General features: G+C 70.8%; 40 protein-coding genes, 1 tRNA gene and 3 pseudogenes (1 of these 44 only partly in view). 22 read left to right on the top strand and 22 right to left on the bottom strand.

The features are described from left to right. The first annotated feature begins 610 nt into the window (after positions 1 to 610). The 6 genes and pseudogenes from OP18_RS03680 (at position 611) to OP18_RS03655 (ending at position 9,181) form a co-directional block, all read left to right on the top strand. A complete protein-coding gene (locus OP18_RS03680; RefSeq protein WP_033357203.1) occupies positions 611 to 1,819 on the top strand; it encodes a sensor histidine kinase in 1,209 nt (402 codons plus the stop codon). Then, positions 1,816 to 2,499 (top strand): response regulator, encoded by a 684-nt coding sequence (locus tag OP18_RS03675; protein ID WP_033357202.1) that lies wholly within the window; start codon positions 1,816 to 1,818, stop codon positions 2,497 to 2,499. Before OP18_RS03680 ends, OP18_RS03675 begins: the two co-directional genes overlap by 4 nt. A gap of 157 nt (positions 2,500 to 2,656) precedes the next feature. Further along, positions 2,657 to 3,252, top strand: a pseudogene (locus OP18_RS51070) (ABC transporter ATP-binding protein). Between the two features lie 3 nt (positions 3,253 to 3,255). Continuing rightward, the gene (locus tag OP18_RS03665) at positions 3,256 to 5,805 is read left to right on the top strand and encodes an ABC transporter permease (RefSeq protein WP_033357201.1); all 2,550 of its coding nucleotides are present in this window, start codon (positions 3,256 to 3,258) and stop codon (positions 5,803 to 5,805) included. Between the two features lie 223 nt (positions 5,806 to 6,028). Continuing rightward, positions 6,029 to 6,623 (top strand): annotated as a pseudogene (locus tag OP18_RS51065) (ABC transporter ATP-binding protein). Between the two features lie 2 nt (positions 6,624 to 6,625). Continuing rightward, positions 6,626 to 9,181 (top strand): ABC transporter permease, encoded by a 2,556-nt coding sequence (locus tag OP18_RS03655; RefSeq protein WP_033357200.1) that lies wholly within the window; start codon positions 6,626 to 6,628, stop codon positions 9,179 to 9,181. A gap of 102 nt (positions 9,182 to 9,283) precedes the next feature. Here OP18_RS03655 and OP18_RS03650 read toward each other — a convergent pair whose 3' ends face one another. After that, entirely contained in the window at positions 9,284 to 9,946 is a 663-nt protein-coding gene (locus OP18_RS03650; RefSeq protein WP_279327103.1) for an HAD family hydrolase, read from the bottom strand. Between the two features lie 27 nt (positions 9,947 to 9,973). Further along, positions 9,974 to 10,945, bottom strand: coding sequence for a ketopantoate reductase family protein (locus OP18_RS03645; RefSeq protein WP_033357199.1), 972 nt, complete (start codon positions 10,943 to 10,945; stop codon positions 9,974 to 9,976). Positions 10,946 to 11,007: 62 nt separating this feature from the next. Between OP18_RS03645 and OP18_RS03640 the strand changes: the two genes are divergently transcribed. Beyond that, on the top strand, positions 11,008 to 12,711 hold the full coding sequence (locus OP18_RS03640) for a hypothetical protein (protein ID WP_033357198.1): 1,704 nt from the start codon (positions 11,008 to 11,010) through the stop codon (positions 12,709 to 12,711). A gap of 23 nt (positions 12,712 to 12,734) precedes the next feature. Here OP18_RS03640 and OP18_RS03635 read toward each other — a convergent pair whose 3' ends face one another. Continuing rightward, positions 12,735 to 14,291 (bottom strand): glycosyltransferase family protein, encoded by a 1,557-nt coding sequence (locus OP18_RS03635; protein ID WP_033357197.1) that lies wholly within the window; start codon positions 14,289 to 14,291, stop codon positions 12,735 to 12,737. An 87-nt stretch (positions 14,292 to 14,378) separates the two neighbouring features. On the opposite strand from OP18_RS03635, the gene OP18_RS03630 reads away from it, so the two are divergent. Together OP18_RS03630 and OP18_RS03625 are read left to right on the top strand one after the other, a co-directional pair. Next, positions 14,379 to 15,263, top strand: a complete 885-nt coding sequence (locus OP18_RS03630) for a PAC2 family protein (protein WP_033357196.1) — start codon at positions 14,379 to 14,381, stop codon at positions 15,261 to 15,263. A gap of 29 nt (positions 15,264 to 15,292) precedes the next feature. Beyond that, complete coding sequence (locus OP18_RS03625) at positions 15,293 to 16,828, top strand: Hsp70 family protein (protein ID WP_052386176.1); 1,536 nt, start codon at positions 15,293 to 15,295, stop codon at positions 16,826 to 16,828. Between the two features lie 6 nt (positions 16,829 to 16,834). Here the strand turns inward: OP18_RS03625 and OP18_RS03620 are convergent, their stop codons facing one another. Next, positions 16,835 to 18,049 (bottom strand): pyridoxal phosphate-dependent aminotransferase, encoded by a 1,215-nt coding sequence (locus OP18_RS03620; protein ID WP_033357195.1) that lies wholly within the window; start codon positions 18,047 to 18,049, stop codon positions 16,835 to 16,837. A gap of 103 nt (positions 18,050 to 18,152) precedes the next feature. Between OP18_RS03620 and OP18_RS03615 the strand changes: the two genes are divergently transcribed. Beyond that, positions 18,153 to 18,947, top strand: a complete 795-nt coding sequence (locus OP18_RS03615) for a GntR family transcriptional regulator (RefSeq protein ID WP_033357194.1) — start codon at positions 18,153 to 18,155, stop codon at positions 18,945 to 18,947. 316 nt (positions 18,948 to 19,263) lie between these two features. Here OP18_RS03615 and OP18_RS51995 read toward each other — a convergent pair whose 3' ends face one another. Beyond that, the gene (locus OP18_RS51995; protein ID WP_156089269.1) at positions 19,264 to 19,923 is read right to left on the bottom strand and encodes a PDDEXK family nuclease; all 660 of its coding nucleotides are present in this window, start codon (positions 19,921 to 19,923) and stop codon (positions 19,264 to 19,266) included. A gap of 154 nt (positions 19,924 to 20,077) precedes the next feature. Between OP18_RS51995 and OP18_RS60275 the strand changes: the two are divergent. Continuing rightward, positions 20,078 to 20,269, top strand: a pseudogene (locus tag OP18_RS60275) (transposase); the annotation flags it as partial. Between the two features lie 162 nt (positions 20,270 to 20,431). Here OP18_RS60275 and OP18_RS60270 read toward each other — a convergent pair. Together OP18_RS60270 and OP18_RS03600 are read right to left on the bottom strand one after the other, a co-directional pair. Then, positions 20,432 to 20,743 carry a hypothetical protein gene (locus OP18_RS60270; RefSeq protein WP_033357193.1) on the bottom strand — a complete coding sequence of 104 codons (312 nt, stop codon included), beginning with the start codon at positions 20,741 to 20,743 and terminating at the stop codon, positions 20,432 to 20,434. 209 nt (positions 20,744 to 20,952) lie between these two features. Continuing rightward, the gene (locus OP18_RS03600; RefSeq protein ID WP_033357192.1) at positions 20,953 to 21,363 is read right to left on the bottom strand and encodes a VOC family protein; all 411 of its coding nucleotides are present in this window, start codon (positions 21,361 to 21,363) and stop codon (positions 20,953 to 20,955) included. Between the two features lie 174 nt (positions 21,364 to 21,537). Here OP18_RS03600 and OP18_RS03595 point away from each other — a divergent pair, with 174 nt between their 5' ends. The 3 genes from OP18_RS03595 to OP18_RS61725 are packed head-to-tail and all read left to right on the top strand — an operon-like array spanning position 21,538 to position 23,622. After that, a complete protein-coding gene (locus OP18_RS03595; protein WP_052386174.1) occupies positions 21,538 to 22,128 on the top strand; it encodes a sigma-70 family RNA polymerase sigma factor in 591 nt (196 codons plus the stop codon). Next, positions 22,064 to 23,179, top strand: coding sequence for a hypothetical protein (locus OP18_RS03590; protein WP_033357191.1), 1,116 nt, complete (start codon positions 22,064 to 22,066; stop codon positions 23,177 to 23,179). The genes OP18_RS03595 and OP18_RS03590 overlap by 65 nt, the downstream gene beginning before the upstream one ends. Then, positions 23,149 to 23,622, top strand: a complete 474-nt coding sequence (locus OP18_RS61725; protein WP_279327105.1) for a MarR family winged helix-turn-helix transcriptional regulator — start codon at positions 23,149 to 23,151, stop codon at positions 23,620 to 23,622. The genes OP18_RS03590 and OP18_RS61725 overlap by 31 nt, the downstream gene beginning before the upstream one ends. A 42-nt stretch (positions 23,623 to 23,664) precedes the next feature. Here the strand turns inward: OP18_RS61725 and mctP are convergent, their stop codons facing one another. From mctP to OP18_RS03570, 3 genes are all read right to left on the bottom strand, one after another. Continuing rightward, the gene (gene mctP, locus OP18_RS03580) at positions 23,665 to 25,353 is read right to left on the bottom strand and encodes a monocarboxylate uptake permease MctP (RefSeq protein ID WP_052386171.1); all 1,689 of its coding nucleotides are present in this window, start codon (positions 25,351 to 25,353) and stop codon (positions 23,665 to 23,667) included. Positions 25,354 to 25,359: 6 nt separating this feature from the next. Continuing rightward, a complete protein-coding gene (locus OP18_RS03575) occupies positions 25,360 to 25,581 on the bottom strand; it encodes a DUF3311 domain-containing protein (protein WP_033357190.1) in 222 nt (73 codons plus the stop codon). Positions 25,582 to 25,858: 277 nt separating this feature from the next. Then, positions 25,859 to 26,842 carry a threonine ammonia-lyase gene (locus OP18_RS03570; RefSeq protein ID WP_052386170.1) on the bottom strand — a complete coding sequence of 328 codons (984 nt, stop codon included), beginning with the start codon at positions 26,840 to 26,842 and terminating at the stop codon, positions 25,859 to 25,861. Positions 26,843 to 26,914: 72 nt separating this feature from the next. Between OP18_RS03570 and OP18_RS03565 the strand changes: the two genes are divergently transcribed. Further along, positions 26,915 to 27,772 (top strand): LysR family transcriptional regulator, encoded by an 858-nt coding sequence (locus OP18_RS03565; protein WP_033357189.1) that lies wholly within the window; start codon positions 26,915 to 26,917, stop codon positions 27,770 to 27,772. A 331-nt stretch (positions 27,773 to 28,103) separates the two neighbouring features. Here the strand turns inward: OP18_RS03565 and mshC are convergent, their stop codons facing one another. From mshC to OP18_RS03540, 5 genes are all read right to left on the bottom strand, one after another. After that, positions 28,104 to 29,354 carry a cysteine--1-D-myo-inosityl 2-amino-2-deoxy-alpha-D-glucopyranoside ligase gene (gene mshC / locus OP18_RS03560; RefSeq protein ID WP_033357188.1) on the bottom strand — a complete coding sequence of 417 codons (1,251 nt, stop codon included), beginning with the start codon at positions 29,352 to 29,354 and terminating at the stop codon, positions 28,104 to 28,106. Positions 29,355 to 29,428: 74 nt separating this feature from the next. Continuing rightward, positions 29,429 to 30,232 carry an SCO1664 family protein gene (locus OP18_RS03555; protein WP_033357187.1) on the bottom strand — a complete coding sequence of 268 codons (804 nt, stop codon included), beginning with the start codon at positions 30,230 to 30,232 and terminating at the stop codon, positions 29,429 to 29,431. 5 nt (positions 30,233 to 30,237) lie between these two features. Beyond that, entirely contained in the window at positions 30,238 to 30,801 is a 564-nt protein-coding gene (locus OP18_RS03550) for a DUF3090 domain-containing protein (RefSeq protein ID WP_033357186.1), read from the bottom strand. A 206-nt stretch (positions 30,802 to 31,007) separates the two neighbouring features. Then, positions 31,008 to 31,706, bottom strand: coding sequence for a histidine phosphatase family protein (locus OP18_RS03545; RefSeq protein ID WP_033357185.1), 699 nt, complete (start codon positions 31,704 to 31,706; stop codon positions 31,008 to 31,010). Then, entirely contained in the window at positions 31,703 to 32,752 is a 1,050-nt protein-coding gene (locus tag OP18_RS03540; RefSeq protein ID WP_033357184.1) for an LLM class F420-dependent oxidoreductase, read from the bottom strand. The genes OP18_RS03545 and OP18_RS03540 overlap by 4 nt, the downstream gene beginning before the upstream one ends. A gap of 106 nt (positions 32,753 to 32,858) precedes the next feature. Between OP18_RS03540 and OP18_RS03535 the strand changes: the two genes are divergently transcribed. The 3 genes from OP18_RS03535 to OP18_RS03525 are packed head-to-tail and all read left to right on the top strand — an operon-like array spanning position 32,859 to position 35,013. Continuing rightward, positions 32,859 to 33,830, top strand: coding sequence for an aldo/keto reductase (locus tag OP18_RS03535; RefSeq protein WP_033357183.1), 972 nt, complete (start codon positions 32,859 to 32,861; stop codon positions 33,828 to 33,830). Between the two features lie 22 nt (positions 33,831 to 33,852). Then, on the top strand, positions 33,853 to 34,809 hold the full coding sequence (locus OP18_RS03530) for a YncE family protein (protein WP_156089268.1): 957 nt from the start codon (positions 33,853 to 33,855) through the stop codon (positions 34,807 to 34,809). A 12-nt stretch (positions 34,810 to 34,821) separates the two neighbouring features. After that, positions 34,822 to 35,013, top strand: a complete 192-nt coding sequence (locus OP18_RS03525; protein ID WP_033357182.1) for a DUF5703 family protein — start codon at positions 34,822 to 34,824, stop codon at positions 35,011 to 35,013. A gap of 895 nt (positions 35,014 to 35,908) precedes the next feature. On the opposite strand, the gene OP18_RS03520 is transcribed toward OP18_RS03525, so the two are convergent. The 3 genes from OP18_RS03520 to OP18_RS03510 all read right to left on the bottom strand — a co-directional run bounded on the left by OP18_RS03520 (position 35,909) and on the right by OP18_RS03510 (position 38,899). After that, positions 35,909 to 36,637, bottom strand: coding sequence for a hypothetical protein (locus tag OP18_RS03520; RefSeq protein ID WP_063745419.1), 729 nt, complete (start codon positions 36,635 to 36,637; stop codon positions 35,909 to 35,911). A 46-nt stretch (positions 36,638 to 36,683) separates the two neighbouring features. Next, complete coding sequence (locus tag OP18_RS03515; RefSeq protein WP_033357181.1) at positions 36,684 to 37,985, bottom strand: M20/M25/M40 family metallo-hydrolase; 1,302 nt, start codon at positions 37,983 to 37,985, stop codon at positions 36,684 to 36,686. Between the two features lie 83 nt (positions 37,986 to 38,068). Beyond that, positions 38,069 to 38,899 (bottom strand): SGNH/GDSL hydrolase family protein, encoded by an 831-nt coding sequence (locus OP18_RS03510; protein ID WP_033357180.1) that lies wholly within the window; start codon positions 38,897 to 38,899, stop codon positions 38,069 to 38,071. Between the two features lie 161 nt (positions 38,900 to 39,060). Between OP18_RS03510 and OP18_RS03505 the strand changes: the two genes are divergently transcribed. The 4 genes from OP18_RS03505 (at position 39,061) to OP18_RS03495 (ending at position 41,536) form a co-directional block, all read left to right on the top strand. Further along, positions 39,061 to 39,702 carry a hemerythrin domain-containing protein gene (locus tag OP18_RS03505; RefSeq protein ID WP_033357179.1) on the top strand — a complete coding sequence of 214 codons (642 nt, stop codon included), beginning with the start codon at positions 39,061 to 39,063 and terminating at the stop codon, positions 39,700 to 39,702. Between the two features lie 53 nt (positions 39,703 to 39,755). After that, on the top strand, positions 39,756 to 39,902 hold the full coding sequence (locus OP18_RS59075) for a GPGG-motif small membrane protein (protein WP_169788941.1): 147 nt from the start codon (positions 39,756 to 39,758) through the stop codon (positions 39,900 to 39,902). Positions 39,903 to 40,086: 184 nt separating this feature from the next. After that, positions 40,087 to 40,172 (top strand) — tRNA-Leu (locus OP18_RS03500). 479 nt (positions 40,173 to 40,651) lie between these two features. Beyond that, entirely contained in the window at positions 40,652 to 41,536 is an 885-nt protein-coding gene (locus tag OP18_RS03495) for a tyrosine-type recombinase/integrase (RefSeq protein ID WP_052386167.1), read from the top strand. A 119-nt stretch (positions 41,537 to 41,655) separates the two neighbouring features. Here the strand turns inward: OP18_RS03495 and OP18_RS03490 are convergent, their stop codons facing one another. From OP18_RS03490 to OP18_RS03475, 4 genes are all read right to left on the bottom strand, one after another. Beyond that, positions 41,656 to 43,410, bottom strand: a complete 1,755-nt coding sequence (locus OP18_RS03490; protein WP_033357178.1) for a DUF262 domain-containing protein — start codon at positions 43,408 to 43,410, stop codon at positions 41,656 to 41,658. Positions 43,411 to 43,495: 85 nt separating this feature from the next. Continuing rightward, a complete protein-coding gene (locus tag OP18_RS03485; RefSeq protein ID WP_033357177.1) occupies positions 43,496 to 45,784 on the bottom strand; it encodes a UvrD-helicase domain-containing protein in 2,289 nt (762 codons plus the stop codon). Beyond that, on the bottom strand, positions 45,784 to 52,347 hold the full coding sequence (locus tag OP18_RS51060; protein ID WP_211273432.1) for a DUF1998 domain-containing protein: 6,564 nt from the start codon (positions 52,345 to 52,347) through the stop codon (positions 45,784 to 45,786). Before OP18_RS51060 ends, OP18_RS03485 begins: the two co-directional genes overlap by 1 nt. Before the next feature lie 141 nt (positions 52,348 to 52,488). After that, positions 52,489 to 57,489, bottom strand: the 3' portion of a protein-coding gene (locus OP18_RS03475; protein WP_033357176.1) for a hypothetical protein. The gene runs 468 nt beyond the window's last position; the window shows 5,001 of its 5,469 coding nt (coding positions 469-5,469); its start codon lies beyond the right edge, outside the window; the stop codon is at positions 52,489 to 52,491.

Below are 57,489 nucleotides of genomic sequence, written 5' to 3'. Positions count from 1 at the left end.
CCCTCCGCCACGCCCGCCGCCACGCCCGCCGCCACGCCCGCCGCCACGCCCGCCGCCACGCCCGCCGCCACGCCCGCCTTGCCACACCGTTCCGCCGCATCGCGCTGTCCTGCCGCGTCGCGCCGTCCGCCACCTGGCCCGCCGCTCGCCACGCCCGGCCACGCGCCACGCCCACCCACGCCCGGCCACGCGCCACGCCCGGCCACCCGCCACGCCCAACCCGCGCCGCCACGCCCAACCCGCGCCGCCACGCCCGACCCACGCCGCCACGCCCGACCCGCGCCGCCACGCCCGACCCACGCCGCCACGCCCGACCCGCGCCGCCACGCCCGGCCACCCGCCACGCCCGGCCACCCGCCACGCCCGGCCACCCGCCACGCCCAGGCGCACGCCACGCCCAGGCGCACGCCACGCCCAGGCGCACGCCACGCCCAGGCGCACGCCACGCCCAGGCGCACGCCACGCCGGCGCGCCGGCGCGGCAGTTTGCCGGGCCGACGTGCCATGCCCTTTGGTGGGGCGGTCTGCGGGGGGTCTCATCCTCAAGCATGAGACGGACCTCGGACGCGGTGACGAATCCGGGGGGCTGTGGAGCCGATAGCGTACGAAGGGTGCTGAAGCGCGTGCTGAGCCGCCGAGCGGACCCGTTGGTGCAGGACATCGCCTTCGCGGTGGGGCTTGCGGTGGTCAGCGGGGCGGCGACGGTGGTCGCGCAGGACGAGTTCGGCACCAGGAATCTGGCGTGGCAGCTGGTCTTCGACACGGTCGGGTTGGCGGCGGTGGCGGTGCGGCGGCGGTGGGTGTGGGTGGCGGTGTGGTTCACCGCGGTGCACACGACGGTGCCGTTCCTGGGGGCGTTTCCGCTGGTCAACGGCGGTTTTTCGGTGATTGTCGTCACGTACACGGCGGCGGCGTACCTGCCGTTGCGGGCGGCGGTGGTGGCGGGGGTGCTCGTCTGGGGGCCGGGGATGGTCCTGGCGACGATGATGGGGCGCACCGACGACGAGCCGTTCCTGCTGGAGCCGCGGGTCTTCCTGCTGTTCAACGCGATGAGCGCGGTGGTGTGTTTCACGGTGGGGCGCACGATGGCGACGCGGCGGGCGTACGTGGCGGCGCTGGAGGACCGGGCGAGGACGGCGGAGACGAGCCAGCGGGCGCTGACGGAGCAGGCGGTCGCGGACGAGCGGCGGCGCATCGCGCGGGAGCTGCACGACGTCGTCGCGCACCACGTGAGCGTGATGGGGGTCCTCGCGACCGGGTCGCGGCGGATGCTGCAGCGGGACCCGGGGGCGGCGGACGAGGCGCTCGCCACGATCGAGGAGACGGGGCGCACCGCGCTGCGGGAGATGCGGCGGCTGCTGACGGTGCTGCGCACGGAGACGGAGCCGGCCGGTGAGCTGGCGCCGCAGCCGGGGCTGGCGGGCGTGGAGGGCCTGGTCGAGCAGATCCGGGAGGCCGGGCTGCAGGCGGTGCTGAAGGTGGACGGGGTGCCCGGGCCGCTCGACCCGGGGATCGCGCTGACGATCTACCGGATCGTGCAGGAGGCACTGACGAACGCGTTGAAGCACGCCGGGGCGGCCACGGTCGAGGTGAGGATGGCGTTCAGCCGGCAGGACGTGGTCGTGGAGGTGTGTGACACGGGTCGCGGGCCGCAGCTGGGCACGGCCGCGATCGGGCACGGGCTGCTCGGCATGCGGGAGCGCGTGATGCTGTACGGGGGGACGCTGCGCACCGGGCCGCGGCCGGGCGGCGGCTACCGTGTGCACGCGAGGATCCCGATCGAACAGCACGCCGACACCGTGGAAAGGCAGCCAGCTTGAACGCGAGCGCGCACCTGAAGCCCATCCGGCTCCTGCTCGTGGACGACCAGCCGCTGCTGCGCACCGGGTTCCGGATGGTGCTCGGCGGCGAGACGGACCTCGACATCGTCGCCGAGGCGGGTGACGGGGTCGAGGCGGTCGAGCTGGCCCGGCGCCTGCTGCCCGACGTGGTGCTGATGGACATCCGGATGCCCCGGATGGACGGGGTCGCCGCGACCCGGGCGATCGTCGAGGCGAAGCTGCCGGTGCGGGTGCTGATCCTGACCACGTTCGACCTGGACGAGTACGTGGTGGGCGCGCTGCGCGCGGGGGCCAGCGGGTTCCTGGCCAAGGACGTGCCGGCCGACGACCTGGTCACCGCGATCCGGACGGTGGCGGCGGGCGAGGCGGTGGTGGCGCCGCGGATCCTGAAGCGGCTGCTGGACAAGTTCGCCGACGCGCTGCCGGACCCGGACGCGGCGCCGCCGCGGGACCTGCGGGTGCTGACCGACCGGGAGCGGGAGGTGCTGGTGCACCTGGCGCGGGGGCTGTCCAACGCGGAGATCGCCAGGGCCCTGTCGGTGAGCGAGACGACGGTGAAGACGCACGTCGGGCACGTGCTGACGAAGCTGGGGCTGCGCGACCGGGTGCAGGCCGTCGTCCTGGCGTACGAGACGGGTCTGGTCCGCCCGGGCACGTGAGGCCCGCGGCCTACGACCCGGGCCGGGGTGATCCTCCTCCGGGGCACCCACCGGTCTCCTTCGCAGGGAGTAGCCACGACCGGCACCCCGGGAGGACGGCACGCCCTCGATCACCCCGTAGCGTGAGGACATTCACGAAACCAGAGGGGGATCGAGCGTGACCACGACAGTCACGACCGGGCAGGCGGTCGCCGCCCGCGCGGTGGACGTGTGGAAGGTGTACGGCAGCGGCGAGGCCCAGGTCATCGCGCTGCACGGGGTGAGCGTCGAGCTGGAGCGCGGGCAGTTCACCGCGATCATGGGCCCGTCCGGGTCCGGCAAGTCGACGTTGATGCACACGCTCGCCGGGCTCGACTCGGTGACGCGCGGTGAGATCTTCGTCGGTGACACCCGGTTGACGGGGATGTCCGACGGTGATCTGACCAACCTGCGCCGCACCAAGGTCGGGTTCATCTTCCAGCGGTGTCGCGGCCGGAGGTCATCTTCGCCGACGAGCCGACCGGCAACCTCGACTCGCGCTCCGGCGCGGAGGTGCTGTCGTTCCTGCGCAACTCGGTGCGGGAGTTCGGCCAGACGATCGTCATGGTGACCCACGACCCCAACGCCGCGTCCTACGCGGACCGGGTCATCTTCCTGGCCGACGGCCGGATCGTCGACGAGCTGCGCTCGCCGTCGGCCGACGCGGTGCTGGACAAGCTCAAGGGGCTCGACGCCAAGGTCGAGAGCGCCGCCGACGCGCCGCGGGCGGGCTGAGCCGTGCTTCGCGCAACGCTCAAGAGCCTGCTGGCGCGCAAGCTCCGGCTGATCCTCTCGGCCCTGGCGGTCGTGCTGTCCGTCATGTTCATCGCCAGCTCGCTGGTGCTGACCGACACGCTGGGCCGCACGTTCGACAACATCTTCGCCGACATCTACACCAACACCGACGTGCAGGTCACCACGAAGGCCGACGTCGAGTCGCAGGGCGGCGGTCCGGCCCAGTCGCTGAAGCCGCTGACCGCCGCGGACGTGGAGAAGGTCGCCGGCGTCGACGGGGTGAGGTCGGCGAAGGGCCAGGTGTTCCTGACCGGCGCCCGGGCCGTCGGCAAGAACGGCAAGATCGTGCCCAGCGGGTCCGGGCAGTTCGGCGGCAGTTGGGGCGGCGAGGACGAGCTGACGAAGCTCATCGCCGGCAAGGCGCCGTCGGCCGACGACGAGGTGGTCATCAACAACGGCCTCGCCGCCACCGGCAAGTTCGCCGTCGGCGACCCGATCGACGTCATCACCCGCACCCAGCCGCGCAAGACGTTCAAGATCTCCGGCATCATGCAGTACAGCGGCGGCCGGGACTCGATGGCGGGCGAGACCGCGGTGCTGTTCACCGAGGGCACCGCGCAGGAGCTGATGCTCGGCCAGAAGGGCGCGTTCAACCTCATCGACGTCAAGTCCGACAGCGGCGTCGCGGACGCGAAGGTCCGCGACAACATCAAGGCCGCGCTCGGCGACGGGTATGTGGTGCAGACGGGTCAGGACCTGTCGGAGGAGTCCAGCAAGCAGCTGCGGGACCTGCTGGCCTACGTCAACTACTTCCTGCTCGGCTTCGGCGTGGTCGCGCTGCTGGTCGGCGTCTTCCTGATCCTCAACACGTTCTCGATCATCGTGTCGCAGCGCACCCAGGAGCTGGCGCTGCTGCGGGCGATGGGCGCCGGCCGGGGGCAGGTCATCCAGTCGGTGCTGATCGAGGCCCTGATCATCGGCGTGATCGGGTCGCTGCTGGGCTTCCTCGTCGGCCTCGGGCTGGGTTCGGCCGGGGCGGCGTTCTTCGCCTCGACCGCCGACATGGACTCCGCCGGGGTGGGCTTCCCGCTGACGGCGATCATCGTGTCGTTCACGGTCGGCATCCTGGTCACCATGGTCTCGGCGGTCGTGCCGGCGATCAAGGCGGCCCGGGTCGCGCCGATCGCGGCGATGCGTGAGGCGGCGGCGACCGACCGGCCGCTGACCGGGATCACGATCGCCGGCGGCCTCGTCACCGCCCTCGGCGCCGGCGCCCTGGTGTGGGGCCTGGCCGGGGCCGGCGACGCGACGCTGCTGCTGGTGTTCGGCGGCGTGCTGCTGATCATCATCGGCGTCACGCTGCTCGCCCCGCTGCTGAGCAAGCCGCTCGTCGGGGCGCTCGGGTCGATCTTCTCCTGGACGATCCCGGGCAAGCTCGGCAAGCGCAACTCCTCGCGCAACCCGCGCCGCACCGCGATCACGGCCGGCGCGGTCATGATCGGCATCGCGATCATCACGATGATCAGCACGGTGCTCACGTCGCTGTCGACGGCCATCGGCGAGACGGTGGAGAAGGACCTGCAGGCCGACCTGGTCGTCATGGGTCAGCAGACCTCCGACGTGCCGCCGGTCATCCAGCCCGACGAGCTGCGCCGGATCAAGGCGCTGCCGCAGACGCAGACCGCCGTCTCGCTGACGTATGACGCGGTGGAGTTCAACGGCAAGCAGGAGTTCGTCGCCGCGTTCGACGACATGACGGCGGCCGTCACGGTGCTGAAGCTCAAGGCCGAGCAGGGCCGCGTCGACCGGCTCGACAGCGGCGAGTTCATCACCGACGAGAAGAGCGCCAAGGACCGCAAGTGGAAGCTGGGCGACAGCTTCCAGGTGACGTTCAACAAGGGCGGCACGAAGACGCTGAAGCTGGTCGGCATCACCCAGAGCAACGCCGCGACCAGCGGGATCACGATCTCCGACGCCGACGCGCAGACCGGGTTCGCGTTCCCGCAGCCGATCCAGGCGTTCGTGCAGGTCAAAAGCGGTGTGAACGTCAACGACGCGAAGGCCGCGGTCGACGGGGTGATCAAGAACAACCCCGAGGTCGACGTCGTCACCAAGAAGGAGTACGCCGGCAACAGCCAGCTCGTCTTCGACGCGATCCTGATCGTCGTGCAGATCCTGCTGACGGCGGCGCTGGCGATCTCGGTCCTGGGCGTCATCAACACGCTGCTGCTGTCGGTCATCGAGCGGACCCGGGAGCTGGGCATGCTGCGGGCGATCGGCCTGCGGCGCGGCCAGACCTGGCTGATGGTGACCATCGAGTCGGTGGTGATCACGGTGTTCGGCACGGTCCTCGGCCTCGCCATCGGCGCCGGGCTGGGCTCGGCGATCGTCACGGCGCTGAAGCGGGCCGTCGGGTTCGGGGCGGTCACGATGCCGTGGGGCACGATGGTGCTCTACCTGGTCGGCGCGGTGATCGTCGGTGTCGTGGCGGGCATCATCCCGGCGGTGCGGGCGGCGCGGCTGAACGTCCTCAACGCCATCGCGTACGAGTAGCAAGAACGCGAGAACGATTCGCCGGTCGGGGTCGCCCCGGCCGGCGAATCGCATCTCCGGGGCCCTTCCTGTGCACGCTGAGACGGCGGGCTAGGGGTTGACCCTGAGATTGGCTCCGGGCTGATCCCCCAGCGAAATACCGGTGGTCGGCTCGCCCTGCGGGCGGACGAGACCGGCCCGATCCGCCCCGAGGATGAAGGCACACCATTCACCAGGGGGAATCATGACTGCATCGGTTGCGACGCGCACCGAGGTGGCCGCGAAGGCGGTCGACGTCTGGAAGGTCTACGGCACGGGCGAGGCGCAGGTCAACGCGCTCGGCGGGGTGTCGGTGGAGCTGGAGAAGGGCCGCTTCACCGCGATCATGGGCCCGTCGGGCTCCGGCAAGTCGACGCTCATGCACTGCCTCGCCGGGCTCGACGCCGTCACCCGCGGCGAGGTGTTCATCGGCGACACGCAGATCACCGGCCTGTCGGACCGGGGCCTGACGAACCTGCGCCGCACCAAGGTCGGCTTCATCTTCCAGCAGTTCAACCTGCTGGGTGTCGCGGCCGGAGGTCATCTTCGCCGACGAGCCGACCGGCAACCTCGACTCGCGCTCCGGCGCGGAGGTGCTGTCGTTCCTGCGCAACTCGGTGCGCGACTTCGGCCAGACGATCGTCATGGTCACCCACGACCCCAACGCCGCGTCCTACGCCGACCGGGTCGTGTTCCTCGCCGACGGGCACATCGTCGACGACCTGTACGCGCCGACCGCCGACGCGGTCCTCGACCGGCTCAAGCGGCTGGACAAGTCCGCGCTGGACGGGACGGTCTGACGATGCTGCGCGCCACACTCAAGAGCCTGATGTCACGCAAGCTGCGGCTGGTCCTGTCGGGCCTGGCCGTGGTCCTGGGCGTGATGTTCGTGTCGGGGGCGTTCGTGCTCACCGACACCATGGGCCGCTCCTTCGACAGCCTCTTCGCCTCCGTGTACCAGGGCACCGACGTCAACGTCACCCAGAAGTCGAAGGTCGGCGACCAGGACTTCGGCCCGTCGCAGCAGGCGAACATCCCGGCCGCGACCCTGGACAAGGTCCGCGCCGTGCCCGGCGTCGCGAGCGTCACCGGCGAGGCGACCGCCGACGGCGCCCGGGTCATCGGCAAGAACGGCAAGGTCGTCACCACGTTCGGCCCGCCGCGGCTCGGCGGCAACTGGGTCGGCACCTCGGACCTGCTGCAGCTGCGGGAGGGCCGGGCACCGGCCGCCGACAACGAGATCGTGGTCAACGTGACCACGGCCAAGAGCGCCGGCGGGCTCAAGGTCGGCGACGACGTCGGCGTGCTCACCCTGCAGCCCGGCAAGCGCGTGTTCAAGCTCGTCGGCATCTTCGGCTACAGCGGCGACCGCGACTCCCTCGGCGGCTCGCTCGAGGTGCTGTTCACCACCCCGGTCGCGCAGGAGCTGATGCTCGGCGAGAAGGACGTGTACAGCTCGATCAACGTCACGGCCGCCGACGGCGTGACCAACGAGAAGTTGCGCGACGACATCGCCGCCGCGCTCGGCGGCGAGGCCGCCGGGTTCCAGGTCAAGACCGGCCAGCAGCTGACCGACGAGACGACCAAGGAGTTCCGCGACGGTCTGGCGTTCTTCAACAACGTGCTCATCGGGTTCGCCGGTGTCGCGCTGTTCGTCGGCACGTTCCTCATCCTGAACACGTTCTCGATCATCGTCGCGCAGCGGACCAGGGAGCTGGCGCTCATGCGGGCCCTCGGCGGCAGCCGCGGCCAGACCCTCGGCTCGGTCATCATCGAGGCGGTCGCGATCGGGCTCATCGCCTCCGTGCTGGGCCTGGCCGCCGGCATCGGCGTCGGGGTCCTGCTCGCCTGGGTGTTCGGCAACGTCAGCGGCGTCGAGCTGGCCAGCGTCGGCGTGCCGGCCGCCGCGGTGATCAGCGCGTTCGTGGTCGGCCTGCTGGTGACGGTCGTGGCGGCGGTCCTGCCGGCGCTGCGCGCCTCCCGCATCCCGCCGATCGCGGCGCTGCAGGAGGTCGCGACCCCGGACCGGCCGCTCACCAAGCTCACCGTCAGCGGCGCGCTCGTCGGCGCGGCCGGCGGCACGATGCTCGGCCTCGGCCTGGCCGGGCAGGGCGACAACACGCTGTGGCTGATCCTCGGCGGGGTCCTGGTCAGCTTCATCGGCGTCGCGCTGCTCACGCCGCTGCTGGCCCGGCCGGTGGTCTCGCTGCTCGGCCGGCTGTTCTCCTGGTCGGTGCCGGGCAAGCTGGGCCGGCTCAACTCGGGCCGCAACCCGCGGCGCACCGCGATCACCGCGGCCGCGCTGATGGTCGGCCTGGCCCTCATCACCGGCGTCAACGTCATCCTCGCCTCGGCGAAGCAGAGCCTGTCGTCGCAGGCCGCGACCCAGGTGACCGTCGACCTGATCATCTCCGGCGACGGCGACGACAACGGGCCGGCGAAGTTCGACCCGGCGGTGATGACCGCGGCGGCGAAGCTGCCGGGCGTGGCCAGCGCGGCCAGCGAGTACTGGGACTTCGCGCAGGTCGACGGCGAGGGCCGGGGCATCTCCGCGACGCCGGACATGGCCGCTTACGCGGGCATGTTCAAGCTCGTCGCGACCGAGGGCACCCTGGCGTGGAGCGGGCCGGACCAGGCCGTCATCGACGTGGAGAACGCCAAGAAGCGCAACCTGAAGCTCGGTTCGACGATGACGATGCAGTTCACCCGCGGCCAGCCGCACCAGGTGAAGATCGTCGGGCTGTACCAGAAGAGCGACGTGATGGGCGGCCTGGTGGTCTCCGGTGACGTGGTGAAGGACTTCCGCACCGCGCAGCCGTCCTGGGGCTACCTGCGGGTCAGCGACGGCACGTCGGTCGACTCGATCCAGCGGCAGGTCGACCAGCTGCTGGTGGACAACCCGGAGGTGTCGGTCGCGAACCGGGCCGAGTTCGTCGACGCGCAGGCCGCGCAGTTCGACCAGCTGCTGGTGATGATCCAGGTGCTGCTGGCCCTGGCGATCCTCATCGCGGTCCTCGGCATCGTCAACACCCTGGCGCTGTCGGTGCTGGAGCGCACCCGCGAGCTGGGGCTGCTGCGGGCGATCGGGATGCGCCGGGCGCAGACGATGCGGATGGTGACCGTCGAGGCGGTCGTCATCTCCACCTTCGGTGCGCTGCTCGGCCTCGCGGTCGGCACCGGGCTCGGCGCGGCGGTGGTGCGGGCGCTGAAGGACGACGGGTTCACGAAGCTGGCGTTCCCGTGGAGCCAGATGGCGACGTACCTGCTCCTCGCGGCGCTGGTCGGGGTGGTCGCGGCGGTGCTGCCGTCGATCCGCGCCTCGCGGGTCAACGTGCTGCAGGCCATCGCGCACGACTGACCGGCACGGTATGCGAAGGGGGCGCCCACGGGGGCGCCCCCTTCGCCGCGCTCACCCGAAACGTGCGCTCAGGCGACAAGCGCGCCCACCCGACGAGCGCGCTCAGGCGACGAGCTTGCGCAGGTACGCCACGTCCACGTCGAGCAGCGAGCCGACCAGCGTGACCCCCTCGGGGTCCAGGTCGACCTCGCACGGCACGCCGAGCACCGCGCAGCCGGCGGCGCGGGCGCTGAGCAGCCCGTTCGGCGAGTCCTCCACGGCGACGCACTGCGGGGCGGTGGTGCCCAGCAGCCGCGCCGCGGTCAGGTACGGCGCCGGGTGCGGCTTGGTCCGGTCGACCTCGTCGCCGGCGACGACCGCGTCGAAGTTGTCGGCGCCGATCGTCAGCAGCGCCACGTCCACGAGGTGCCGGTGCGTGGCGGTCACCAGCGCGAGGGGTACACCTTCGGCACGCAGCGCGGCGAGCAGCTCCCGGGCGCCGGGCCGCCACTCGATCCCGCCGTGGAAGAGCTCCTTGACCCGGGTCTCCAGCCACACCACGCTGTCGTCGGTGCTGACGCTCGCGGGCAGGCCGAGGTCGGCGTGCAGCAGCCGCATCGAGTCGGTCATGTTGCTGCCGACCATCGCGTGCCGGGCCTGCGCGGACAGCACGCCGCCGTAGTGGGCGGCGAGCTCGGTCAGGCCGACGGACCACACCTTCTCGCTGTCCACGAGGGTGCCGTCCATGTCGAAGAGCACGGCCGCGAGCCGGTCGTCAGAAGCCACCTGACGGATCCTGCCCGAGGGACCCGGTCACGACCGGCCGATCGTGCGCAAGGTCACGGCCTCGACCGCGTCGAGGAACTCCTTCGGGGTCATGCTGCCCGGCGGCAGGCCCTGCCGGGCGGCGCGCTGCACCAGGCGGCGGGCGGTCTCGTTCGCCGGGGCGGCGGTGCCGTGCAGCCGGGCCAGGAGCACGATCTCGCCGTTGAGGTAGTCGGCCTCCACGGTGCCTGTGCCGCGGGCGAGGCTCTGCCACGACGAGCCGCCGGCCCGGGCCGCGTCCGACGGCCAGCGCATGATGTCGCCGCGGCGCTGCCGGTCCTCCTCCTGCGTCGCGACGTCGATCCCGGCGTGGCGCAGCACCGCCTCCCCCTCGGCCTGCACCGGCGCGGCCGCCTCGTCGAGGCCGGCGACCCGCCCGCACAGCGCCTCGACCGCGTTGCCGAGGTTGAGCACGAGCTTGCGGTACTTCCACCGCATGATGTCCGCCCGCGGCTGCGACACGAACCCGGCGGACTCCAGGCCGGCGGCGAGCCGCTGCGCCGTCGCGTCGGTCCCGGCCGGGTAGCGGCCCAGGTCGAGGATGCCGGGGACCGGCTCGCAGTGGGCCTCGACGACCCCCGGGGCGAGGTGGCTGCCGGGCAGGATGACGTGGACGCCGTACACGTCGGGGAAGTGCCGCAGCGCGGCCCGCTCGTTGGCGACCCCGTTCTGCAGGCAGACCACCGGCCCTTCGAAGCCCTCCAGGGCGACCAGCGCCGCCGCGGTGTCCATGCCCTTCATGCCGAGCACGACGACGTCCTTGCCGGTGCCGGCCGGGTGCTCGTACGCGTCGAGCCGGACGACCGTGTCACCGGACGGCTGGCGCAGCGTCAACCCGTCCCGGCGGATCGCCTCGAGGTGCGCGCCACGGGCGACGACCGCCACGTCGTGGCCCGCCATCGCCAGCCGGGCGGCGACGACCCCGCCGACCGCTCCCGCGCCGTAGATCATCCATCGCATCACCCCAGGGTATTTCGCGACGAAACGCATCGATCATGCATACGTTCCGTGATAATCACGCCATGCGTTCGAGCGTCTACCTGCTGCCGTTGCTGCTGGTGCAGGCGCTGTGGCTGCTCGCGCCGGGGCTGCTCGCCGGACTGCTGCTCGCCCGCCGGGACCGCGTCCCGGCGTACCTCGTCGTGCCGGTCGCCGGCCTGGTCGGCTGCCTGTGCGGGTACGTGACGCTGTGGGCGTTCTTCGCCGCGCACCGCCTCGGCGACGCGGCCGTCGCCGTGTTCGCCGCCGCCGCGCTGCTGTCCGCGCCCTGGATCGTGCTGCGCCGCGACCTGCGCGCCGCCCTGCGCCGGTTGGACGTCGCCGCGCCGCTGGTGCTGCTGCTGGCGCTGACCCTCACGTACGCGGCGGTCACGTTCTCCTGCACGATCGCGCCGGTCGCCGGCCAGGTCAACGGCTTCTGCCACCTCAGCGGGTTCACCGGCGACAACATCCTGCCGCAGCTGTTCGCCGACAACGTCCACCACGGCGACCCGCGCACCGTGACCTGGGACTGGCAGGGCAGCGACCGGCCGCCGCTGCAGTCCGGCGTGCAGCTGCTGCAGGCGCCGCTGACCGAGTCCCCCGCCTGGCGGGTCATGAGCTACGAGGTGCTGACGGTCCTGCTGCAGGTGCTGTGGCTGCCCGCCATGTGGGGGCTGCTGCGGGCGCTGCGGGTCACCACCCGGGCCGTCGCGCTGGTCATCGCGGTGTGCGCGGGCACCGGGCTGTGCTTCTTCAACTCGGTGTTCACCTGGCCGAAGCTGCTGCCGGCGGCGCTGGTCCTGCTCGCCTGCGGCGTGTGGTTCTTCGACCGGCGCGGGTGGTGGAGCTGGACGATCGGCGGGCTCGCCGCCGGTGCCGCGATGGTCGCGCACGGCGGGGTCGTGTTCACGCTCCTGCCGGTCGGCGCCGCCCTGCTGCTGCCGCGGCACCGCCCGTCCTGGGCGTCGCTGGGGGCAGCGGCGGCGGCCGCGCTGCTCATGGTCGCGCCCTGGGTCGCCTACCAGCGGCTCTACGACCCGCCCGGCGACCGGCTGCTGAAGATGCACCTCGCCGGCATCGCCGAGCCGGACGGGCGCCCCCTCGGCGAGCTGCTGCGGGTGCGGTACGGCGCCGACGGCGTCACCGGCGCCCTCGCCAACAAGGCCGCCAACGCCGCCACCCTGTTCGGCGTACAGGACGTGCAGTACCAGCTGCTCGGCCACCGCCGTACCAGCGTCGTGCGCGACGAGGAGTTCCGCTACCTCGCCCTGTCCTTCGGCGCGCTCACCCTCGGCTGGCTCGCGCTGCTGCGCCGCGACGCCCGCCGGAGGCTGCGGGCGGCCGCCGACCCCGGCCGGCTGCGCCTGGTCCTGGGCCTCGCCGGCGCTTCCCTCGCCGGGTGGGTGCTGCTCATGTACGGCCCGTCGACGACCCACCTGCACCAGGGCTCGTACGCGACGATGCTGCTGCTGTTCGCCGGTGCCGGCGTGCTGTTCAGCACCCTGCCCCGGTGGCTGACCGGGTTCGCGGTGGCGGCGCAGGCGGCGTACTGGGCGCTGGTCTGGGTCGCGGCCGTGTGGAAGGGCCACCACCTGCACTGGGGGTACGTCACGGTGAGCCTCGTGGCGGTGGCGGCGTTCGCCGGCACGCTGCTGTGGCTCTACCGCCGTGGTGAGGACGCCGCCGTCGAGGGCGCGCCGGAGCGTCCGGTCACCGCGCCGCGGCCGGCACCCGCCCCGGCGTGACGCAGCGCGACCTCGGTGCGACCTCAGTGCGCGGCGGGCTGCGGGTCGGCCTCCGGCAGCGTCGCCGGCGTCGGCTCGGCGGCCGGGTCCGCGGGGCCGGCCACCGGCGTGCGCCACATGACCACGGCGGTCAGCGCCAGCCCGGCGAGCATCAGCAGCAGCGGCAGCACCGACCCGGTCGGCGGGTGCCAGTCACCGGCGAGCGGGTTGAACCAGCCGAGGCCCGCGTCCGGGGCGAGGCCGCGCTGCCAGCGCACCATCGCGAACACCAGCAGCGCGGCGTGCACCGGCAGCAGGAACAGCACGAACGTGCGGCTCAGCGTCCGGGCCTGCCCGGCGTCGAACAGCCGGCGCTCCAGGACCCACGCGGCCAGCAGCGGCATGCCGGCCAGCAGCGGCAGCATGTACCGGCCGCCGGTGATGAACCCGGTCACGTTCGCCTGGCTGACCTGCAGGATCCCGGGCAGGACCACGCCACCGGCCAGGAAGACCAGGTAGCGCCAGCGGGTGACCCAGCCGCCGACCACGCCGCCGAGGACGACCATCCCGCCGACGATCATGATCCACACCAGGTAGAACGGGCTCCACAGCTTCGTGTCGAACCAGCCGGCCACCCCGATCATGCCGATGAGCAGCTGGTACCAGCTGTCGACGTACTGGGTGACCGCCTCGCCGGTGGTGTAGTCCCACAGGCCGGGCGGCGGCGGGACGAGCTCACCGGTGCGCATGACGACGATCCACGTGGCCGACAGCAGCCCGGCCACGACCACCCCGGCGGACCACAGCTTGACCCGGGTGTGCGCCCACCACTGCTTCAGCCACGCCCAGCGCAGCGGCAGCGCCAGCGCGGCGAGCCCGAACACGAACCAGGCCGGCCCGCCCGAACGCAGCGTCAGCAGCAGTACCGACGAAACACCCAGCAGCGTGACGAGCGGCTTGCGCGCCGGGTCGGGCGGCTCCAGGAGCAGCGGGATGCCGGCGGCGAAGAACGCGATCCCGGCCGCGATCTCCAGCGCGTTCGGGTTCACCCCACCGGCCAGATGGGCGAGCATCGGGGTGGCCACGCACAGCAGCGCGGTCGCCGGCAGCCCGAACCGGGACCAGCGGCGCAGCGCGAGGAACGCCGAGGCGATCAGCGCCGCGCACATCGCCGCGTTGAGCAGCCGCGCCACGACCAGGCCGCCCCAGTTGGGCAGCCACCGCAGGGGCGGGCCGACGACCAGGTAGAACAGCGGGTTGTACCGGCCGGCGCTGGTGCTCACCTCGGTGACCGGGCCGCCGCTGAGCCCCTTCGCACAGGCGGCGGACTTCGTCGGGTCGAACCCCCAGCAGACCGCGTGCGCGTCCATCCCGGCGGGAACCCGCTGGTAGGCGCCCATGCCGGGGCGGCCGAACGCGTCCGGGACGGTCCGCGGCTCGGCGAAGATCTGTCCGGGTGCGAACGATCCGACGCCCGCGGCGCGGATGCTGTGCTGCACCTCGTCGGCCGGACCGTCGAACGGCGCCGCCACGGCCCACGCCCCGAAGACGAGGAAGAACGCGAGGAAGGCGAGCAGCCAGGAACGGGGTCCGCTATGCACCCCGGGATGGTACAAGGTGATCTTGGAAACTGACACCTCGGGCGCGGCCGGCAAGCCATCCGGCGGTCGCCCACGTAGGCTGGGACCGTGACCGAGTTCGACGGCCTGCCCGTGCTGCGCTCCCCTGTCGCGATTGCCGCGTTCGAAGGGTGGAACGACGCTGCCGACGCGTCGACCGCCGTCGTCGAGCATCTCGAGCAGGAGTGGGGCGCCGAGCCCATCGCCGCGCTGGACCCCGAGGACTTCTACGACTTCCAGGTCAACCGGCCGACAGTGACGATGTCCGACGGCGAGACCCGCCGCATCGAGTGGCCGACCACGCGGTTCTCCGTCGCCACCCCGCCCGACGCGGAGCGCGACATCGTCCTCATCCGCGGCATCGAGCCGAGCATGCGCTGGCGCACCTTCTGCGAGCAGGTCCTCGAGGTCTGCCACAGCCTCGAGGTGAGCCGCATCGTCCTGCTCGGCGCGCTGCTCGCCGACGTGCCCTACACCCGGCCGCTGCCGGTCAGCGGCTCCGCGCCGCGCGGCGCCACCGTCACCGACACCACCGAGCGGCTCGGCCTCACCCCGACCCGGTACGAGGGACCGACCGGCATCGTCGGCGTCCTGCACGACGCGTGCGTGCGCGCCGACCTGGAGGCCGTGTCGTTCTGGGTGCACGTGCCGCACTACGCGAACAACCCGCCGTGCCCGAAGGCCACCCTCGCCCTGCTGCACCGCGTCGAGGAGGTCCTCGACCTGCCCGTGCCGACCGGCGACCTGGCCAAGGAGTCCTCGGAGTGGGAGGAGCGGCTCAAGCAGGCCGCCGAGCAGGACGCCGAGCTCGCCGAGTACGTCCGCGAGCTGGAGGAACGCTCCGGCGACGCCGGCCTGCAGCCGCTGTCCGGTGACGAGATCGCGCAGGAGTTCGAGAAGTACCTGCGCCGGCGCGGCGGGCAGGCCGGGCCGTCCGCGACCGGCGCCTGGTAGCCGCCCGCCGTCGCCTAGGCTGAGCGGCCGTGACTGGTGGCGCGGACCTCGGCATCGACTACGGCACGTCCAACACCGTCGCCGTGCTGCGCCGCCCCGACGGGCGCAGCCGGGCGCTGCTGTTCGACAGCTCGCCGCTGCTGCCCTCGGCCGTCTTCGCCGCCCCGGACGGCACGCTGCTGACCGGCCGCGACGCCGAACGCGGCATGCGCACCGACCCGGCGGCGTTCGAGCCGAACCCGAAACGCCGCGTCGACGAGCTGTCCGTGCTGCTCGGCGGCCGGGAGTACCCGGTCACGGCCCTCGTCGCGGCGACGCTGCGGCAGGTCGCGGCGGAGGCGGTCCGGGTCGCCGGCGGGCCCGTCGGCCGGGTGTCGATGACCCACCCGGCGTCCTGGGGCCCGGCGCGCCGCCGGGTGCTGCTGGAGGCCGCGGCCCTCGCCGGGCTGCCCGAACCGGTGCTCGTGCCCGAGCCGGTCGCGGCCGCCGCGTACTTCACCGCCGTGCTCGGCATGCGGATCGTCCCCGGGCAGAGCGTCGTCGTGTACGACCTGGGCGCCGGCACGTTCGACGCCAGCGTCGTGCGGCGCACCCCCGGCGGGTTCGACACCCTCGCGTACCGGGGACTCGACGACGTCGGCGGGCTGGACCTGGACACCGCCGTGTTCGACCTGGTGTGCGCCGCGCTTGACCGCTCCGCGGCGCCCGTGGCCGCGCGGCTGCGCCGGCCCGCGTCCCCGGACGACCAGCGGCAGCGGCTGCTGGTGTGGCAGGACGCGCGGGCGGCGCGGGAGAGCCTGACCCGCAACGCGTCCGCCACCGTGTACGTCGCCGCCGCCGGGCAGGACGTGCTGGTCACCCGCGCCGAGTACGAGACGGCGGCGGAGCCGCTGCTGCGCCGCACGATCGAGGTCACCCTGGCCACGGCGCGGGAGTCGCGGGTGCCGGCGGACGGGTTCGCCGGGTGGTTCCTGGTGGGCGGGGCGACGCGGACGCCCCTGGTCGCGACGCTGCTGCTGCGGGCGACGGGGCGGACGGCGACGGTCCTGGAGGAGCCGCAGCTGGTGGTGGCGGAGGGGGCACTGCACTGCGGGCCCCCTCCGCCTGCTCCTGCCCCTGAGCCGGTGGCTGTCCCTGGTCCCGAGGTTGCCGCTGTTGCCGACGTGGTGCCCGCCGAGCGGTCCGGGGTGCCGGCGCTCGGGCGGTCGGGCGCGGAGCTGGCCGGCATCGGGCTCGTCGCGAGCGCCGCCGCGGCCGCCCTCGTCTCCGGCGCCATCGCCCCCGCCACCGGCGGACCGCCCGCCGACTGGCTCATCGCGCCCACGCTCGGCGCGCCCCTCGCGGTGCTCACGTACTACCGGGTCGGCCGGCTGACCCGGCCCGGCCGCCGGCTCGTCGACGCGGTCACGGTCCTGGCGACGGTGGCCCTGTGCGCGTACGCCGCGGCCACCGCCCTCACCGCGCCCGCACAGACGAACGGCGGCGTCGTCGCGGGGCGCGCCATCTGCGTGGTGGCCCCGGCCGTCGCCGCCGTCATCTGGACGGTCCGGCTGCTGCGCCGGTGAGCGGTGTCAGACCTGCCGGTACGTGCTGAGGAACCGGCCGATGCGACCGATCGCGTCCTCCAGGTCGGCCACCCGCGGCAGCGTCACGATGCGGAAGTGGTCGGGGTGGTGCCAGTTGAAGCCGGTCCCCTGCACGACCATCAGCTTCTCCTTGCGCAGCAGGTCCAGCGCGAACTGCAGGTCGTCCTTGATCGGGTGCACCTCGGGGTCCAGGCGCGGGAACATGTACAGGGCACCCTGCGGTTTGGTGCACGACACGCCCGGGATCTCGTTGAGCATCCGCCACGCCGTGTCCCGCTGGGCGAGCAGCCGGCCGCCGGGCAGGATCAGGTCGTTGATGCTCTGGTACCCGCCGAGCGCCGTCTGCACGGCGTGCTGGGTCGGCACGTTCGGGCACAGCCGCATGTTCGCGAGGATGTCCAGGCCCTCGATGTAGCTGCTCGCGTGCTGCTTCGGCCCCGACAGCACCAGCCAGCCGGTGCGGAAGCCGGCCACCCGGTACGCCTTCGACAGGCCGTTGAACGTCAGCGTCAGCAGGTCGGGTGCGACCGCGGCGGTCGAGACGTGCGTCGTGTCGTCGTACAGGATCTTGTCGTAGATCTCGTCGGAGAACACCAGCAGGTTGTGCCGGCGGGCGACCTCGGTGATCCGCTCGACCATCTCGCGGGAGTACACGGCGCCGGTCGGGTTGTTCGGGTTGATGATGACGATCGCCCTGGTGCGCGGCGTGACCTTCGCGGCGATGTCGTCGACGTCGGGCATCCAGTCGTTGGACTCGTCGCAGAGGTAGTGCACGGCGCGGCCGCCGCAGAGGCTGACCGAGGCGGTCCACAGCGGGTAGTCCGGCGACGGGATCAGCACCTCGTCGCCGTTGTCGAGCAGCGCCTGCAGCGCCATCACGATGAGCTCGGACACGCCGTTGCCGAGATACACGTCCTCGATGTCGACGCCGTAGACCTGCTTCTGCTGGTAGTACTGCACGACGGCGCGGCGGGCGGACAACAGGCCCTTCGAGTCGCCGTAGCCGTGCGCGGACGGCAGGTTCAGGATGACGTCCTGGAGGATCTCCTCCGGCGCCTCGAACCCGAACGGCGCCGGGTTGCCGATGTTGAGCTTCAGGATGTGGTGGCCTTCGGCCTCCATCTGCTTGGCGGCGGCCATGACCGGTCCGCGGATGTCGTAACAGACGTTGGCCAGCTTCGCGGACTGAGTCACCTGCATGCAGTCACAGTACGAGCCCCGCTCCCATGCCTCAGTAGCCAGTTCCCATCATGTGGCGCGGATCAGCTTGCGTAGAGCTTCCTAGGAGGCTAGGCTTTGGGGTATGACCATCAACCCTGGGGCCGCGGAGTTCCCGCACCGGCAGATCGCCGCGCAGCTCCGGGCCCGCATCCACCGCGGCGACTGGGCACCCGGGGAGCGGCTGCCGTCGATCCCCACGCTCGCCACGCAGTTCGGGGTGGCGAAGCAGACCGTGCAGCGCACGATCGACCAGCTGCGCATCGAAGGGTTGCTCATCACCCGCCCCGGCTCGGGCACGTTCGTGCGCGGCACGAAGCGCCGGATGAATCGGCTGTCCCGCGGGCGTTACGGCGCCGAGCGCGGCTACCACGCCGAGCTCGCCGCCCGCTACCGCCAGCACCTGATGCAGGTCGGCGTCATGCCCTGCCCCGCCGACGTCGCCGAGGGCTTCGGCATCGACCCCGGCGTGCCACTGCTGGTCCGCCGCCACCTCGTGCGCACCGGCGACGCCCCCGTCGAGGTCGGCGCCTCCTGGTTCCGCCCCGCGGACGTCCGCGGCACCTCCATCGAGCGCCCCGACGTGTTCGACCGCCCGCTCTACCAGGAGGTCGAAGCCGAGCTGGGCCGGCGCTACACCAGCGCGAAGGACCAGGTCAGCGCCCGCCTCCCCACCCGCGAGGAGGCCGAGCTGCTGCAGATCCGCCCAGACACGCCGGTGCTGGTGCTGCTGCACATCGCGTATGACGCCGAGCACCGGCCGATCGAGGTCGCCCAGGCCGCCTGGCCAGGCCCGATGACCACGCTGACGGAGGAGTACAAGATCCCGGGCGTCCGACCGGGCGTGCCGCACGACGAGCCGGACCTCGCCCTGGGGTAGCGGGCGCTGCGACGCGCCCGGTCGGCACGGCGCGGCGACGCCCTCGGGCAGCACGGCACGGCGACACAGCGAGCCGGTGTCGAGATGCCGGGAACCGCGTCTGGCGTCGTTCGCGAGGTTGAGATTGGGGCTCTGCTACGAACCGTGTGATGGATGTCGGACGATGATCTGCCAGGTGTGTGCGGTGCTGTCATCTCGGGTGCATTCGCGCTACCGCCGGACGTTGGCGGATGCGAAGGAACGACCGGCCCTCGCCGGGCGGGCATCGCTTCGACGACATGCACGCGGTACCTTCGCGGGAGACCGGCGGGAGCGCCTACGAGCGGTCGTTGGCCTTGCGGATCAGCGCGACGATCCCGACGCCGGCGGCGCCGAGGACGGCGATGGTCATCCAGCCAGCCCAGAGGTCGGCCATCGCGTCGGACGCGGTGTCGGTCATGGCCCTGAGGACTGCCAGGAACAGCAGGCCCAGGACGAACATGACGAACGGCACCGCCCCGAGCACGCGCACCCACCCAGGCAGCGGCGGCGTGCGTGGCCGGGCGTGCGTGGTCGCGGTCGACTGTGGGCGAGGCCGGCCGGGCGAGGCACGGAACACCACGGTGGCCGCCTCGTTCGCCGGGGTGATCAGCCCGTCCACGGTCGAGAACGTGAACAGCGCCATCCCGATGTCGTCGGCGAACGAGACCGCATCGCGGGTGAAGCCGGCGTCGCTGAAGCAGTACCGCTCACCCGGGGCGTGCTGCGCGGCGCCGAGCAGTTCCCGTAGCGCCTGGTCGCCGACCGGCGCACCGTCGCACTGCACCCGCGCCGCCATGCCCGCGCCCCGCACGTCGACACCGTCGCCGGCGCCGCCGGTCGTCCGGCCGGCGTCGGGGTGACCCAGCCACCGCAACCAGTCGACGGCGTTGATCTCGGCGCCGGTCCAGCTGGCCACGGAACGCGGCTCCGGCGAACCAGTCGGACGTGTCTGCACGGGCTCACCTTCGGTCCGGGAGCGCATACGGTAACACCGGCGCCGCCGTTGCCGTTGCGTGCGCTGTGGCGCTCATACGGCTGTCTCGTCTTGCGACGCGACGGCTCCCGTCCTGTCCGCGGGGTGGTGCGCCGGGTAGACGTTTCTTCGCCTCCTGCCCGCGGGTGCGGGTCGTCCGGCTCGCCCCGGACCGTGCCTGTGCCGAAACCTCATCCGGGACCGAGCCAGCGCGTATGCCGAGGCTGCACGCACCGGCGCGCCAGACGCAGTCCAGGTCGCCGATCGGTTCCACCTGTGGCAGAACCTGGCCGCCGCCGTGGAACGCTGTGTAGCTCAGCACAAGACCTGTCTCAACGAGCCCGACGACCCCCGCACAGCTTCTGCCGAGGAGTCCAGGCCCGGCCCTGCGGCCGAGCCGACCGGGGCGATGGCCGAACGCCGCCGTGCCCACCACGCCCTCGTCCACAACCTGCTGGCGCAAGGCGCCGGGTTTCGGCAGATCGCCGCTTCACAGGTGCGGGACGGTGTCCGCGGGTCCGGGCTCGCGCCGCTGGTCGAGCCAGAACAGGTAGCCACGCAGGTAGGCCTCGAGGCCGTCGTCGAGGTAGGCGATGAAGGCCCGGTGGCCTCGAGCGGCGTCGTGATAATGGCCCAGGTATCTGGGATCGCCGTGGTAGCCCCAGTGCGGGTGGGTGTCGGCTCCCCAGTCGGCGGCTATCGCGACCGCCCACTCCCGCACTCGGCTGCGGTCGCGCCACCGCTGCCGGACAGCGTCCACCGTCCAGTGGTCGTCGCCGTCCCAGTTGTAGGCCAGGAACATCTCGGACAGGCGGCCTTGGACGACGGCCTCGGTCTCGCGGTCGTTGACCGGCTGGCGGTAGATGAACTCGAAACCGAACCCGCCGCCGAGGTCGTCGTCGTAGCAGATGTGATCGGGGGCCTCCAGCCGGCCGGCGGCCAGCCTGTCGGTCTCGCCCGCGTAGAACGGCCCTGGGGTGCAGCGTCACCATCGACCGGTGACGCTGCAGGTCAGGCGGTCTCGTCGCCCTCGAAGCCGATGAGCCAGTGCAGGCCGTAGCGGTCGACGACCTGGCCGTCGGAGGCGCCCCACGGTCGACGTCGCAGGTCCTCGACGACCCGGCCGCCCTCGGCGAGGCCGGCGAACCAGGTGCGCAGGGTCGCCGGGTCGGCGGTGCCGAGCAGCGACAGCATCATGCCCTCGCAGCGGAACGTGGGCCGGTCGCCCACCACGTCGGCGCCGAAGAGGGCGACCGGTCCGCCCGTCAGGTAGCCGTGGGCCACGGCGTCGGCGGGGCCGTCGGTCCGGTCGAACTCGGCGAACGTGTGCAGCTGCGCCGGGCAGCCGAAGACGTCGCCGTAGAACGTCAGCGCCTCGCGCGCGTTTCCGGCGAAATACAGGTATGGCGTCGGACCGGTCATGTCGTGGATCTTACGAAGCGGCGCCGGTCCGCGCTGACCCGTCCGGCGGCGTGCAACCGTGTGCTGACGGTCCGGGGACCCCCGCCTGCACCCGAGGGCGGAAAAAACTTCTCGGGGGCGTGCAGCGTTCCGGGCGGCGGCGTCCGTTCTCACTACGGCGGAGGGAGCGGCCGGTTGAAAGCAGAGGATCCGGACGGGTTCCGGGAGTTCGTGGCGTCGCGGATGGCGGCGTTGCGGAACCTGGCGTACGTCACGTGCGGGGACTGGCACGCCGCGGAGGACGCGGTGGCCAACGCCCTGACGAAGCTGTATCCGCGCTGGGCCCGGCTCGACCGGCCGGACCTGTACGCGCAGACCATGGTCGTCCGGGCGGCGATCGACGAGACGCGACGGCCCTGGTGGCGGCGGGAACGCTCGGCCGGGGACCGGGTGCCCGACGTGGTCCAGGGCGACCACAGCGGCGCCGCCGACGAACGCCTGGCCGTGCGCCGGGCCCTGGCCGCCGTCCCGGTACGGCAACGGGCGGTCCTCGTGCTGCGGTACTACCTCGGCATGACGGCCGAGGAGGCGGCGGAGGTGCTCGGGGTCCGGGCCGCATCCGTCAGGAGCCAGACCACCAGAGGTCTGGCGAATCTCCGGGAGGCGCTCGCCGCCGGAGGCGTGGTCTTGGATGAACCGTCACAACTCGGAGAGTGGACCCATGCGAATGCAGGACCTGGTGGAGCTGGCGACGTCAGAACCACCGCCGCTGCGGTACGCCGCTGACGACATCGTCGCGTCGGGGCAGCGCGTCCAGCGTCGACGCCGGCGCGCCTGGGTGGCGTCCGGCGGGGCGGCGGTGGCGGTGCTCGGTGTCGTCGCCGCCGCGGTCGTGGTGCCGGCGCTGACCGGCGGGGCACCGCAGCGGCAGGAGCAGCCCGCGGCGGTGGCGGCGGCGCAGCCCGTGCCGGCGACGGCGGAGCCGTTCACGTTCACCTTCGGCGCGTACCGGGTCGGCAAGCTGCGGGTGGCGCAGCCGGTGGACGTGTCGACCGCGTACCAGCTGGCCTCGGTCTACGCCGACGGGCTCGACACCAACGACAAGGCCGTCGACGGCGAGGCGCCGCGGCAGGGCGGGCCGGACCTGTACGCGTACCTGACCGTGTACCGGGCCGGTGCGTACGACCCGACGAAGCTGACCGGCGCGCGGCAGGTGACCGTCGACGGGCGGCCCGGGCTCGAGGTCACCGACACCGAGCACGGCTGGGCGGCGCGGCGGACCCTCGCGTGGCAGTACAACACCGACGCGTGGGCGGTGATCAAGGCCAGCTCCGACGACGCGGCGTACCCGTCGGCGAAGGAGCTGCGGGACCTGGCCGCCGGGCTGCGCGCCGCGCCGCCGGCGGTGGCGAAGGTGCCGGTGAGGCTCGGGTACGTGCCGGCCGGGTACCGCCTCGACGAGGTCGCCGTGCACGCCATGACCGGCCTCAACGGCATCGCGTCCGCCCGCGACGGCAACCACGCCGGGCTGCTGTTCAGCAAGCCGGGCCAGCCGACGACCGGGCTGACCGTGCCGTTCGGCGGCGAGGACGGCGACGACCCGCCCGGCAGCTTCGTCGTGTACGTGGTGCCCGCCGCCAACTCCAACCAGCAGCCCTCACCGGGCCTGAGCTGCGAAGCCGGGTTCTGCAACCGGTGGGTCGACGGGGTGAACATCCAGGTCAGCAGCGGCGGCCGGCTCACCGACGCGGAGATGCGCAAGATCCTGGAGGCGGTCACGCTCGGCAACGTGCGCGACGACAGCACCTGGACCGAGGTGACCGCCGCGATCGGCTGACGGCGGCGCCCGACGGCGGCCACCCACCCCGCTCCGGGGCGGGTGGCCGGCACCGTCTTCGGGGTCTCCGGCGGGGTCTTCGGCGGGGCCGGCGGAGGTCGGCGAGCGTCGGCGGTCAGCCGCACCACCTCGCGGTCCTCATGAGCCTCGGCCGGGTCGGGCCCGCCCACCAGCAGCGGGTCAGCGAGCTGATCGGGGTCGACCCGCGCAACACCGTCGCGGTCGTGGGCCTGTTGCAGCGGCGCGGCCTGGTCGAACGGACCGTCGACCCCGCCGACCGCCGCCGGCACACCCTGACCCTGACGACCGACGGCGCCGACCTGCTCGCGAAGCTGCGCGCACAGATCGACGCCGTCGAGGCCGTGATGCTCGGCGGGCTGCCCGGGCACGAGCGGGACCAGCTGCACGGCCTGCTGCGCCGGCTCGCCGACACGCTGCACTGACCGGCGGCCGCCGTCATGAGCGACGGCGGCCGCCGGTGCGGGTCAGGTGATCGGGTCCGGGGCCACGTCCGCCTTCCCGGCGGACGGGGCCCCCGTGGTCGCCGCCATCGCCGGGTGGGCGGCGGTCTCGGCGCGCGGGTCGCCCTCGTCGGCGAAGTAGTCCGCCGGTGTCGTGTCGTCGCCGCCGTCGGTGACCGAGGCGGCCCGCAGGATCAGCGTCAGCAGCGCCGCGACGACGAGGTTCACCGCGACGGCGACGAAGCCGACGTAGATGGTCTTCGCGGAGTCGAAGCCGAACTCCTTCAACGGGAACGCGGAACCGCCGAAGTGGGCGCGTTTCGTGGCGGCGTTCGGGATCTGGTAGAGCATCCACATGCCCAGGCCCATGCCGGCGACCCAGCCGCCGATGAGGGCGCCACGGTGGAACCAGCGGGTGAACAGGCCCAGCGCGACCGCGGGCAGCGTCTGCAGGATGATGACGCCGCCGATGAGCTGCAGGTCGATGGAGAACTGCGGGTCGACGAACACCACGAAGATCAGCGCGCCGACCTTCACCAGCAGCGAGGTCACCTTCGACACCGTCGCCTCCTGGTGCGGGGTGGCGTCGCGGCGCAGGTACTCGCGGTACACGTTGCGGGTGAACAGGTTCGCGGCGGCGATCGACATGATCGCGGCCGGGACGAGCGCGCCGATACCGATGGCGGCGTAGGCGACGCCGGCGAACCAGTCGGGGAAGAGCTTGTCGAACAGCAGCGGCACGACGGTGTTGTTGTCGTTGGTGCCGTTCGGGTTCTTCAGCGGGGTCACGTTGGCGGCGATGGCGGCGTACCCCAGCAGCGCGATGAGGCCGAGCAGCAGCGAGTACGCGGGCAGCGCCGACATGTTGCGCTTGATCACGTCACGGTTCTTGCTGGCCAGGACGCCGGTGATGCTGTGCGGGTAGAGGAACAGGGCGAGCGCCGAGCCCAGCGCCAGGGTGATGTACTGCAGCTGGTTGTTGGCGTTGAGCAGGATGCCGTCGGCCGGTGAGGCGGTCTTGTCGAACTTCGCGTCGGCGGCGTCGAAGATCGAGCCCCAGCCGCCGAGCTTGTACGGCAGGTAGAACACCGCGACGAGGATCACGACGTAGATCAGGGTGTCCTTGACGAACGCGATGAGCGCCGGGGCGCGCAGCCCGCTGGAGTACGTGTAGGCGGCGAGGATCGCGAACGCGACGATGATCGGCAGGTGCCGGGCGATGGTGCCGGAGCCGGTGACGCCCATCGTCTTGAGCACGGACTCGATGCCGACGAGCTGCAGCGCGATGTACGGCATCGTCGCCACGATCCCGGTGATCGCGACGAGCAGCGCGAGCGTCGGGGACTGGAAGCGGGCCCGCACGAAGTCGGCCGGGGTGACGAACCCGTGCCGGTGCGACACCGACCACATCCGCACGAGCACCAGGAACACGAGCGGGTAGATGATGACGGTGTACGGCACGGCGAAGAACCCGGCCGCGCCGGCGGCGAAGAGCAGGGCCGGGACGGCGACGAACGTGTACGCGGTGTACAGGTCGCCGCCGACGAGGAACCAGGTGATCCAGCCGCCGAAGTTGCGGCCGCCGAGGCCCCACTCGTCGAGGTGGTTGAGGTTGTCGGGGCGGCGCCAGCGGGCCGCGACGAACCCGACCGCGCTCACGCCGAGGAAGAGGATGACGAAGATCGCGATTTCGAGCTGGTGGTCACGCCACATCGCCGGTCACCGCCGCTTCGTCATCTGGTAGACGAGCGTCGTGGTGCCGACGCCGACGGCGATGATGGCCAGCTGCATCCAGTAGAACCGCGGGAAGCCGAGCAGCCTGGGGCTGTCGGCGTTGTACCAGACGGTGACCAGCGGCAGCACGATCGGGATGAACAGCAGCCAGTTCCACGGGCTCTTGTCCGCGGCCCGGGGGGTGTCGGGCCTTTCGGGGCCGGTCATGGCTGACCTCCTTCACGGGGGTGCTCGTATCTGCTTCACGGGGGTGTCCGGGCTCGGCTGGCGGCCCGGGCAGATCGACGTAACCTGATCACAGTCCCGGCCGCTGACCGGTGGGGGCACGGATCGGCGAACGGTCGGTTTCACGCGCCGGACGGTGTCGCACGTCACACGCCGGTGGTCGGTCAGCCACCTCGCAGGATGCTCCCCGCGATGCGGGAGGGCGGACCCCGCGGCGTGCATCGGTTGCCCCGCCCGGTGACCCGCGCCCGGAGCGCGGTCACCGGGACAGCCCCGCGGGCTCGGCGCCGGCGGCGGACCGGGCGGCGGCGGGCGAGCGGTGGGCCAGCTCCGCGGGGGTGGCGTTGCCGCCGGTGAGCATCACCGCGACCCGCGAGCCCATCAGGTCCGGCCGGGCGAGGACCGCGGCGAGCGCGGCCGCGCCGGCGCCCTCGGCCTGGGTGTGCGCGGCGCCGGCGAGGACGCCGCGGGCGGTGTCGATGGCGTCGTCGTCGACGAGGACGAACTCGGCGAGCCGGTCACGCAGCAGCGACTGCGGCAGCGCGAACCCGCGGCCGGTGGCCAGGCCGTCGACCCGGGTACGGTTGTCCCGCCGCACGCAGGACCCGGCGCGCCACGAGTCGTGCGCGGCCCGCGCGGCGGTGGACTGCACGCCGATGACCCGGCAGCCGGGCGCCACCGCGGCGGCGACCAGGCAGGCGGCGGCCGCGCCGGTGCCGCTGCCGACCGGCACCACCACCGTGTCGAGGTCCGGGTGCCGCTCGAACAGCTCCAGGTAGGCGGTGCCGACCCCGGCGATCACGGCCGGTTCGTCGCCGGGGCTGACGAGGTGGCCGCCGAGCTCGCCGGCGAGGGCCTCGGCGCGGGCCTCGGCGTCGGCCATGTGCCCGCCGTGCAGGACCGCGGTCGCGCCGAGCGCCCGCACGGCGCGCACCTTGAACTCGGCGGCAGCGGCCGGCATGACGATGTGGGCGGCGATGCCGAAGGTGCGGGCGGCGTACGCGACGGCCCGGGCGTGGTTGCCGGTCGAGTACGTGACGACGGGCCGCCGCGGGTCCAGCCCGGCGAGGAGGTTCAGCGCGCCGCGGACCTTGAACGCGCCCGTCGGCTGGGCGTTCTCGTGCTTGACCACGACGACGCGGCCGGCCGCCTCGTCCAGCAGCGGGTACGACCACGACGGCGTCGGCGGCAGGTGCCGGGCGAGGAGGCGGCGGGCGTGCAGCACTTCGTTGAGGGACATCATGTGGTCCAGCCTGCTGGTCGTACCATATATAAATCCAATGCCGACTTTCTCTGGAAACCATAGGCAGGATTGATGCTTGATCTCACCCGGTTGCGGGTGCTGCTCGCGGTCGCCCGGCACGGGTCGGTCACCGCGGCCGCCGAGGCGTTGCACTACGCCCAGCCGTCGGTCAGTCACCACCTGGCGCGGCTGGAGGCGGAGACCGGGGCGCGCCTCGTCCAGCGGGTGGGGCGCGGGGTGCGGCTGACACCGGCCGGGCGGCTGCTGGCGGAGCGGGCGGAGGAGATCCTCGGCCGGCTCGACGCGGCGGAGGCGGAGCTGGCCGAGCACAGCGGCCTCGCCGCCGGGCGGGTGCGGCTGGCGGCGTTCCCGTCGGCGCTGGGGTCGTTCGTGCCGCCGGCGGCGGCCCGGTTCGCCGCGGCGCACCCGGCGGTGGCGCTGAGCCTGGTGGAGGCCGAGCCGCCGGAGGCGTTGCGGCTGCTCAAAGCCGGTGAGGTGGACGTGGCGGTGGTGTTCGACTACGCGCCGCCGGCGCCCGGTGACGGGTTCCGGCTGACGCCGCTGTTCGACGAGCCGCTGCACCTGGTCACCGGCGCTGCCGACACCCGCGACCTGGCCGGACTCGCCGGCGAGCGCTGGATCGGCGGCTGCGACCGGTGCCGCAGCAGCCTGGTCCAGCGGTGCGAGGCGGCCGGGTTCGCGCCGCAGATCGCGTTCACCACCGACGACTACGTCGCCGTGCAGGCCCTGGTCGCGGCGGGCCTGGGCGTCACCATCCTGCCCGACCTGGCCCTGCGCGCGCACCGTGCGGCAGGTGTTCGGGCCGTCCCGCTGCCCGGCCCGGGCCGGCACGTGAGCGCCGCGCTGTACGGCGCACCGCCCGACCCGCCGGGCCCGGCCGCGCTGCTGGAGGCGCTGCTCGCGGCATGACCCGCGCCGCCGCGGGTCGCCGCGGCGCGCCGTGACCCTTTGCCGCCGCGGCGCGCCGTGACCCTTTGCCGCCGCGGCGCGCCGTGCCCGTGCCGTGGCGGGTCGCCGCGGCGCGCCGTGACCCTTTGCCGCCGCGGGTCGCCGCGACGCGCCGTGAGCCCGTGCCGCCGCGGCGCGCCGTGACCTTTGCCGCCGCGGGTCGCCGCGGCGTCCGGCCCGGGACGACAACGGCGTGGGCGGGTGGCCTCCGCCAGCAGGCGACCCGGGACGTCCGACGGTCCCGGGCGCGGCGATCAGGCCGACCCGCCCACGCGAGTTCCTGTGGCCGCGCCTACAGCTTGATCCCCAGCAGCGCGTCCACGGCCGTGCGCATCAGCACCGGCGCGTCGCGGTCCTCGCCCGCGTCGGCGAGCGTCGCGTCGACCCAGGCGTCGACGACGGCGAGGGCGCCCGGGGTGTCGAGGTCGTCGGCGAGCCGCTCACGCAGCTGCTCCACCAGCTCGATGCCCGACGGGCCGATCCCGGCCCGCGCCGCGGCGCGCCACCGGGACAGCCGCTGCTGGCCGGTCTTGAGCACGTCGTCGGTCCACTGGCGGTCGTTGCGGTAGTGGTCGGCGAGCAGGCCCAGGCGCACCGCCATCGGGTCGACGCCGTCGCCGCGCAGGCGGGAGACGAAGACGAGGTTGCCCTTGCTCTTGGACATCTTCTCGCCGTCGAGGCCGATCATGCCGGCGTGCACGTAGTGGCTCGCGAACGGCCGCTTGCCGCTGAGCGCCTCGCCGTGCGCGGCGGAGCACTCGTGGTGCGGGAAGAGCAGGTCGTTGCCGCCGCCCTGCACGTCGATCGTGTCGCCGAGCAGGCTCTGCGCGATGACGGTGCACTCGATGTGCCACCCGGGGCGGCCGGGACCGAGGTCGCCGCCGTCCCAGGCGGGCTCGCCCTCGCGCAGCCCGCGCCACAGCAGCGGGTCGAGCGGGTCGCGCTTGCCGGGCCGCTGCGGGTCGCCGCCGCGCTCCGCGGCGAGGCGGAGCATCTCGGTGCGCGACAGGTTGGACTCGCTGCCGAAGTCCGGCGCGGTGGCGACGCTGAAGTACACGTCGCCGGTGCCGTCCTCGAGGACGTACGCGTGCCCACTGGTCAGCAGCGCGGACACCTGGCGGGCGATCTGCGGGATCGACTCGACGGCGCCGACATAGCGCTTCGGCGGGATGATCCGCAGCGCCTCCATGTCCTCGCGGAACAGGGCGGTCTCACGCATCGCGAGCACGACCCAGTCCTCGCCGTCGCGGGCGGCCCGCTCCAGCAGCGGGTCGTCGACGTCGGTGACGTTCTGCACGTAGTCGACGTCGAGGCCGGCGTCGCGCCAGACCCGGTTCGCCAGGTCGAAGGCGATCATGGTGGCGGCGTGGCCGAGGTGCGTGGCGTCATACGGGGTGATGCCGCAGACGTACATGGTGGCGGGCCGGCCCTCGACGACGACCGGCGCGGTCTCGCGGCGCGCCGAGTCGAACAGGGCGAGCGTGGTCGCACCGGCAGCGGTGCGGGGCAGCGTGGGCACCGCCGGTGCCGACCATGAATCCATCCGCCAAGACTATCCGCGGGCCGGTGCCGAAACACGGGGGAAACAGGTGTGACGAACCTAGCGTAGACAGGCCTTCACATCGGCGGCCACGGGATGGCGTGCCGGTCCTCGTCCGGGGACGGGTATCGCTTGTCCTGCAGCAGCTGGGTGATGCGCAGCGCGACGGTGCCGACCTCGGCGGCGGTGAGATGCTCCGACAGCGCCTCGGCGAGCCCGGCGGTGTACTGGGCGCGCAGCTTCTCCAGCACCTCGACCGCCTCGTCGGGCAGCGGCTCGCCGGCCCAGCCCCACAGGATCGTGCGCAGCTTGTCCTCGGCGTGGAAGCAGATGCCGTGGTCGACGCCGTGGACGCGGCCGTCGACGGTGTCGATGATGTGCCCGCCCTTGCGGTCGGCGTTGTTGGCGACGGCGTCGAAGACCGCCATGCGGGCCAGCCGCGGGTCGTTGTCGTGGGCGAGGACGAACGGGCGGCCCCGCTCGTCGTGGGCGGTCAGGATCCGCTTCCAGCCGCGCGGGACCTTGCCGAGCGGCACGAAACCGAGGATCGCGTCATCGGTCTGCAGCTCGTCGTCGATCCACAGCTGCACCATGCCGGCGCCGAGCGGGCCGTCGCGCAGGACGGTCGGCGGGACCACGCCCCAGCCGGTGGCCTCCGACAGCAGCCAGGCCGCGTACTCCCGGCCGGCGAGGGTGCCGTCGGGGAAGTCCCACAGGGGCCGTTCACCGCTGACGGGCTTGTACACGCACCGGGCGACCGTGGAGCCGTGGGTGATGACGGCGCGCAGCGTCGCGTTGGACGCGTCCATCAGCCGGCCTTCGATCTCCATGGTGCCGTGGCGCAGCAGCTCGAGCGCCTCGTCCTGGGGCAGTGCCGGCACGGCGTCTACCGGCGGTAGCCGTTGTGCCGTGGGCACAGGTGCCCCCGGGCGTCGAGGGGCTGGCCGCACAGCGGGCACGGCGGGCGGCCCGAGGCCACGACCCGCTTGGCCCGGTCGATGAACGCGCGGGTCGCCTGCGGGGTCAGCCGGACCCGCAGCCGGTCCCGGTCGGCGGTGGCGAGCTCGTCGTCGTCCTCCTCCTCGACCTCGTCGGTCTCCTCGTCGCCGACGGCGATGGCCTCGATGACCACGGTTGCGGTGTCGACGTCGAACGCGAGGCCGAGGGTGCCGACGCGGAACTCCTCGTCCAGCGGCGTGTCGAGCGGCTCGTTGTCACTGGTGTCGACGGCGGCGGTGTCGGGCAGGTCGACGCCGAAGCGGCGCTGCGCCTCCAGCAGGAGCTCCTCGAGCTTCTCCGCCAGCAGGGTCACCTGCACCTTCTCCAGGGCGACGCTGACCAGGCGCCCGCCGCCGCGCGCCTGGAGGAAGAACGTCCGCTCCCCGGGCGCGCCGACGGTGCCCGCGACGAATCGCTCGGGCGGCTCGAACGCATAAACCTGGTGACTCACTTGTTCACCTCCGCTGCACTCCGGCGCCGGCGTGAGCTCGACCCGCCGTGCTCCGGACCGCTCATGCCGCCACCTCCGCTGCGCTCCGGCGCCGGCCTGAGCTCCACCCTGCGCCCATGACTCGCGGCCCTCCGCTGCGCTCCGGACCGCTCATGCCGAAAACTCTATCCGCATGTGCGCACGAGCGCCGAGGCCGGGCGGCAGGATCACACGGAACCGCCCGAACCGCCCCCGACGGCGGCGTCCGAGGTGGGTTCGTCGTCCACCTTCGGCACGAAGGGTGCCAGGTCACCGCCGGTGTCGTTGAGGCGCAGCACGAACGAGCGCAGCGGCGTGTACCGGATCACGGTGATCGACGCCGGCTCGACGGCGATGCGCTGGAACAGGTCCAGGTGCATGCCGAGCGCGTCGGCGACGATCGCCTTGATGATGTCGCCGTGGCTGCAGGCGAGCCAGACCGCGTCGGCGCCGTGCGACGCGGTGAGCCGGGCGTCCCAGCCGCGGACGGCGGCGACGGCGCGCGCCGACATGACCGCCATCGACTCACCCTCGGGCCCCGGGAACACCGCCGCGGACGGGTGCGCCTGCACCGTCGCCCACAGCGGCTCCTTCGCCAGCTCCTTCAGGGGCCGGCCGGTCCAGTCGCCGTACCGGCACTCGATGATCCCGTCATCGACGGTGACGTCGCTGAACTCGGGCAGCGCCAGCGACAGCGTCTCCCGGCAGCGCGGCAGCGGGCTGGACACGACCGCGGCGAGGGGCAGCTTCGCGTCGGCGAGCCGCTCGCCGACGGCCCGCGCCTGCGCCTGCCCGACGTCGTCGAGGCCGACGGGCTGGTGACCGGCGAGGATCCCGGTGGCGTTGGTGGTGGTGCGGCCGTGCCGGAGCAGCAGGACTGTCGTCACAGGGTCAAGCCTGCCATCTCCCACGCCCGGGCCAGCTGCCGCAGGGTCTGGATGCCGTGCTCGTGGTCGCCGAAGATCAGGGTCGCGATCTCGGTGACGCCGGCCTCCTGGTACGCCTGCAGCCGCTCCGCGACCCGCTCGACGGGCCCGATGAGCGAGGTGCGGTCGATGAACTCGAACGGGATCGCGGCCGCCGCCTCGCGGTGCTTCTTGGCCAGGTACAGGTCCTGCACCTCGCGGGCGGCGTCGCCGTAGCCCATGCGCGTGGCGAGGGCGTTGTAGAAGTTCTGCTCGCGGCTGCCCATGCCGCCGACGTACAGGGCGGCGTACTGGCGCACCAGCTCGGCGCACATCTCCGGGTCGTCGCCGAAGACCACCGGTACACCGGCGCAGATCTCGAACCCGTCGAGCGTCTTGCCGACCTTCGCCCGGCCCGCCTCGATCGGCTTGAGCGACTCGGGCGCGAACTCCGGGGAGAAGAAGATCGCCAGCCACCCGTCGGCGACCTCACCGGCGAGCTCGAGGTTCTTGGGCCCGACCGCGGCGAGGTAGACCGGCACGTGGTCGCGGGTCGGGTGCAGCGTGAGCTTGAGGGCCTTGCCGGGCCCGTCGGGCAGCGGCAGCTGGTAGTGCTGCCCGTCGTAGGCGACGGTCTTGCGGGTCAGCGCGAGGTTCACGATGTCGATGTACTCGCGGGTGCGCTGCAGCGGCTTGCCGAACCGGACACCGTGCCATCCTTCGGACACCTGCGGCCCCGACACGCCGAGACCGAGCCGGAACCTCCCACCGGACAGCTTGTCGATCGTCGCGGCGGTCATCGCCGCCATCGCCGGCGTGCGGGCCGGGATCTGGAACACCGCCGAGCCCAGCTCGATGCGCTCGGTCTGCCCCGCGAACCAGGCCAGCATCGACGGGGCGTCGGATCCGTACGCCTCCGCGACCCACACGCAGGAGAAACCGAGGCGGTCCGCCTCCTGCGCGAGCGCCAGGTGACCGGCCGGGTCGTTCCAGGCGGCGAGATATCCGAGGTTCAACGCGAGTCGCACTACAGCCTCCCAGGGTCCCCCGTGCGACCCTGCACGGGGCGGCACCAAGGGTAGCGGGGGGCCCACCTACCCGCCTCCGGTGGGATCCGGCCGTATCGTTCCATGCATGCAACAGCGACCGCTCGGCCGTAGCGGGCTGGCGGTATCCCGGCTGGCCCTCGGCACCATGACCTGGGGCCGTGACACCGACGCCGACGATGCGGCCGCCCAGCTCAAGACGTTCCGCGACGCGGGCGGCACGCTGCTGGACACGGCCGACGTCTACGCCGACGGCGAGGCGGAGTCCGTGATCGGCGCCCTCGTCGGCCGGCTCGTGCCGCGCGACGAGCTGGTCATCGCCACGAAGGCGGGCCTGCGCCCGGGCATGGCGCGCCGCCGCGACGGCTCCCGCAGCCACCTGCTGCGCGCCCTCGACACGTCCCTGGAGCGGCTCGGCACCGACCACGTCGACCTGTGGCAGATCCACGGGTACGACCCCGACACGCCCCTCGAGGAGACGCTCAGCGCGCTGGACACGGCCGTGCAGACCGGCCGGGCCCGCTACGCGGGTGTGTCGAACTTCTCCGGCTGGCAGACCGCCCGCGCCGCCACCTGGCAGGCCGCGTGGCCCGGCCGCGCCCCGCTGGTCTCCACCCAGGTCGAGTACTCGCTGCTGGAGCGCGGCATCGAACGCGAGGTCGTGCCCGCCTGCTCCGCCCTCGGCATCGGGCTGCTGCCGTGGTCGCCGCTCGGCCGGGGCGTGCTCACCGGCAAGTACCGCGGCGGGGTCCCCGCCGACTCCCGCGCCGCGTCGCCGCACTTCGAGCGGTTCGTCGCGCCGTACCTCGACGACCGCTGCGCCGGCATCGTCGAGGCGGTCGCCACCGCCGCCGGCGGCCTCGGCGTGTCACCCCTGGAGGTCGCCCTGGCCTGGGTCCGCGACCGCCCGGGCGTGGTCGCGCCCGTCCTCGGCGCCCGCACCGTCGGCCAGCTCCTCGGCGCGCTGCAGACCGAGGAGATCGACCTGCCGCGCGAGATCCGGGCCGCCCTGGACGACGTGTCGGCTCCGACGTCGGGCTATCCGGAGCGCCAGACATAATTGGCCCACCATGATCCGTGCCGTGTTGTTGCCGTCGCTGGTACTGCTGGCGCTGCTGTCCGGTTGCGACGCCGGCGCCCCGGTGGACCGGCCTGACGCGACCGTACCGACGCCCACCTGGGCTCCCGCACCGTCCGCGACCCCGGCCGGGACGGTCGTCCCGGTGGGTGGACCGCCGGCGGCGGTCGCGACCGGCCCGTCCGGCACCGCCGTCGCGCTCCCGGCCGCCCTGCTCCTGCTCGACACCGCCGGCACCCAGGTCGCCTCCGTGCCGGTGACCGAGCCGGTGCGCTCGGTGGCCGCCCTGCCCGGCGGCGGGTTCCGCGCCGTGTCCGGCAGCACCGTGCTCACCGCCGGCGCCTCCGGGGTCACCTCCCGGTGGCCGCTGCCCGCCGCCGGCGGCGCCCTGGCCGTCCACCCGTCCGGGTGGACCGCGGTCGCCCTCCCGTCCCTCGGCGACGTGATCATCCTCTCCCCCACCGGCGCCGTGACCCGCACCCTGGACGTCGGCGGCACCCCCGGCGGCCTCGCCGTCACCGGCGACCTCCTCGCCGTCCTGGACCCCGCGGAGACGTCACTCACCGTGTACGACGCCACCTCCGGCACCCGCCAGGAGGCCCTGCGCGCCGGCGACGGCGCCACCACCGTCACCCCCGGCGGCCCGGGCCGCTTCGTGGCCGTCGACGCCCGCGACGGCGAACTCCTCGTGTTCGAGACCGGCCCGCTGATCCTGCGCCAGCGCTACCCGGTCCCCGGCACCCCGTTCGCCGCCGCCTACGACCCCACCCGCGACACCGTCTGGGTGGCGGCTACGCAGCGTAACGAGGTGATCGGCTATCACCTGGCCGGCGGCACCCCGCGCGAGGTCGCCCGCCACCCCACGCCCCGGCTGCCGGTCGCGGTCGCGGTCGACCCCTCGACCGGCACGCTGGTCGTCGCCGGGTCCGCGGAAGGTCTGGTGCAGCGCATTTCGCCGTAGCAATATCGGTTCATGGACTACGAATACGTGCCGTTGCGGCTGCCGTCGAACGTGGACCGGCTCACCGCCAACGCACAGCTGACGATCCAGGCCGAGTACGGCGGCTGGGAACTGGCCAGGGTCCGCCTCTACGCCGACGGCACCCGCCAGGTCATGCTCCGCCGCAAGGTCACCAGCGACGCCATGCCGGGCCTCAGCACGTAGCTCTCTCCGCCTTCGCTGCTCCTTCGCATCGTGCGCGCCGCCGCCGCACGAGGACCAGCCACGGCCATCCGACCGGTCGGCCAGATCTGGATATTCCGGACAAACGGACGGCCATCTGCCGCTGGCTCTCCCGGTCACCCGCCGCCGCTCGCCCGACCCCGGCGCGCCGCGGGGAACGTAGCCGGCCTCACCCGCCCGGCCCCGGGACACACGCACAGCCAGCGCTCCGGTTGCACCGGCCGTCGGACGCGACGAACGGCAGTCGCCGGCCGGGGCGGGCCTCTTCTGATCCGGATCGGATTCTGACCGAACTCGCCACAGGCCGTCGTATCCGCCCGGCGATCGCAGCACGACCGGCAGCACTCGCCACGATGACCGTTTGCCCTAGCCGTGGGGTCAGGGCACCGACGGTCATCGGCGCCGTTCGCCCCGGCCCCCAGGGCCCGAGCGCGGTTCACCGACCACGCCGCGGGCAGACCTGACCCGGCCGGTCGGCCACGTCCGGCGGCTGGGACAGGCCGGCCGACCATGCCCGACGGCGGCCGCAGCCGAGCCAGCCGACCATGCCCGACGGCGGCCGCAGCCGAGCCAGCCGACCATGCCCGACGGCGGCCGCAGCCGAGCCAGCCGACATCACAGCGTCGAGCGCGGTCACCCTGCCGCGTGAACCCGCCGACCGGGGCGCCCGCCCGGACACGAGCCAGATCGGACACGGCCAGACCGGACGCCGGCCAGACCGGACACAAGCCAGACCGGACACAAGCCAGACCGGACACAAGCCAGACCGGACACAAGCCAGACCGGACACGAGCCGGACCGGAGACCGGCCGAACCTGATGCGAGCCGGACCGCAGCCGGCAGGACCGGACGCGGCCCGGCTCGTGGTGACCCGGTGTCAGAGGCGGTCGGCGGCCTTGGTGCCCTGCTCCGGCGCCTCGCTCAGGCCCGCGTCGATGCCGACGCCCTCCTCCTCGTCCTCGTCGTCGTCCAGGTCGACGAACGCGTGCTCGTCCAGCCGGTCGACGACCCGGTCCTCCTCGCCGACGGTGAACGGGCCGGTGCCGTCGTTGTCCTCGTAGGCCTCGGGGTCGAGCGGGGTGGCGACCTCGGCGACGACCACGACGCCGTCCAGGGACTCCAGCTCGGGGATGTCGAGGGCGCCGAGGGAGCCGTCGCCGGCCTGCATCAGCTCCAGGACGGCCTCGCCGACCGTCTCGACCGGGGAGGTGTCGCCGTCGCCGGGGTTGGTGCGGCGGGCGGCGTCGGCGAGGCGGAGCAGCGCGGCCACGCTCGGGACGCGGTAGTCGCGGCGCTGGCGGACCGAGATGATCTGCGGGTGCGGGTCTTCGGCCTCGGTGCCGTCGACGCCGCCGATGCCGACGCCGAACTGCCGGTCGGCCTCGTCGGGGTCGATGGCCTCGACGTCCCACGGGGTGACCTCGCCGAAGGCGTCCAGCAGGAGCTCGTCGTAGCCGTTGGAGGCGTTGTTGAGCTCGACATAGGCGCGCCACACCTCGTCGTCGTCGGCCCGCCCGTCGGCGGCCTTGACCGCGGCAAGGTGGTCGCGGGCCGCCGTGATCACGCGCTCGAGCGCGGCGTCAAGCTCCGCGTGCCGGTCGGTCATGATGGGTCTCCCCCTGATTGGTGGCTGTCGGTGGTGTGACGGTGGGTCAGGACTGCTGCAGGAACCTGTCGAGGACTCGCACGCCGAACTGTAGTCCCTCCACAGGAATGCGCTCGTCAATGCCGTGGAACAACGCGCCGAAGTTCAGGTCGGCGGGAAGGCGCACGGGCGAGAAGCCGAAGCAGCGGATGCCGAGCTTGTCGAACTGCTTGGCGTCGGTGCCGCCGCTGAGCATGTACGGCACCGGCAGCGCGCCCGGGTCCTCGGCCTTGAGCGCGGCGGTCATCGCGTCGACCAGCGCGCCGTCGAACGTGGTCTCCAGGGCGGCCTGACGGTGGATGTACTCCAGCTCGATGTCGGGGCCGACGAGGTCGCGCAACTGCTGCTCGAACGCCTCCGACTGGCCCGGCAGGGTGCGGCAGTCGATCGTCGCGGAGGCCCGGCCGGGGATGACGTTGTCCTTGTAGCCCGCGGCGAGCCGGGTCGGGTTGGCCGTGTTGCGCAGCGTCGCGCCGATGATCATCGCGATCGGCCCGATCTTCTCCACGGCCCGCTCGGGGTCGTCGAGGTCGAGCTCGATGTGCAGGATCTCGGAGACCTGCTCGAGGAACGCGCGCACCGTCGGCGTCATGATCACGGGGAATTTGTGCCGGCCGACGCGGGCGACGGCCTCGGCGACCGCGGTCACCGCGTTGTCGTCGTTGATCATCGAGCCGTGACCGGGGCGGCCCTTGGCGTGCAGGCGCAGCCAGTCGATGCCCTTCTGGGCGGTCTCGATGAGGTAGAGCCGCTGGTCGCCGCCGACGCTGACGGAGAACCCGCCGACCTCGCCGATCGCCTCGGTCACCCCGTCGAAGTGGTGCGCGTGGTGCTCGACCAGATACTGCGCGCCGTAGGTGCTGCCGGCCTCCTCGTCGGCGAGGAACGCGAGCACCACGTCCCGCGGTGGTTTGCGACCCTCGCGGCGCATCTGCCGCACCAGGGCCAGCACCATCGCGTCGAAGTCCTTCATGTCGACGGCGCCGCGGCCCCACAGGTAGCCGTCCTTGATCTCACCGCCGAACGGGTCGACGGACCACTCCGACTTGTCCGCCGGGACGACGTCGAGGTGGCCGTGGATGAGCAGCGCGTCGCGGCCGGGGTCGCTGCCCTCGAACCTGGCCACGACATTGGCCCGGCCGGGTGCGCTCTCGTGGATCTGCGGCTCGAGGCCGACCTCGGCCAGCTTCTCCGCCACGTATTCGGCGGCGAGCCGCTCCCCGGCGCTGGTCTCCAGGTCGCCGGTGTTGGTGGTGTCGATGCGCAGCAGGTCGCGGCAGAGCTCGATGACCTCGTCGGTGGCGTCCATGGAGAAGTCATATCAGGCGGCTGTGACAATTTCGGCGGGTGGTCCGGCGACGTACCACGAGACGTCACCGGACCGTCACACTCTCACCAGCCGAAACCGGCCCCGTAACTCACCGTGGCGAGGACCGCCTGGCCCGACGTGTTGGGATGGAAGTAGTCCCAGGTCGAGATCTGGGACAGCTGGAAGGCGTAGCCGAACACGGCCCCGCCGTCGTACTTGCAGTTGGCACCGTACGCCGTGCAGGCCGCCGCGAGCTGGCCGTTGAAGTCGATCACGCGCTGGCGGACGCGGTCGCGCCGGGCGGTGTCGGCGGCGGTGGTGGAGGTCGGGTTGGCCAGCATCGACTGGCAGATGCCGAACAGCCCCCAGGCGCTGCGGGCGCCGGAGCTGTCCTTGCCCACCTGCCAGAGCCGCTTCAGGTCCGGGATGCTGACGAGCAGGACCTTCGCGTCGGGCAGCCCGGCCTTGAGCGTGCCGAGCGCGCTGTCCAGGGAGCCGCGGAACGCGGCCACGCTGGTCATCGCCGCCTCCGAGGAGGTGCAGGCGTCGTTGGCGCCGATGAGGATGGTGACGTACGCGGCACGCTGCGACACGACCGTGGCGGCCTGCCCCGGCATGTCGGCGACCTTCGCCCCGGACCTCGCGTCGTTGAAGGCGTGCCCGTCGATGGCCGGGTTCTTCGCCCGGATCCGCAGGTAGTGGCTGTTGACGGCGGTGGTGCTGCCCGTACTGAACGAACGGGACGGGCAGTCGACGAACCATCCGCACGCGTTGAACCCGCGGGTGATGGAGTCGCCCATGCTGGCGATCGATCCGGGTGGCGGCCCGGCGTCGGCGTGTGCCGGGATGGCGGTCCCGAGCAGCACGACCAGGGTGGCGGCGAGGACGGTCGGTCCCCGCCAGGAGACGGACATGGCGGCCCCTTTCCGTGACAGGTGGCGGCCGTGACGGAAGGCTCCCAGACCTTCCATCGAAGGCGGTACATGGCAGCGTACTGGCCGGTAACCGCTCGTTTCAAGAAGTTGCGCCTCGGGTACCGATGCGGCACCAGGAAAACGATCGATGGAGGGTCCCCGTGAGCACCGCACCCCTGCCACCGCTGCCACCGGTGCCGGGCATCGAGGACGACGACGTCGACTTCGGCGGCCCGAGCATGCTCGACCTGCTCGACGAGGACCACCGCCAGCTCACCGCGCTGTGTGAGCGGCTCATCGCACCAGGTGAGCAGGACCCGGCGAAGCCGCAGGACATCGAGGACGTCCTGGTCGCCACGCTCGCCCGCCACCTGTCCGCGGAGGAGCAGTACCTCTATCCGACGGTCAAGGCCGTCCTGCCCGACGGCGCCCCGATCGCCGAACAGGAGATCGCGGCCGACGCCGAGCTACTGCTCGCGCTGCAACGGCTGCACGTGACCCCGGCCGCGGACGAGGCGTACCGCACCGCCCTGGACGCGGTCGCCGCCCACGTGCGCGAGCACACCCACCGCACCGGCGAGGAGGTGTTCCCCCGCCTGCGCGAACAGTGCAGCGACACCGAGCTCGTACGACTCGGAAACCGGGTGCAGATCGCCCGCGGCGCGGCACCCACCCGGCCACACCCCAACACCCCGGCGACTCCGCCGCTCAACAAGCTCGTCGACCCGGCGGTCGCCGTCGTCGACAAGGTCCGCGACGTCCTCACCCGCCGCACCACGTGGCCCGAGGACCTCGCGAGCTGACCAACGCTCCATCGACCGGTTTAACGATCTCACCCCGGAGGTATCAACCCGTCATGGCTACCGTTCTGTGGATCATCGCAGTGCTCATCGGCATCGCCGGCGTCGTCGCACTCCTGCGCCGCCAGATCCTGTGGGGCATCATCCTGATCGTCGTCGCCCTGCTCGTCGGCCCCGGCGGCGTCAGCATCTTCAACGTTTGACCCGAGACTCGGTGGCCGGCTCCCCCTCCGGCCACCCAGCGATCAGGGCCCCGGCGATCCCCCCGCCGCCGGGGCCCTTCGCGTGTCACACCCCCCGATTGGCCAAGATCTTCCCGGACCGTGTAATGTCTCCGACGGCCATCCGGGGCGGTGAGAAACTGACCGGGTAGGATGTCCACAGCAGGTCGAAGTGGCGGAATGGCAGACGCGCTAGCTTGAGGTGCTAGTGCCCGCAAGGGCGTGGGGGTTCAAGTCCCCCCTTCGACACCAGTTTGAGAAGAAATGTCCGTTTAGGATGTGTCTAAGCATCCGCTTGAACACCCAGTTGTAGCAGCCGTGAGTGTCGACGGTGTTCAAGCGGTGCATTGACATCACTCACGGACCGGTAGGCCAGGTTTGATCACGGCGAAGTCCCCGACGCCCAACCAAAGATCGCCAGACGGTCAAGTTGGTCCCGTGTCCGGCTCATGCAGCCTCCCCCTTCGCCAGGCACCCGATCAGTCCTCGACAGGGTGAAGCGACACGCAATATCGAGCCCATACCGGGTCGGCCGCATGCGATGGACGCCATGACCCGCTTCCGTCCTCCAGGTGCACCTCGCCCACGCTCGACAGCTCCGGCGGCCACCGATGACACCTCATCGCGTGAAGGCCAGATGACGCTCAGCGTGCAGTTCGACTTGCCGATCGAGAACATCACCATCGTCGTGACCGCGCAGCGGATAGCGGGCCATGTCCCGCCCACCGCCCGTGGATAGGGCCACCCCAGCGCAGCCGCTGCCGACTACCGTCGCCGGCTGGATTCCGCTGGCGCTAAACACTTGCACCGTCAGCACCGCGACGCTGTATCGGCGCTACCTCGAACTGTTCGCCGGGCGCTACGGCGACGACGAAATTGCCAGCATCCGCGCCACTCACATCAACGATTTCGCCACCTGGGTTCAGACCATCGCGCAACGCCGAAGTTCCTCGATCGATGGACGAACCGCCAAAGAACACGCCATCGCTGCCGTCCGCAAACTCTTCACCGTCGCCATGCAAAACGACATCATCACCGGAAACCCCGCCAACGTCGTCACCAAACCCCGTCGCCACCCAACGCGACGTGCTGCCCTAACCCATGAACAACTCGACGACATCTTCGATGTCGCCACAGACCACGAAACACTCCTCTTACGTTTCCTCCTAGAAACCGCGTGCCGCCGCGAGGGCTTGCTTAACCTCGCCCCAACATCGATCCACACCGCACGCCAGACGGTCATCCTCGACGAAAAGCACACCCAACACCGCGAACAACCAATCTCCGCAGCCGTCGCCAACGAACTGACCGATCCTGCCTGTACGCTGTACACTTGGACTCGCCGGCGCCTCGACACGCTCTGGAAACGTCTGGGCCGCGAACTCGATTGGTTCGCCGCCCTCGGCGTCACCACACACTGGTTCCGGCACACCACCATCACCAGTGTCGAACACCGCACCGGCAGCTACGCCCTTGCCGCCGCGTTCGCCGGCCACACACTCCCAGGTAGCACCGGGACCTACATCAACATCACCGTCGCTGATGACTGCTGGGCCTTCCAACAGACCGGCAACGGCCATCATCCACTCGCCCAGTACTCTCACCGGCAGCAGTAGCGGCAATCCCGCCGGCGGACCCAACTACCGGCGGGACTCCACTTGGGGTTGACATGACACCCATGTTCAGCGGAACGGTTCAACTGACTCCATTCGGCGATCCATGCTGTTGATCTCGATCACGCCGTGACGCCCAGGGCGTCGGTGAGCCTGTCACGCATGCGGGCCTTGCGCTGCTCGAAGAACTCGACGAAGCCTGGGATATCAAGCGGCAGATCGTGAAGGTCGTTGTCTTTCATGTACGTGACCCGCTCCGCTTCCGTCGCGAAAGCCGAACCCAGCCAGTCTGCTGGCAGTTTCGCCTGCTTCTCGACGTTCGGCACGCCGCCGAGCAGCTGAAGGTTGGGCAGCAGATCAAACCGCTTCATGTAGTCATCGATGACATCCTCTGCGATTCCGGCGTTGCGCAGCTTCCGCCGCGTGAATCGCGAGCGCGGAAAAATGTGATCCTCGTGGAACTGCTTTGCCAGGTCGAGTCCTGGGTAGAGCAGCGCCAGTACGGGGAATGTGCGTTGGCCACCGTACTTGAGTTCCAGCAGTTCGTCGATCTCTGTCGGCTCGAAGGACAGTGATTTCCCGAGTGTGGTCATCTCCTTCTCGATCTCTGCGACCGGGAAGCCATAGCCGGGCCGCTGGTCGATGGCGTACCGGATGCGGCCGAGTAGGCTGTCCAGGCCTGAACCCCAAATGCCGCGTTTGACGAGCGACCGGGTGATCCATTGCCGGACGGCCATGCGATCCTTGGCGTCCGCACCCGACGTGACGTAGCCGTCTGAAACGCCGTGTCTGGCAAGGTAGTAGGCGAGCGGCACGACCACGCTCGCGGCGGTAAGGGTGCGTTCGTTGAAGCCGAAGGTGCCGAGCAACGCGACCGCACGGATCAGCGCCGCGCGCGTCGTCCCCCACGAGGCTTCCACCTTGTGCATGTTGCTCTCAGTGAAGTTCGAGACCTGGAACCGCAGGTCGACGCCTGCCACCATGAGGGCAGTCTTGAGCACGACGTCCTTGGAGAAGGAAAAGCTGTTGGAGCCGCTGGTGTTGAGCTCCTGTACCAGCTTGCGGACCTCTTCGCGAGCGTCGAGGTTCCGCCACTGATTCGTTGCCATCGACAGCAGCAGGTCGGAGTAGGACAACGTAGTGCCGCCGCTGTTGACCCGCACGAAGATGTCGAGGACCTTGTTGGGGTCCTGGGTCTGCTCCAGGTAGTAGTTGATCGGTTTTTGCTCACGAACTGCCTTGTACAGGTCGTAGAGCCGCTGGAAGCACTCCGCGGTGCTCAGGTCCAGGCGGCGCTTGGTCAACTCGCCGTAGAGCGCCGGACCGGCGTTGTCCAGTTCTAGGACGGCTCCGACCCGATACCAGCGATCGGGTTGACCGTCCTGCGGCTTGGCGTCGGCATCGGTGAGAAACCTGAGGTCGTAGCGCAATCCGAGGTCGTTCTCCTCGGCGTTGGCCTCCAGATTGAGGTACAGACGTTTCTTCGGGAAGGCGTCCGGGCTGGTCCACCAGGCGTACTTCTTCTTCTCCGCGTGGCTGCCGTAGATGGCGATGTTCAGTGCGGTCAGACGCTGCTGGCCGTCCAGCACGGCGGTGATGCCGCTACCCGCTGGCACGGTCGCCTTGTTGGCGTACGGGTCGTCCCGCTCGTGATAGTGGGTGAGAAAGTCGTAGAACGTATAGGTTTTTGCCGTTTCAGGGTCGACCTTCCACAGCAAGAAGGAGCCCATTGGGTAGCCGCGCATGAGACTGTCGAACAATCGGCGGATCTGGTCGGGGTTCCAGACAAACTCGCGTTGGATGGCGGGCAACAGATACTGCTTTTGGTGGATGGCACCGAGGATCTCTTCCGCCGTCACCGGCGTCTGGAAGGCCACTGTATGTTCTCCCTATCCTTGACGATACGCAGAAGTGGATCTCGGAAGTATGCTGTCCGGGTTCGCCGCCGTATGCATCGCTGCGTCACTCCCCCGATGATTCCGCGATGCCTGCAATGAGCTGGCTCGGGCTGCCGTTCCAACTGACGGCGAGGCCGTCCCGGGCGCGGGTTACCGCAACGAACAGCAGCGATCGTGCCTTCCGTACTTCACGTTCGTAGCGGGTCGGGTCGTCGTGGCGGTACCGCTCGATCCCCGCCCGCGGGATGGCGCCCTGATTCACACCTACGATGGCGAGCTTCTGATACTCAAGGCCCTTGAAGCGATGCATCGTGCCCACGTGGACCTCGCCGTCTCCGCTCGGGCCATCCTTGGTGAGTTCCGCGCACGTGATGTTCGCAGTCGTCAGGAAAGCCATGACCTGACCCACGCGCTCGCGGTCCGTGACACAGACCGCGATGTGGCCCGCGGGGTCGCGTCGTGTGCTTCCACCGTCGCCGGCGATCTCCTCTCGCCACGTACTCAGCGTTGAGGCGAGCCCGGCGAGTTCCTCGTCCCAGCTGCCATAGCCGGCGAACGTCGGCCTCGGGCCGTGCAGAATGGACCGGTACCCGGCGAGGTCGTCGGTGCCGTCGTTGAGGTCGTCGTAGGTGACGTCCTTGTCGTCAGCGACGAGCAGCGCCCGCGCGAGGATCTCGCGGGTCGTGCGGTAGCTCAGGGTGAGCCGCGTCGAGCGGCGGCCGCGGATGTTGATCCCGAGGGCACCGAGGGCGACCTGGTGGTCGTAGATGCGTTGGTGGGTGTCGCCGGCGATGAACATGTCGTTGGGCTGATTCGGGTCGACCATGGCTCGCAGCATTTTCCAGTGCGAAGCGCGGAGATCTTGGGCCTCGTCCACAACCACGTGCTGGTACCGATAGCCCAGGTGACGCGATCCGGAGCTTTCCCCGTCCGACGTCCCGGCTGCACGGCGGGCCTCGACGGCTGCGGCACGGTCCATCTCGTAGCGGGCGGCGCGCTCGGCGGCTTGGCCCCAGGTTTCGACACCGAGCTTGTCGAGCCTGGCGGTGAACTGCTCGATGAGTTTCCAGGCTTGGCTGCGTTCCGGGCGGGTAAGCGAGCGACCACGGCCGGCGCGCCGGACCTGGAAATAGTCCGATCGGCTCGGGACGGACTGGCCGAGGATCACCTGTTCCCACTCGTCGAGCAGGAACTCGGCGTCCCAGCGTTGTTCGTCGAGCTCTGCCAGCAGTTGCCGCAGTTCGGTGAGGGCGACCTGGTCGGTGATGCGCTGCTTGCGCTGCCGTTGTGCGGTGTTCTCACCCACGACCCGCGCGGCCAGCTGATCGATGTGGGTGACGTCGACGCGAGCCATCAGGTCGGGGTCGACCAGCGAGGCGAGCCGCAGCTGCAGGTCTGCGGCGAGGTTCATGGTGAACGTGGTGAGCAGGATGGGCTTATCGGTGCCTGGTGGCAATTGCCGGGCGAGGTGGTTGACACGGTGTAGCGCGACGATGGTCTTGCCGGTGCCTGGTCCGCCGGAGATGCGCACCGGGCCCTTGTAGTGGTGGTTGGCGAGGCGCTCCTGCGTCGGATGGAGAAAGACCTTCCATGCCCGGAAGTCACCTTCGTCGATCTTGGCTTGGACGTTCTTGTCAACGGTGGTCACCTTGGTACGTGTCACCGCAGCGGCGAAATCGGTCAGGTCCAGGTCCTCGTCGACCTTGACGGGAGCCGTCACCTCCTGGCGGACCTCGTCAAGGCCCATCCCGGACGCGAGGCCGTAGATCACGTCCTTCGACAGCATCGGCGCTCCGTCGAGCACCTCGTCGAGCTCGGTGTCGCTGGTGACGGCGAGGACCAGGTCGATGAGCTGCTCGGCGACGCCGAGTTCTCGCAGTTGCTCGGCGCTGTATGCAGCAAGAAGCGGCGGTTCGGCGGTAGGAACGGGCTCGATCTGTTCAACCGGTGGGGTGATGGCCTCGGGTTCTGCCGGGGTGAGGGTGATGCCGGCGCGGCGCAGGGCGCTGCTGCCGACGACAGCGAGGTCGACGAACTCGATCTCGCCGGTGACACGGTTGACCGCTACCTGCAGCTCGTCGTAGACGTCCTTGCGGTGGCGGACCGCGATGACCAGCCAGTGCTGGGTGTTGTCGGGGTCGACCCCGACCGGGGTGAGCAATGCGCGGTACGACTGGTTGATCTTCGCCCTGTAGATGCGGGAGTCGCCCTTGAGCTTTTTGAGGTCCAGGCCGGGCTGGTCGGGGTTGGCCCGGAACATGTGGCTGAAGTCGTAAAACTGTGCCTTCACCGCACGGTCGAGCTTGTACAGCTCTTGTTCGGCCTTGCGATACAGGCTGAGCCGAGCGGTCATCAGGAGCGGCCTTCCAGGTTGGGGAGTCGGGGAATGAGGTCGTCGAGACGGTCCAGCCAGTCGGCCGCAGTCCGGATCGTCCATCCGGCGGCGGTGTACGCCTCGTCGCGGCGGCGTTCCTCGTCGGAGGGCGTGGCATGCCGGTAACTGATGACAGCGACTTTGACGTCACTGCCGTCCCAGCCGAGGTCCGCGAGCCAGCGGCTGGCGCCGAGTTCGTAACCGAACACCGGCGCCGCCTTGCCCTGGTCAGCGAGCAGTTCGGCAAGGCGCAGAAGCTCCGGGTCGTCATCAGGGTCGTCGCGCAGGATGACGAGGATGTCATCGTCCCAGCCGATGTCCCGCCGGGACGTCGAGCTTGGACGCTCCACGGTGGGTACCACGATGCCTGCGGCGGCAGGCGCGTGGGCGCCGCTGAGCGAATCCAGTTGGCCGACGCCGCCGCACACGGCGAGGACCTCCACGTCGAACTCCGCTGCGTGGCTGGCCGCCAGCTGCACGCCGTCGCCACCGGCGAGCGAGAGGAACTGGGTGATGTTCGTCCAGTAGAGCCAGGCCCGCCACCGGTCGCGGTGTTCGTTCTCGCGCAGGGCAGAGTCACCGTCGTCGAGAACGGCCAGTGCGCTCCATCGCAGTCGCTGTTCGTCGCCGGCGTCCAGCGCTACGAGGATCGGAAGGCCTGCGGCGTCCTTCGTCCGGAAGATGTGAACCTGCGCCCCCTGGGAGACGACCGGTTGGGCTTCGGTACCGGGTCGGTGGGCGGGGCCAACCCGGCCGAGTTCGCGGGCGATCCCTTCGATCACGTCGCTGCGGCGGCCGGTTGACAGGACCTGTGTCGTTCCGGGGACCGCGAGCAGGCCGGTGACGAGCGCCTGGGCCCGCCGTGCCCAACGGTCGGCGTCCGGGTCACGCAGGTAGGCGATCAGTGTGTCGATCGGGTTGGCGAAGACCGCGCCGGCAAGTTGTCCACGTTGGCCGCCGTACTGCTCGTATGCACGTTTCGCGCTTTCCTGCGCGGCGCCCGGGTACGGCGGCCAGACCGGCCGGGCCTCGGTGCGCCGCTGCTCGAACAGGTCGATGTCGTGCCAGTTGATCTGGAACACGGTGTGGCCGTCGGCGCGCAGCACGGTGCGCCGGGCGGCGTCGACGGCAATCCTGTTGTGTTCCGGGCTGGCGTGGAAGCGGAACCCTTCGAGGTACACCTTGACGCTGTGCGGCGGCCCGTCGACGCGGGTGAAGGTGAAGTCGGTCCGGGTGCGTTCCAGCTGCTGTTGCGCGGTGAGCCGCCAGTGCACGACGTCCGCGCCGGCGGTGAAACGCAGGTGGCCGCTGGCATTTCGGTCCTCGTCCAGGACCGCGTCGTCGGTAACCGCTGCCCAGTCGCGGAGTGCCGACAGGAATCGAGCCTCGAGGTCGGACTCGACCTGACGGTCCAGGCCGACGAGGCCGGTGTGCGCGATCTCGGTGGTCTCCCAGCCGTCGGCGCCGTCCTTGGTGAACAGCAGCGACTCGAGCATGTCGATCGCAGAGCGGCGGGAGACGAGGTCCTGCTGGAGTTCCGGCGTGTACCGGTGAAGGCAGCGGTGGCAGGCACGGCGTTGCTCTTCGGCGCATGGGCAGGTCCGCAGCGCTTCGTACGCCGCGAGCAGCGTGTCACGGAACGCGTCGGGTTTTGTGAGCCGGTCGAGGTAGCCGGTGCCGCCGGGCAGCTCGTCGAACAGCACCAGGAACCAGCGACGTTCCCCGCTGTCCTGGTCCGGCATCGACGCGACCGTGGTGTCCAGGTGCTGCGGGTCGCCACCGAAGTGCAGGTCGACCCCCATTCGCAGGGCCGCCCGGAACGAGTGGACCCGGGCGTCGACGTCGGCGCTCGCCGCAGGCAGCAGGACTCGCAGCGCCTCTGTCTGCAGTTGATGGGCGAGCAGCACCGGTTCCTGGGTAACGGTGTCACGCTTGCCGCGGCGCAGCGGGCACCACGGGCGGTGATGCTTCAATGCTGGGTTGCGGGCCTCGGACGAACTCAGGGCGTCGGTGTCCTGCTCGAAGACCGGCTTGCCGTCGGCGGTGGCCGCCCCGCATCCGGTGCAGACATGGAACGGGTTGAGCCGCACTGTATGCCCGGCGAACTCGTCACGGGCCTGGGCGTCGAAGCGCGCGGGGCCGACGTTGATCCGGCGGATCATGGCGCGGCGGCAGTAGTCGACGCCGAGGGTCTGGTGCGCGTGCCGCCACGAGCCGGGCGCGATGGCGTCCTGCGGGAAGTCGACGGCGTCGACGACGGTGTAGAAGCGCCGGTCGCGTTCGTCCTTGTCGTCGCGGATGCGGGCGTCTTCCCGCTTGTCGCGGGACGTCACCGTGACCGGCTCCACCACCTGGAACAGGCAGGACCCGTCGTCGGCGATGTGCAGGCTACGGCACCGCGGGCACGCGGACCGGTCGTTCACCGCGTCCTCCGTCCGCACGTAGCCGCACCCCGGGCAGATGCGCCAGTTGTACCAGTCCTTGCGCCCGTCGGTCGCGACCTCCAGGCCGGTGATCTGGTGCCGGTAGCCGTTGACGTAGAACGTGTTGCCGGGAGCGAACTCCTCCAGGGCGTACCTGCGTGGCCGCTGGTACGCGTAGGGCTTGGAGCTGATCACCGTCCGGCCGGTCTTCGGGTCTTTCCCCTCTTCGCCGTACACGGTGGCCGCGAGGGTGGTCGCCACGCCGATCAGGGCGTAGTTCGGCAGCAGCCCCAGGTCGCAGAGCGCGTTCTGCGCCGGGGTGTCACCGAGGTGCAGGAGCCGTTTGCCGACGTTGCGCCGTTCAGCGTCGAGTTCAGCCTTCTGCCGCTGCTGTTCCGGGTCGGAGTCGTGCAGTTCACCGTGCGCTTCGTCGATGAGCTTCAGTCGGGACCGCAGCGCCTGCTCCATGCGGCGCCACTCGGTCTCGGCCGCTTCGGCCGCGGACCGCAGGCCCCTGGTCGCGTACACCCTCAGGTCGGCCTTTGCATCGTCAGTCACGCCGGCCGGAAACAGCGCCAGAAAGGCGTCGACGAGTGTCTCGCCCTGGTCGGTCGCGAGTTGCACCAGGTCCGTGAGGTATCCGGACGGGCCGAACAGCGCCGGTGCCCTGTGCGGCAGCGGACGCAGCGGCGCACCGTCGCCGCGCAGCAGGCGGCCGGCCGCGGCCAGGTCCAGGAGATGCGCCAGGTACTGCCGGCGCAGGATCTCCACGGCGGATAGGTAGCAGCCGGGCGGCACGATTGTGCCGGCGATGAGGTCGCGCGGCCGGTCCAGGAAGTACAGATCGCGGCGGCGCCGGTCCGGGATCGTCAGCAGGAACGCGTTCCCGGTGCGCCGCCCCGCCCGGCCGGTCTGCTGGGCGTAGTTCGCGGGCCGGCGCGGCAGCGCCGCGAGGACGACGGCGGACAGGTCACCGATGTCGATGCCCATCTCTAGCGTCGGTGTACACGACAGCACATTCGGCGCCTTGAAACCCTCCCCGAGCTTGAAAGCCCGCTCGACCCGTTCCCGCTGCGGACGGGTGAGCATGCCGGTGTGCTCGGCGGTGATCACCTGGTACGTGCCCGCCTCCCGGTACAGGCGCCGGTAGTAGTCGCGGGTGTAGTCACGGTCGCGCTGGTGCCGTCCGAGTCCTTCCGGCTGGTCACCGGCGACGAGTCGGCCGGTCCGGCACCGGTACGCGGGACAGGGCTGGTCCCGCCACTGGTCGAGCAGCGACGGATGCACGGTCTGCTCCCAGAAACACACGGGGCAGCGCACGAACGCGGACCGGACCTCGGTGTCGTCCAGCAACAGCGCCTCGACGTTGCCGGGGCGCAGCCCGTACACGCGGGCCGAGGAGTCGTTCGGCGTCCGCACCGCCAGCAACCCCGCCGACGTCAGCTCCGGCAGGAGCCGGCCCCAGAACTCGGGGGCGACCTCACGCGGTACACCAAGGCAACGGCCCAGCCACCGCTCATACCAGGACAGCCGCCCGCCGGCGACGTCGAACTCGCTGTTCACCTTCAGCTGAGCGAGCAGGAACACCGGTGCCGCCACCCGCGTCGGGAACGCGCGCATCCCCGGCTCACGCTCACCCCAGATGAAGTACCGGCTGGTGCCGGCCTCGTCGATGTACTTGCGCAGCCAGTCGTGCGCGACCGCGCCCCGGCTGCGTAGCCGCTCCAGGAAGATCCGCAGGAAGGCGAGGTAGCGGGCGTCGTCCTGCGCAACAATCCCCAGGTCCGGCCGGTCGAGTCCGGCGTGCAGGTGCCGCACCAGCGCCGCGGCACCGGCCGGGTCGGCGATCCGCACGTGCGCGGCGGCGGTCCGGGTCAGTTCCAGGGTGCGGCCGTTGCGGGACCGGAACCCGAACTCCATCAGCGTCTCGAACGCCAGCCGCTGACCGATCAGCGTCCACGTGCCCCGGTCGCCGCCGCGGCTGCGGCCTGACAGCAGCCGGTCGACGCCTTTGAAACTGTGCAGATCCGGCGGTACAACCGCGGCCAAGGTCTGCCCGTCGGCGGTCGCCTCGATCACGTCGGCGATGAGGTCGTTGAGTGCCGTGGCATCATCCTGCCGCAGGCGGGTTGCCAGCAGCGCCCGCAGCGAGAACGTGTACGACCGGTTGGCGACGAACCCGGCCCGGTGGGCGGCGTCCTGCACCGAGTCGTTGAACATCAACGTCTTGTTCTCATGCAGTGCCGGGTCGAGCTCCCCGCCGGTGAACAGCTGCGTGATCGCCGCTGACGCCATCGCCGCGGCGCCGGTGCCGAGGAACCGGATCGCGTTGCGTTCCCCGCAGGCGGGGCACCAGTCCTCCTTCGCCGCAGTATTGCCGGTCGGGCCGGTGATAACCAGGACGAACGCCGAGTCTCGGGCAGTCAGCAGCGGTTCTTTACTCGCCCGGTCGTAGTCGCCGACGGGGTCCGGCAGCCGCAGTCGCTGGTGAACGGCGTCCAGCACCATGAGCGTCCCGCCGAGGCTCTGCGCGGCGGACGTCCCGGGCTTCGGTCGGCTGGTCGCCGCCATCGGGCTCGCTCCGGAGCCTTCCTTTGCCTCCCGGTCGGTCGCGGCGATCAGGTACCGAACACGTGCCTTGTCCTGCCCGGTCGACGCCCGGCGGATCTTGTGACTGTCGAACTGCACGTCCTGGTCGTCGCTCTCCGGGGAGAACACCGCCCACCCGGACCGGCCGCAGTCGCGGCAGTAGACCGCCGGCAGGAACAGGTTCGCCGCCTGCCCCGCCGTCGCGGTGGTCGCCGGCACGAGATGATCACCGTCGCCGGGGTCCGTGGTGCCGGGCACGTCCCACCGGAACGACGCCTTCGGCCACGGCAGAACGCCGCGCAGTAACCGGGTCACCGCACGCGCCCACTGGTGCACCTCGATGTGCACGAACGGCCGTGGCTCCCCCGGTTTGGACTCCGGGTCCCGGGCGTGCGACAGGAGTGCCAGGAACCGGGCCAGCGCTTCGGCCGCCTTCTCCGGCTGCCGCGTGATCGTCGCGGACCAGCCGGCGGCGCCGGCCCGCCACATGATGTCGAGCACCTCGGCGGCGGTCTTCACCTCGCCGCCGAGCGCGATCATCACCGCCCGGGTGAACAGGTGCCGTTTGAGGTTCGCGCCCAGCAGGAACGGGTCGAGGTCACGGATTCCGGTCACCGCCTCGATGAGGTCCAGCAGCGCCTCGTCGCCCTGGCTGGGGTCAGGCAGCGCCAGGATCTCGTCCGGTGACGGCTGCGGCATCGGCTGAACGGACTCCATGGGGATGAAGTCGTCAACCGTCAGCCGGTTCTCGCCCACGACCGCGTCGGCGGTGAACTCCGTACCGAATACCTCCGTGGCCACCTGCAGCAGCGCGGCGATCCCGGCGTCATCGGTGGCCGATGCGAGCGTCGCCGACGTGGCGACCGGGCACATCCGGCCCAATGGCCGGTCCTTCTCGTTCCCGCCGACCAAGGCGGCGAGCCGGCGCAGCAGCATCGCCACGTCCGTGCCCTGGGCGCCGTCGTACGTGTGGAACTCGTCGACGACGACGTAGCGGATGTCGGCGTCCTCCCACAGCGGCGCGTCGTCGGTCCGCTGCAGCAACAGGTCCAGCATCTTGTAGTTGGTGATCAGGATGTCCGGCGGGGACAGCTGCATGTCGGATCGGCGGGTGCGGACCCGCTCGAACGGGAACGCCGCCTTGTCACCGATGTACAGGCCGGCCGTTACCCGGCCGAGGTCCGTGTCGCTGCCGAGCAGCAGCTTGTTGATCCGTTCCGCCTGATCGGTGGCGAGGGCGTTCATCGGGTACAGGAACAGCGCCTTGACGCCGTTCCTCCCGGCGAGGCGTTCGCGGCGGCAGTGGTCAAGCACGGGGTACAGGAACGACTCCGTCTTGCCCGAGCCGGTGCCCGTGGTCACCAGTGTCGGCTCGGGTACGTGGCCGTTCGCCGACGTCAGTCTCGCGAACGCGGCCGCCTGGTGCGCGTACGGCGTCCAGCCGTGGCGGCGCCATTCGAGGTGCTGCTGCCATTCGGGGCCAGCAAGCGTGAACGGGGTGCGGATCCGCAGGAACGGGCCACGGAACATGCCCTGTGTCTCATCGCCGAGGAACCGGTGCAGCGCCTCACGGGCCCCCTCGTCCGCGAGGGCGTACGTCGTGGACAGGTACTGTCGTGGACAGGTACTGCAGCAGGCTTTCTTTCAGCGCCCGCGCCTGCAGGGTCGGCTTCACGACGCCACCATCCGGCGGGTCACCGGATCCCACTCGCCTCGCGCGACGGCAGCGTCGAGGCGTGCCTGGAACACCGCGTGTGCAGCGCGCATCTCCCCTTCACGGTCGGCCTTGTAGAACGGCGGCGTGTATCCGTCCGGCACCAGCGACTCTCGATTGCGCAGGTACTCAAGGAATTGCAGCCAGTCATCCCTGCCTTGGCCATGCCCAACGGCATATCGATTTCCTGCTATTTTGCGCTCCGCGGCATCAAACCATGTCACGGCCTCAAAGTCCTGCAGGACTGGAAAACGGGCCCGATACATCGCGACGACCGCGTCAGCTGAGATGCCCATCCAAACGGCCACTAGCGCGTCAATCTCTACCAAGGCTGCACGCCGGGAGCGCTCCGACCTTAGTGGAGTCCCGTACTCCCAGTCATGCCCAATTCCATGGAGCTCAGACATGCCTGGCCAAACGCATGCCCAACGCTCAGAATCATGCCAGGAGGGTTCATAGAGCCGGGACCACAGCTTCGAATACGCGCTGGTTAGACAGTTCAATCGTAGGGTTCTCAGCAGCAATGCCGATGCCAAAGGGTGATGTAGGTCCGGCGCCGGCATCGTTTTCACTCCACCGACAAGGAGGTGACCTCTTCCCGTTGCCCGGAGAAAGTAGTCAACTGGGAGCGCGTGCCAAAACCCTGCAAGCAATGCAGTATGACGAAGCGAAGGCATAGCGAGGCTATGAATTCCATGAATATGCGAAGGCCCAGGGGGAATCAATGCGGCATAGAGTGCGCGTTCAGTATTTGGCGCAATCATACTTCGCCAGGCAAGTCGGTAAAAGTCAACGCAGGGTCGTCGAGGATACCGTTTCAGCGAGGCATCGACACTTTCGGGCACCGCAGATGCAGGCGTACCGCTGTAAACTTCGCCGCGATCCTTTTTAGCCAAATCCGACTGATCGGACCCCTCCGACGCGCCAACAATCGACTCGCGGTCGAGCCAGATGTCGTGGGCGCGGAGATAAACGTCGCGTCCGACAACGTATGTGTACTCAGACTCGGGAACTGCGCTTGCACTCAACTCGGATAGGTTCAGGCCCAAAACTTCGCGGCGCCCAACGTTCTGGCTCGGCTGCTTAAACATCGGATTAGCGACACCCAGTTGCGGTCCTTTGAGGATGACCTCTTCCCAACTAATGTGCGGCTTCAGCGAATCGGAGGACTCGACGGGGGCGAACTCGATCAATCCCGCCTCCCTGGCACCGGTTTCGTGCAGCCCACTGGTAATCTGAAGAGCGAACGCACCGGCACGAACGGGATATTGGGCAAGTGCCTCAATAGCCGCAGCCTCAGCAGTGCTGACTGGAGAGAGCAGTGCCGTCTCTTCGACTGGACGCTGACTCTCGCCGAACAGGAGGCGCCATTTCGACAAAACCTCCCTGGAAATATGGACGACCCTCTTGAGATGTGGCCGCTCATCCCATGAACCGTTGAACCGAACACCGGGATCCTCGCCGGTACCGTCATGGTTAGCTGACGAGCGGAGCGCTTCCGCAGAGAACAGCCAGGAGAGATGACTAAACCCTATATTCCCGGGAGGTCCGTACACGTGTACACCGAAATGCGTGTGTCGGCCAACCGGGTGAGGAAAGAATCTGTTCCCAGCATTTACAAAGTCGCCATGTACGCGCAACCTACTGTAGGAAGCCGCTCGCAACGGGCCATCATTCTCACCGCTGAAATGAGAGTCTGGATGCAGAAGTCCAATTGATCCAGAATCAGCCATGTTGGTCCAGGTTTGGCACATAAACGCGCGGTACAAATCAGGCTGAGAGCCCGCCAATAACGGGTACACCGACGAGTCGGAAAGGAAACGGGCAATCGCCACGACTTCATTTAGCTCATTCATGACGAACGTTCGTACCGTCCGATTAGCAAGCTGGACAGTTCGACGTTGCGCTCGTTCAGCGGCCATTGGTTTGTCAGTGAGGACGAACCACGGCTCGCGCTCAGCCAGAACGGCGGCCTCATCCCAAACAGGTCGGACCCATGGCGGATTGCCAACCTGAAGATCGAAGCCGCCGCGGGTCGCGAACGTGGACGCGAACTCCAACTCCCAGTGCAGGAAGCCGTGCCGGTCGGCGATGTCGCGGACGACGCGGAGCCACGGGAAGCGGCTCTCCGGATCCGCGGTGTCCATGCCCATGAACTCCGGCAGGATGTCTTCGAGCTTCTTCATGTCGTCGAGGTTGCCGTAGCCCTCCACGAACGTCCCTGGCGCGTCGTCGATGCCGAGCATGGCCTCGAGGAAGTCGAGCCAGTCGTCGAGGTCCTTGAGCGGGATGGTAGGTCGAAGCGCCGGTCGCTTCGGCGCCTTCTTGGATGCCGCTGGGCGTGGCTTCTTCTCCTGGATCGCGGTGTCCTGGTCGACGCCCCAGTCGAGGTCCTCAAACGAGCCCTGCTCGCCGTCGACCGGGAACAGGGCGACGGCCCGGTAGCGCACTGGCGCCAACGCAGGCGCAACCTCGTGGGCCGGCGGTTCCGGCGGCGCATCAACGGCTTCGGGGAGCGGAATACCGCCGAGGAGTTCGGCGACGCTCTCCGTCTCCATGATCTGCGCCGGCGCGGTGTATTCGGCCGCGGTGCCGTCCAGCAAAGCTGCCTCGTCTGTAGGCCAGAACCACAGGGCACACCAGGCGTCCATGATGTGCTTCAGCCGCCAGTACGGGGTGTCGACGGCATTGAAGAGGTCACGGAGGACCTGTTCCTTCGGGATCGCGTGCTGCGGCCGGTGCAGGAAGCTGTACTCGGGGTCGGTCGCGTCGGCGCCCCAGATCTGGATGTGGCGGGCGACTTCACGCTCCGAGATCTCCATGCGCTTGATGACCAGCGACCACAGGTATTCGACCCGCCGGGCGGCGTCGCGGAGCCGGGTGAACTGCGACGGCAGTTCCGGTTTCGGCTGCCGGTTCGGCAGCAGTTTGCGGCTGCCGTCCTTGTTGACATGGGCGCTGCTGCGGGCGGGGCGCTGCAGGATCCCCTTACGCCAGGCGGCGAGGTTTCGGGCGGCGTCCGGTGCGAGCTTCTTCGCCTCGGTGTTGCCGGCGACCGCGGCCCAGCCCGGGCTCGGCAGCAGGAACTGGTGGACGGCCGCGTCCGGCAGCGGCTGCTGCGCACCGTTGTGCTGGAACGGCAGCGGGGTCGGCGCGAAACCGCCCCTGGCTTTCAGCCATTCCTTCGCCGGCGAGGAGACGTCGTCCCCTGCGTACACGGCGCGGCGGGCACCGATTAGTGAGTTGCCACGCCTCAGGTGTAGCCCGAACCACGGGGCTCGCATGCCGGGATGCATGGTGTTGAGCCATAGGGAGACCTCGGCGAGTTCGACGCCCATCGGGTTGAGGTCGACGCCGTAGGCGTTGTGCAGCGCGATGTACGCCTTGACCCGTTGTTTCTCGGTCAGCAGGTCGGAGGTCGGGACGGAGCGGCCGAGTTCTTCCTGGCGGCGGCGCAGGTACTCCTCGGCGACCTGGTTGATCGCCTCGTTGAGGAAGGCACCAGAGCCGAGCGCAGGTTCGCAAATCTTGTAGGTCAGCAGTTCGGCGGCGCGTGTCTTGATCACGTTGCCGTCGGTGTCGCGGTCCTGGTCAAGGCGCTCCTTGAGGGCCAGTTCGACGGTGACCTTCGTGAGGGACTCGGGGGTGTAGTACGACGCCGACGTTTCCCGGTCGCGGCCGGCGAGCCGGTAGACGAAGGATCCCTCCGGGTATTTCTTGACGCCACGCAGCCCGCGCCTGGCGTCGTGCTCGTCGTGGTGGACCAGGACACCGTCGGGATACTGGTCCTGCCGCCGGGACGGGATGAGCCAGGAGCCCTGCTCCGGGTCACCGCCCCTGGCGACCTCGCACAGTTCCTCGTCGGCGATGATGCCGGTGTAGGACATCAGGCCTTCGTAGACGGCCCCGAGCTGGTTGATGCCGAGGTTACGGTAGGAGATGAACCCGCCCTGTTCGCCGCGGGCGCCTTTCTTCATGGTGAGCAGCCGAAGCACCGCGTGCAGCGCCTCGTTGCGCAGCCGTAGGTCGAGCCAGCGCGGCCAGTCCTCCTCGTCGCTGCGCGGGTCGACGGTGCCGGTGCCGATCAGCTGGATGGCGGTCGGTTCGAACAGTTCGCTGCGCAGCGGTTCGAACCGCAGACCGAGGTCCTCGCTGCGCCGGGCTGCCTTCTCCGCGCGGGTCTGCTCGTCGTCGCCCGGCTGGTCGTCGCCGGGTTCGGTGCCGTAGGCACGGTGACCGAAGTTCACCTTGTTGAACAGGACGTCGAGCGACGAGTACAGGTGGAAGCCGTTCTTGGCCTCTTCTTCGACGAGTTCCTCGTCGCGGGCGACCAGTTCACGGAGCCGGGCCATCGAGTAGCCGGCTTCGTAGCTGCCGTCATCGGCGGGCAGGATGCCCAGTTCGGGGCGGGCCTCGGCGTACAGCAGGAACAGGATTCGGTACAGGTAGCGCAGCGACTCGCGGGTCAGCCGCCGTGCGAACGGCATCCGCGGGCTGGGGATCTGCGCCGGGGTGATGTCGTTGACGGGATCGGCCATGCGGTGCAGGACCTCGTTGGCGATGATCTCGACGGAGCGCTGCAGCCCGTGCCGCAGGTCAGCGTCGACGCCGACCGCGTTCGACGTGGAGGCCTTGAGCAGCGCGTCGATCGCCGGAGCCCGGTCGTTGTCGCCGGGCCGCAGCATGTCGAGGCTGAAGAGGGCGGCGATGGTGGACAGTTCGCCGTACTGAGCCCGGTCATTGCGTTCCAGGGCGGTGTCGAGGTTCGCGGCGAGATACCGGCCCTCGGCCCAGGCGTAGCGGTCGGCGAGAACGATCACGCCACCGTGCAACAGCAGCACGAATCGCGGCTTGGAGCCGCCGGGGCCGCCGAGCTCGCTCTGGAACAGCCACGAGGCCAGCGCCGCGCCGGTTTCGTACTGTTCGGAGCCGCTGACCCGCAACGGCTTGAGGAGCCG

This window comes from Dactylosporangium aurantiacum (assembly GCF_000716715.1).
GTDB lineage: Bacteria > Actinomycetota > Actinomycetes > Mycobacteriales > Micromonosporaceae > Dactylosporangium > Dactylosporangium aurantiacum.
Note: the sequence above shows the minus strand (reverse complement) of the source record. Positions and strands in the feature narration are given on the sequence as shown.

Coding starts and splice junctions, on each gene's coding strand:
- OP18_RS03535 (WP_033357183.1), top strand. CDS start 32,859: ATGCAACAGCGACCGCTCGGCCGTAGCGGGCTGGCGGTATCCCGGCTG.
- OP18_RS03620 (WP_033357195.1), bottom strand. CDS start 18,049: ATGCAGGTGACTCAGTCCGCGAAGCTGGCCAACGTCTGTTACGACATC.
- OP18_RS03590 (WP_033357191.1), top strand. CDS start 22,064: ATGCGAATGCAGGACCTGGTGGAGCTGGCGACGTCAGAACCACCGCCG.
- mshC (WP_033357188.1), bottom strand. CDS start 29,354: ATGGATTCATGGTCGGCACCGGCGGTGCCCACGCTGCCCCGCACCGCT.
- OP18_RS03575 (WP_033357190.1), bottom strand. CDS start 25,581: ATGACCGGCCCCGAAAGGCCCGACACCCCCCGGGCCGCGGACAAGAGC.
- OP18_RS03510 (WP_033357180.1), bottom strand. CDS start 38,899: ATGTCCGTCTCCTGGCGGGGACCGACCGTCCTCGCCGCCACCCTGGTC.
- OP18_RS03645 (WP_033357199.1), bottom strand. CDS start 10,945: ATGCGATGGATGATCTACGGCGCGGGAGCGGTCGGCGGGGTCGTCGCC.
- OP18_RS03520 (WP_063745419.1), bottom strand. CDS start 36,637: ATGACCGACCGGCACGCGGAGCTTGACGCCGCGCTCGAGCGCGTGATC.
- OP18_RS03525 (WP_033357182.1), top strand. CDS start 34,822: ATGGACTACGAATACGTGCCGTTGCGGCTGCCGTCGAACGTGGACCGG.
- OP18_RS03515 (WP_033357181.1), bottom strand. CDS start 37,985: ATGGACGCCACCGACGAGGTCATCGAGCTCTGCCGCGACCTGCTGCGC.
- OP18_RS03615 (WP_033357194.1), top strand. CDS start 18,153: ATGACCATCAACCCTGGGGCCGCGGAGTTCCCGCACCGGCAGATCGCC.
- OP18_RS03565 (WP_033357189.1), top strand. CDS start 26,915: ATGCTTGATCTCACCCGGTTGCGGGTGCTGCTCGCGGTCGCCCGGCAC.
- OP18_RS03570 (WP_052386170.1), bottom strand. CDS start 26,842: ATGATGTCCCTCAACGAAGTGCTGCACGCCCGCCGCCTCCTCGCCCGG.
- mctP (WP_052386171.1), bottom strand. CDS start 25,353: ATGTGGCGTGACCACCAGCTCGAAATCGCGATCTTCGTCATCCTCTTC.
- OP18_RS60270 (WP_033357193.1), bottom strand. CDS start 20,743: ATGTTCCTGGCCTACAACTGGGACGGCGACGACCACTGGACGGTGGAC.
- OP18_RS03485 (WP_033357177.1), bottom strand. CDS start 45,784: ATGACCGCTCGGCTCAGCCTGTATCGCAAGGCCGAACAAGAGCTGTAC.
- OP18_RS03655 (WP_033357200.1), top strand. CDS start 6,626: ATGCTGCGCGCCACACTCAAGAGCCTGATGTCACGCAAGCTGCGGCTG.
- OP18_RS51060 (WP_211273432.1), bottom strand. CDS start 52,347: ATGTTCCGTGGCCCGTTCCTGCGGATCCGCACCCCGTTCACGCTTGCT.
- OP18_RS03640 (WP_033357198.1), top strand. CDS start 11,008: ATGCGTTCGAGCGTCTACCTGCTGCCGTTGCTGCTGGTGCAGGCGCTG.
- OP18_RS03600 (WP_033357192.1), bottom strand. CDS start 21,363: ATGACCGGTCCGACGCCATACCTGTATTTCGCCGGAAACGCGCGCGAG.
- OP18_RS59075 (WP_169788941.1), top strand. CDS start 39,756: ATGGCTACCGTTCTGTGGATCATCGCAGTGCTCATCGGCATCGCCGGC.